The organism is Aquimarina sp. AU119, assembly GCF_900312735.1.
Classification (GTDB): domain Bacteria; phylum Bacteroidota; class Bacteroidia; order Flavobacteriales; family Flavobacteriaceae; genus Aquimarina; species Aquimarina algiphila.
Genome location: NZ_OMPF01000005.1, coordinates 1 through 57,671, shown reverse-complemented (window position 1 = coordinate 57,671; position 57,671 = coordinate 1). Strand labels below are relative to the sequence as shown.

General features: G+C 31.8%; 52 protein-coding genes and 1 pseudogene (1 of these 53 running past the window's edge). 28 read left to right on the top strand and 25 right to left on the bottom strand.

Going from position 1 to position 57,671, the window contains the following annotated elements; translation table 11 throughout:
- The 4 genes from ettA to DK442_RS05815 form a co-directional block, all read right to left on the bottom strand.
- Positions 1-975, bottom strand: partial view of an energy-dependent translational throttle protein EttA gene (ettA, locus tag DK442_RS05830; RefSeq protein ID WP_109434925.1) — the 5' portion only. Its footprint begins 717 nt before the window's first position; 975 of the gene's 1,692 nt are visible here — the first part of the coding sequence; the start codon lies at positions 973-975; its stop codon lies beyond the left edge, outside the window.
- A gap of 50 nt (positions 976-1,025) precedes the next feature.
- Positions 1,026-1,208, bottom strand: a complete 183-nt coding sequence (locus DK442_RS05825) for a CAL67264 family membrane protein (RefSeq protein ID WP_101449145.1) — start codon at positions 1,206-1,208, stop codon at positions 1,026-1,028.
- 227 nt (positions 1,209-1,435) lie between these two features.
- Positions 1,436-2,845, bottom strand: a complete 1,410-nt coding sequence (locus DK442_RS05820) for an alpha/beta fold hydrolase (protein ID WP_109434924.1) — start codon at positions 2,843-2,845, stop codon at positions 1,436-1,438.
- A gap of 232 nt (positions 2,846-3,077) precedes the next feature.
- On the bottom strand, positions 3,078-4,511 hold the full coding sequence (locus tag DK442_RS05815; RefSeq protein ID WP_109434923.1) for a DNA/RNA non-specific endonuclease: 1,434 nt from the start codon (positions 4,509-4,511) through the stop codon (positions 3,078-3,080).
- A 232-nt stretch (positions 4,512-4,743) separates the two neighbouring features.
- Between DK442_RS05815 and DK442_RS05810 the strand changes: the two genes are divergently transcribed.
- The 9 genes from DK442_RS05810 (at position 4,744) to DK442_RS28775 (ending at position 13,038) form a co-directional block, all read left to right on the top strand.
- Positions 4,744-6,372 carry an acyl-CoA carboxylase subunit beta gene (locus DK442_RS05810; protein ID WP_109434922.1) on the top strand — a complete coding sequence of 543 codons (1,629 nt, stop codon included), beginning with the start codon at positions 4,744-4,746 and terminating at the stop codon, positions 6,370-6,372.
- Between the two features lie 2 nt (positions 6,373-6,374).
- Positions 6,375-8,213 carry a tetratricopeptide repeat protein gene (locus DK442_RS05805; RefSeq protein ID WP_109434921.1) on the top strand — a complete coding sequence of 613 codons (1,839 nt, stop codon included), beginning with the start codon at positions 6,375-6,377 and terminating at the stop codon, positions 8,211-8,213.
- A gap of 25 nt (positions 8,214-8,238) precedes the next feature.
- Entirely contained in the window at positions 8,239-8,988 is a 750-nt protein-coding gene (locus DK442_RS05800) for a LytTR family DNA-binding domain-containing protein (RefSeq protein ID WP_109434920.1), read from the top strand.
- Between the two features lie 118 nt (positions 8,989-9,106).
- Positions 9,107-9,730 (top strand): hypothetical protein, encoded by a 624-nt coding sequence (locus tag DK442_RS05795; protein ID WP_109434919.1) that lies wholly within the window; start codon positions 9,107-9,109, stop codon positions 9,728-9,730.
- A gap of 43 nt (positions 9,731-9,773) precedes the next feature.
- The gene (locus tag DK442_RS05790) at positions 9,774-10,475 is read left to right on the top strand and encodes a VWA domain-containing protein (protein ID WP_109434918.1); all 702 of its coding nucleotides are present in this window, start codon (positions 9,774-9,776) and stop codon (positions 10,473-10,475) included.
- A gap of 5 nt (positions 10,476-10,480) precedes the next feature.
- Positions 10,481-11,182 carry a hypothetical protein gene (locus tag DK442_RS05785; protein WP_109434917.1) on the top strand — a complete coding sequence of 234 codons (702 nt, stop codon included), beginning with the start codon at positions 10,481-10,483 and terminating at the stop codon, positions 11,180-11,182.
- A gap of 24 nt (positions 11,183-11,206) precedes the next feature.
- On the top strand, positions 11,207-12,277 hold the full coding sequence (locus tag DK442_RS05780) for an OmpA family protein (RefSeq protein ID WP_109434916.1): 1,071 nt from the start codon (positions 11,207-11,209) through the stop codon (positions 12,275-12,277).
- Between the two features lie 121 nt (positions 12,278-12,398).
- Positions 12,399-12,710 (top strand): hypothetical protein, encoded by a 312-nt coding sequence (locus tag DK442_RS05775; RefSeq protein WP_109434915.1) that lies wholly within the window; start codon positions 12,399-12,401, stop codon positions 12,708-12,710.
- A gap of 205 nt (positions 12,711-12,915) precedes the next feature.
- A complete protein-coding gene (locus DK442_RS28775) occupies positions 12,916-13,038 on the top strand; it encodes a hypothetical protein (protein ID WP_255412210.1) in 123 nt (40 codons plus the stop codon).
- A 192-nt stretch (positions 13,039-13,230) separates the two neighbouring features.
- On the opposite strand, the gene DK442_RS05770 is transcribed toward DK442_RS28775, so the two are convergent.
- The 8 genes from DK442_RS05770 to menA all read right to left on the bottom strand — a co-directional run bounded on the left by DK442_RS05770 (position 13,231) and on the right by menA (position 23,265).
- Positions 13,231-14,685, bottom strand: coding sequence for a hypothetical protein (locus tag DK442_RS05770; RefSeq protein ID WP_109434914.1), 1,455 nt, complete (start codon positions 14,683-14,685; stop codon positions 13,231-13,233).
- Between the two features lie 82 nt (positions 14,686-14,767).
- Positions 14,768-16,087: a M24 family metallopeptidase gene (locus DK442_RS05765; RefSeq protein ID WP_109434913.1), complete on the bottom strand. Its 1,320-nt coding sequence runs from the start codon at positions 16,085-16,087 to the stop codon at positions 14,768-14,770.
- A 118-nt stretch (positions 16,088-16,205) separates the two neighbouring features.
- On the bottom strand, positions 16,206-18,302 hold the full coding sequence (locus DK442_RS05760; protein ID WP_109434912.1) for a VWA domain-containing protein: 2,097 nt from the start codon (positions 18,300-18,302) through the stop codon (positions 16,206-16,208).
- Positions 18,303-18,431: 129 nt separating this feature from the next.
- The gene (locus tag DK442_RS05755; RefSeq protein ID WP_109434911.1) at positions 18,432-19,547 is read right to left on the bottom strand and encodes an AMP-binding protein; all 1,116 of its coding nucleotides are present in this window, start codon (positions 19,545-19,547) and stop codon (positions 18,432-18,434) included.
- 58 nt (positions 19,548-19,605) lie between these two features.
- Entirely contained in the window at positions 19,606-20,538 is a 933-nt protein-coding gene (locus DK442_RS05750) for a CPBP family intramembrane glutamic endopeptidase (protein WP_109434910.1), read from the bottom strand.
- 17 nt (positions 20,539-20,555) lie between these two features.
- Entirely contained in the window at positions 20,556-21,596 is a 1,041-nt protein-coding gene (locus DK442_RS05745; protein ID WP_109434909.1) for an o-succinylbenzoate synthase, read from the bottom strand.
- Positions 21,596-22,276: a metal-dependent hydrolase gene (locus DK442_RS05740; protein WP_109434908.1), complete on the bottom strand. Its 681-nt coding sequence runs from the start codon at positions 22,274-22,276 to the stop codon at positions 21,596-21,598. The genes DK442_RS05745 and DK442_RS05740 overlap by 1 nt, the downstream gene beginning before the upstream one ends.
- A 29-nt stretch (positions 22,277-22,305) precedes the next feature.
- Positions 22,306-23,265: a 1,4-dihydroxy-2-naphthoate octaprenyltransferase gene (menA, locus tag DK442_RS05735; protein WP_109434907.1), complete on the bottom strand. Its 960-nt coding sequence runs from the start codon at positions 23,263-23,265 to the stop codon at positions 22,306-22,308.
- A 199-nt stretch (positions 23,266-23,464) separates the two neighbouring features.
- Between menA and DK442_RS05730 the strand changes: the two genes are divergently transcribed.
- Both DK442_RS05730 and DK442_RS05725 read left to right on the top strand, forming a co-directional pair.
- Positions 23,465-25,168, top strand: coding sequence for an alpha-amylase family glycosyl hydrolase (locus DK442_RS05730; protein ID WP_109434906.1), 1,704 nt, complete (start codon positions 23,465-23,467; stop codon positions 25,166-25,168).
- Between the two features lie 448 nt (positions 25,169-25,616).
- On the top strand, positions 25,617-25,982 hold the full coding sequence (locus DK442_RS05725) for a hypothetical protein (protein ID WP_109434905.1): 366 nt from the start codon (positions 25,617-25,619) through the stop codon (positions 25,980-25,982).
- 63 nt (positions 25,983-26,045) lie between these two features.
- On the opposite strand, the gene DK442_RS05720 is transcribed toward DK442_RS05725, so the two are convergent.
- The 4 genes from DK442_RS05720 to DK442_RS05705 all read right to left on the bottom strand — a co-directional run bounded on the left by DK442_RS05720 (position 26,046) and on the right by DK442_RS05705 (position 28,877).
- Entirely contained in the window at positions 26,046-26,849 is an 804-nt protein-coding gene (locus tag DK442_RS05720; RefSeq protein WP_109434904.1) for an alpha/beta hydrolase, read from the bottom strand.
- Positions 26,836-27,711: an alpha/beta hydrolase gene (locus tag DK442_RS05715; RefSeq protein ID WP_109434903.1), complete on the bottom strand. Its 876-nt coding sequence runs from the start codon at positions 27,709-27,711 to the stop codon at positions 26,836-26,838. Before DK442_RS05715 ends, DK442_RS05720 begins: the two co-directional genes overlap by 14 nt.
- A gap of 108 nt (positions 27,712-27,819) precedes the next feature.
- Positions 27,820-28,410, bottom strand: a complete 591-nt coding sequence (locus DK442_RS05710; RefSeq protein ID WP_143917363.1) for an outer membrane beta-barrel protein — start codon at positions 28,408-28,410, stop codon at positions 27,820-27,822.
- A gap of 119 nt (positions 28,411-28,529) precedes the next feature.
- The gene (locus tag DK442_RS05705; RefSeq protein WP_109434901.1) at positions 28,530-28,877 is read right to left on the bottom strand and encodes a 4Fe-4S dicluster domain-containing protein; all 348 of its coding nucleotides are present in this window, start codon (positions 28,875-28,877) and stop codon (positions 28,530-28,532) included.
- A 66-nt stretch (positions 28,878-28,943) separates the two neighbouring features.
- On the opposite strand from DK442_RS05705, the gene DK442_RS05700 reads away from it, so the two are divergent.
- The 6 genes from DK442_RS05700 (at position 28,944) to DK442_RS05675 (ending at position 34,211) form a co-directional block, all read left to right on the top strand.
- A complete protein-coding gene (locus DK442_RS05700) occupies positions 28,944-30,005 on the top strand; it encodes an acyl-CoA reductase (protein ID WP_109434900.1) in 1,062 nt (353 codons plus the stop codon).
- 232 nt (positions 30,006-30,237) lie between these two features.
- Positions 30,238-31,302 (top strand): 3-phosphoserine/phosphohydroxythreonine transaminase, encoded by a 1,065-nt coding sequence (gene serC / locus DK442_RS05695; protein WP_109434899.1) that lies wholly within the window; start codon positions 30,238-30,240, stop codon positions 31,300-31,302.
- A gap of 42 nt (positions 31,303-31,344) precedes the next feature.
- Positions 31,345-32,295: a D-2-hydroxyacid dehydrogenase gene (locus DK442_RS05690; RefSeq protein WP_109434898.1), complete on the top strand. Its 951-nt coding sequence runs from the start codon at positions 31,345-31,347 to the stop codon at positions 32,293-32,295.
- Between the two features lie 177 nt (positions 32,296-32,472).
- On the top strand, positions 32,473-33,111 hold the full coding sequence (locus DK442_RS05685; protein WP_109434897.1) for a DUF937 domain-containing protein: 639 nt from the start codon (positions 32,473-32,475) through the stop codon (positions 33,109-33,111).
- A gap of 73 nt (positions 33,112-33,184) precedes the next feature.
- Complete coding sequence (locus DK442_RS05680; protein WP_109434896.1) at positions 33,185-33,613, top strand: DUF6146 family protein; 429 nt, start codon at positions 33,185-33,187, stop codon at positions 33,611-33,613.
- Between the two features lie 76 nt (positions 33,614-33,689).
- On the top strand, positions 33,690-34,211 hold the full coding sequence (locus DK442_RS05675; RefSeq protein ID WP_109434895.1) for a DUF6787 family protein: 522 nt from the start codon (positions 33,690-33,692) through the stop codon (positions 34,209-34,211).
- On the opposite strand, the gene DK442_RS05670 is transcribed toward DK442_RS05675, so the two are convergent.
- The 3 genes from DK442_RS05670 to msrA all read right to left on the bottom strand — a co-directional run bounded on the left by DK442_RS05670 (position 34,208) and on the right by msrA (position 35,728).
- Entirely contained in the window at positions 34,208-34,507 is a 300-nt protein-coding gene (locus DK442_RS05670; RefSeq protein WP_109434894.1) for a hypothetical protein, read from the bottom strand. The two genes, DK442_RS05675 and DK442_RS05670, sit on opposite strands and share 4 nt — an antisense overlap.
- Positions 34,508-34,568: 61 nt before the next feature.
- Complete coding sequence (folE, locus tag DK442_RS05665) at positions 34,569-35,165, bottom strand: GTP cyclohydrolase I FolE (protein ID WP_109434893.1); 597 nt, start codon at positions 35,163-35,165, stop codon at positions 34,569-34,571.
- 5 nt (positions 35,166-35,170) lie between these two features.
- Positions 35,171-35,728, bottom strand: a complete 558-nt coding sequence (msrA, locus tag DK442_RS05660) for a peptide-methionine (S)-S-oxide reductase MsrA (protein ID WP_109434892.1) — start codon at positions 35,726-35,728, stop codon at positions 35,171-35,173.
- Between the two features lie 149 nt (positions 35,729-35,877).
- Between msrA and DK442_RS05655 the strand changes: the two genes are divergently transcribed.
- The 6 genes from DK442_RS05655 to DK442_RS05630 all read left to right on the top strand — a co-directional run bounded on the left by DK442_RS05655 (position 35,878) and on the right by DK442_RS05630 (position 44,691).
- Positions 35,878-38,313 carry a DUF5916 domain-containing protein gene (locus DK442_RS05655; protein ID WP_109434891.1) on the top strand — a complete coding sequence of 812 codons (2,436 nt, stop codon included), beginning with the start codon at positions 35,878-35,880 and terminating at the stop codon, positions 38,311-38,313.
- A gap of 55 nt (positions 38,314-38,368) precedes the next feature.
- The gene (locus DK442_RS05650; protein WP_109434890.1) at positions 38,369-39,031 is read left to right on the top strand and encodes an ABC transporter ATP-binding protein; all 663 of its coding nucleotides are present in this window, start codon (positions 38,369-38,371) and stop codon (positions 39,029-39,031) included.
- A 5-nt stretch (positions 39,032-39,036) separates the two neighbouring features.
- Positions 39,037-39,810 (top strand): TIGR02757 family protein, encoded by a 774-nt coding sequence (locus DK442_RS05645; protein ID WP_109434889.1) that lies wholly within the window; start codon positions 39,037-39,039, stop codon positions 39,808-39,810.
- A gap of 144 nt (positions 39,811-39,954) precedes the next feature.
- On the top strand, positions 39,955-41,418 hold the full coding sequence (locus tag DK442_RS05640; protein ID WP_109434888.1) for an alkaline phosphatase PhoX: 1,464 nt from the start codon (positions 39,955-39,957) through the stop codon (positions 41,416-41,418).
- Positions 41,419-41,421: 3 nt separating this feature from the next.
- A complete protein-coding gene (locus DK442_RS05635) occupies positions 41,422-43,233 on the top strand; it encodes a cytochrome-c peroxidase (RefSeq protein WP_109434887.1) in 1,812 nt (603 codons plus the stop codon).
- Positions 43,234-43,473: 240 nt separating this feature from the next.
- Positions 43,474-44,691, top strand: coding sequence for an ATP-binding protein (locus DK442_RS05630; protein WP_370444657.1), 1,218 nt, complete (start codon positions 43,474-43,476; stop codon positions 44,689-44,691).
- Positions 44,692-44,734: 43 nt separating this feature from the next.
- On the opposite strand, the gene DK442_RS05625 is transcribed toward DK442_RS05630, so the two are convergent.
- Together DK442_RS05625 and DK442_RS05620 are read right to left on the bottom strand one after the other, a co-directional pair.
- Positions 44,735-46,624 carry a DUF4419 domain-containing protein gene (locus tag DK442_RS05625; protein WP_160114062.1) on the bottom strand — a complete coding sequence of 630 codons (1,890 nt, stop codon included), beginning with the start codon at positions 46,622-46,624 and terminating at the stop codon, positions 44,735-44,737.
- 27 nt (positions 46,625-46,651) lie between these two features.
- Positions 46,652-48,211, bottom strand: a complete 1,560-nt coding sequence (locus DK442_RS05620) for an NAD(P)/FAD-dependent oxidoreductase (protein ID WP_109434884.1) — start codon at positions 48,209-48,211, stop codon at positions 46,652-46,654.
- 171 nt (positions 48,212-48,382) lie between these two features.
- Here DK442_RS05620 and DK442_RS05615 point away from each other — a divergent pair, with 171 nt between their 5' ends.
- Together DK442_RS05615 and DK442_RS05610 are read left to right on the top strand one after the other, a co-directional pair.
- Positions 48,383-48,901 (top strand): porin family protein, encoded by a 519-nt coding sequence (locus tag DK442_RS05615; RefSeq protein WP_109434883.1) that lies wholly within the window; start codon positions 48,383-48,385, stop codon positions 48,899-48,901.
- 173 nt (positions 48,902-49,074) lie between these two features.
- The gene (locus DK442_RS05610; protein ID WP_109434882.1) at positions 49,075-50,037 is read left to right on the top strand and encodes a YitT family protein; all 963 of its coding nucleotides are present in this window, start codon (positions 49,075-49,077) and stop codon (positions 50,035-50,037) included.
- Between the two features lie 38 nt (positions 50,038-50,075).
- On the opposite strand, the gene DK442_RS05605 is transcribed toward DK442_RS05610, so the two are convergent.
- From DK442_RS05605 to DK442_RS05595, 3 genes are all read right to left on the bottom strand, one after another.
- A complete protein-coding gene (locus tag DK442_RS05605) occupies positions 50,076-51,260 on the bottom strand; it encodes a hypothetical protein (RefSeq protein ID WP_109434881.1) in 1,185 nt (394 codons plus the stop codon).
- Positions 51,261-51,497: 237 nt separating this feature from the next.
- On the bottom strand, positions 51,498-52,730 hold the full coding sequence (locus tag DK442_RS05600; RefSeq protein ID WP_109434880.1) for a DEAD/DEAH box helicase: 1,233 nt from the start codon (positions 52,728-52,730) through the stop codon (positions 51,498-51,500).
- A 220-nt stretch (positions 52,731-52,950) separates the two neighbouring features.
- The gene (locus DK442_RS05595) at positions 52,951-53,172 is read right to left on the bottom strand and encodes a hypothetical protein (RefSeq protein ID WP_109434879.1); all 222 of its coding nucleotides are present in this window, start codon (positions 53,170-53,172) and stop codon (positions 52,951-52,953) included.
- A gap of 701 nt (positions 53,173-53,873) precedes the next feature.
- Between DK442_RS05595 and DK442_RS05590 the strand changes: the two genes are divergently transcribed.
- The 3 genes from DK442_RS05590 to DK442_RS05580 are packed head-to-tail and all read left to right on the top strand — an operon-like array spanning position 53,874 to position 57,404.
- Positions 53,874-55,799, top strand: coding sequence for a BatA and WFA domain-containing protein (locus tag DK442_RS05590; RefSeq protein ID WP_109434878.1), 1,926 nt, complete (start codon positions 53,874-53,876; stop codon positions 55,797-55,799).
- Positions 55,796-57,049 carry a dihydroorotase family protein gene (locus tag DK442_RS05585; protein WP_109434877.1) on the top strand — a complete coding sequence of 418 codons (1,254 nt, stop codon included), beginning with the start codon at positions 55,796-55,798 and terminating at the stop codon, positions 57,047-57,049. Before DK442_RS05590 ends, DK442_RS05585 begins: the two co-directional genes overlap by 4 nt.
- Positions 57,050-57,074: 25 nt before the next feature.
- Positions 57,075-57,404: a DUF4870 domain-containing protein gene (locus DK442_RS05580; RefSeq protein ID WP_109434876.1), complete on the top strand. Its 330-nt coding sequence runs from the start codon at positions 57,075-57,077 to the stop codon at positions 57,402-57,404.
- A 61-nt stretch (positions 57,405-57,465) separates the two neighbouring features.
- Here DK442_RS05580 and DK442_RS28440 read toward each other — a convergent pair.
- Positions 57,466-57,671, bottom strand: a pseudogene (locus DK442_RS28440) (hypothetical protein); the annotation flags it as partial.

Here is a 57,671-nt window from a genome sequence, read left to right as displayed (position 1 = left end):
ACCATTAGGGATATAAATTTCTAATTTTTCGTCAACTTGTTTTTGATCCTGACTTAATAATTTATCATAATTACTAAGACGAGCTTTTTGTTTTGCCTGACGTCCTTTTGGTGCCATTCGCACCCATTCTAATTCTCGTTCTAATGTTTTTTGACGTTTGGATGCTTGTTTTTGTTCTTGAGCTAATTTCTTTGCCTTTTGATCTAACCAAGAAGAATAATTTCCTTTCCAAGGGATCCCTTCTCCTCTATCTAATTCTAATATCCATCCTGCAACATTATCCAAAAAGTACCTATCATGCGTAACTGCGATAACTGTACCTTTATAATTTTGAAGGTGATGCTCTAACCAATGAACAGATTCTGCATCAAGATGGTTTGTTGGTTCATCCAATAAAAGAACATCTGGTTCTTTTAGTAAAAGACGACATAATGCAACTCTTCGTCTTTCTCCACCTGATAAAACACTGATTTTCTTATCAGAATCGGGAGTACGAAGTGCATCCATTGCTATCTCTAGTTTGGTATCTAGCTCCCAAGCATTACTTGCATCAATCTGATCTTGAAGATTTGCCTGCTTATCCATAAGCTCCTGCATTTTATCAGGATTTTCATATACTTCTGGAAGGCCAAACATATCATTAATCTTATTATATTCATCCAAAACAGCAACCGTTTCTGCAACTCCTTCCTTTACAACTTCTAATACTGTTTTTTCTGGATCTAACTGTGGCTCTTGTTCTAAAAAACCTACCGTATATCCTGATGCAAATACAACATCTCCCTGAAAGTTTTTATCTACCCCAGCTATAATTTTTAATAAAGTAGACTTACCAGAACCATTAAGCCCAAGAATACCAATTTTGGCTCCGTAGAAAAAACTTAAATATATATTTTTTAATACCGGAGTATTCGCACTTTTATACGTTTTACTAACTCCGGACATTGAGAAGATTACTTTTTTATCGTCTGACATATGCCCTTAAATTATATTTTTATTTGATGATTGATTGTATGTAAAAAGAGTTACACTCTTCCTTTTAAAGCATTAAAAACCCAGGCAATTGCAAAAAAGCCAACTCCTACAGCTGCAAAACCATATCCTGACACATCTCTATATCTAAATGCTCCTAATGCAATAAGTGCAAGGCCAACTAATATCATTATAAAAGTTGCCCAAGCCAATACTGTATTTTTATTCATTCCCATAAATTATTATTTAGTTTAGTACTAACACTTGTAATTTTTCAAATATAAGCAGATGCAAATATCGGTATTTTATAGTCAAAAAAAGTGATTTTTTATCCACTTATTATAACGTAAAGCATGTAAAACACTCAATAGCAACATTTAAGTCGTTTTGATAATTACAATAAGATCGAAAAATTAAATACAATCAAAAGAAAAACCAAATTAAATTTCTTTGTTAAGATTATTTATTTTTTTAAAGCTACGTATTCATCATTTACTATAGTTTGAGTAATTGATTTTCCTTCAATAAACTCTGCAGCTATTTTGGCAAAACTATTTTGTGCAAAAAGAGCTACAAAATGAGGAGCATCTGTTACACTCACCAATATCACTTCTCCTACTTTAGATAATTTTTTAACATGTCGAACTGCACCATCATAATCTGTTTTAGGATCTAAAGTACCTTGAAATATTACCGTTGGAGGCATTTTTTGAGGTATAGTGGCAAAATACTGATCACGTTGATAAGTTGGCATCGTATTTTCTGCAATAAGATTAGGTAAAGGACTTGAAAACAATAACTCTTTAGCTTCTTCTACAACATCAACTTTTTTCATTCCTGGTCTTAGATTATTTTCTGAGGCTGTTATTATTTGCACCAACGGAATTGAACTTGGAGATGTATCATATTTAGAGCCATAATCTTTATAAAAGTTAGTAATATCTTGCACAGCATCATTTAATACTTTAAAATCATTTTTTTCTAAACCCTCTATTATCGAAGTTAACTTATTTCTAGCATCAGGAATATCAAGCATCATCCCCAAGATTGAAGATAAATTTTGACCTGGTATCTGTTCTGCAAATTTCTTATCGCTCCGTGAACGTTCGATCAATTTTTCTAACCTTGAAGCTAAATTAACTCCTTTAGGATTAATTGTATCAAAATTCTGTAAAACCATACGCCCTACTTTATCTGTAACCTGAGATCGTTTACTCAAATCAAAATCACCATCATCTTGTAAAGGCACTAGAGAATCTAATAAAACTCCATCTACTTTTACCATATTTTGCTGCATTAATCTAAGGACTAATTGTGTACCATAAGAAACACCATATATGTACCTTTTCCCTTCTCCACTCAAGTTATTTATTAGTATCCCTAAATCCTTTGCTGCATTGGTAATCGAAAATGCCTGGGTATACGGTATATTACCAAACATTTGTCCTAAGCATGGACCCCATTCATCATTTGCCAATGCAATACCATTTGCAGATTCCAAACTCTCTTGTTCTGGGCATATCTTACTAGAGGCACCTGTACCTCTATGATCAGGAACAATTATATCTAAATGAGGAAATATTTCTTTAAATTTTGTTATTAAAGGATAAAAGCTTGCTCCTGATTCACCTGGCCCACCAGCAATTAACCAAATTGAACCTTCTCTTTTTTCTTTTGCGGGGAACTTCCTTATAAATAAATCAATGGTTTCTTCTTTTCCAGGTTCATGAAATAACGGAGTTTTTACTACTGCACACAGAGATAATTTTAATTCTGGTATAGTTTCAGAGGTATTACATATTTCAAATTGAGCATTAGAGGTGGACACAAAAGACACTATCCCGACAAAGGAAAAAAATAATTTTCTAATCATTATTGTTATTCTTATTCTTACTTTAATTGATTCATTTATTTCCAATAAAACTAAAATGGCAATAGAACTGGAGTAAATGTATAAATATTAAAAACCTACCAAATTATTTTTGCTTTTTTTAACGTTACTTTTTCGATTTGATCCATCTCTATCTTAAATTTCAATTTTAGAATACACAAAAACGGATGCCCTATTATAAGAACATCCGTTTTAAGATATATAAGGTATGTTTTTAATTAAAAGACCTGTTATCTAATCTCGATTCTACTACTGATTCAATAGAATTAGGTATATTTTCAAAAAAGTCATACCCTGTAAGGTTTTCAATATCATCAACTGTTGTTATATATTGTCTCCAGTCACTACTAACATTTTGATCATTAGGAACATTGATAGCAATCATTCTAGTTGAGGTCGTTACTCTATTGATATCGTTAGAGCCATTTGGTAATATCAATGCAACTTTCCAAAAAGAATCGGGTACATTAACCCTTCCATTACTTAAAGTTGATCTAAAACCATTACTTCCGGTACCACCAGTACCTGTGACACCTGATACGATATGAACTTCGTTACCTGCATCTACCAATGTTCTTAAATATCTCTCAAGTCCTACCCATGGTCTTGTGTTATTTCTAGGTGCTTGTGGTGCCATATTGGTCATAAAAAAAGTATTCTCATTTTCCTGAGCCGTAACGGTTCTGTCTGCAGATGGGCAGATATGTCCTCTATGAAATCCAGAACCTCTATATTCATTTTCTGTTATTCTATTAAAGGTACTTGGCAAAGATGTATCTTGCTGAAAGCAGTTACAACGTCCCCTGCTTCCTAACCAATCAGCATTTAGATGCCAACTCACCCAATTTGGTGTACCATTATTATTATTGTAGGATAAAGCAAATTCTGGTTTAGACAAGAAATAATTATTTGCATTAGAATTTGCATTAGAAGGGTTTCCAAAAGCAATATTACTATTTCTTCCGCCACCTTGGTTGCCTCCGCCGCCATCACCACCACCTCCGGTAGTACCAGTAACAATTTCTAGATTATCAATATTAATTCTGTTACGTCCTCCTGAAGCTTTGGAAATACCATATCGTACACTACGGGTTTCATTCACTTCAAAAGAAACGGTGTTTAATATTGTAGAGGTTGTATTTACAGTTTCTCCTACAAAAGACCACGAGGATCCATTATCATAAGAAGCTATTAATCTCCAGGAAGAATTTCCATCATTACCGTATTTGGCATGACGAACACGAACAGTTCTTGCCCCATTATCCATATTAAAGGACATTACAGCATATCCTGTATTTCTCATTCTAATAGATTTTCTTCCAAACTTTCTATCTCTTGATAGTGTACCTATCAAAGCATCGTTAAATGACCAGTTTCCAGAAGATAAGTTAACACTTCCACTCGCATATCTTGGTTTTGAACCAGACTCATATCCTTCTGTAAAGCCTGATGACCGTTTTGCAGAAAAATTATGCTCATGTGGACCTTCATTATCATAAAAATTAGTTGTCACATCAAACTCACCGTTAATGGCTAAGGGGACAGATTCAATGGGTTCATAAACAGAATCATCATTGGTATCACAACCTGCAATTAGTAAAGTAATTACAAAAAGAAAAGGGAAAAAATTGACATTCAAAAGTCTCATAGTTGAATTTTTAGGTTATTGATTTGTGTTATTTTAATTTCAAAATAATCGTAAATGCATCATAACACTGTTAATCACTTACCAAAAAAATGTTATCAAACAATTAATAATCAATACTTTAATTAATGAAAAAATAACACTTTAGAAACATCACTATAACTATTCTTAAATTCAATATGTATTCTTTATAAACTGTACCTTTTTTGTATTTTCGTGCAAACAATACACACAAATGGATATAAACTTCAATAAGAACGAAGATCATAATAAACTTTTAGCATCAGACCTAAGGCAGCGACTAGCCAAAGTAAAATTAGGAGGGGGTGAAAAACGAATTGAAAAACTTCATTCTCAAGGTAAAATGACCGCCAGAGAAAGAATTGATTATTTATTAGACAAAGATTCTGAATGTATTGAAATTGCTGCTTTTGCTGGTGAAGAAATGTATCAAGAACACGGTGGATGCCCCAGTGGCGGTGTTGTTGTCAAAATTGGATATATTAGTGGTAAACAATGTATTGTCGTAGCAAATGACGCAACGGTTAAGGCCGGTGCATGGTTTCCTATTACTGGAAAGAAGAATTTAAGAGCTCAGGAATTATCTATAGAAAACAAACTACCCATTATTTATCTTGTTGATAGTGCCGGAGTATATCTTCCTATGCAGGATGAAATATTCCCTGATAAAGAACATTTTGGTAGAATCTTTCGTAACAATGCCGTAATGAGTAGTATGGGTATTGTCCAGATATCTGCGGTTATGGGAAGTTGCGTTGCTGGTGGTGCCTACCTTCCTATTATGAGCGATGAAGCATTGATAGTTGATAAAACCGGAAGTATTTTTTTAGCAGGAAGCTATTTGGTAAAAGCTGCAATAGGTGAAACTATTGACAATGAAACTCTAGGCGGAGCGACTACACATTGTGAAATCTCTGGAGTCACAGATTATAAAGCCAAAGATGACAAAGATGCTTTGGATACAATTAAAAATATAATCTCAAAAATCGGAGACTTTGAAAAAGCTGGGTTTAATCGTGTTAAACCTGCTAAACCTAAAGATAACCCAGAAGAAATTTATGGCATATTACCAAAAGCCAGAAATGAGCAATACGACATGATGCAAATCATTAGTCGATTGGTTGATGATTCTGAATTTGAAGAATACAAAGCTGGATATGGACAAACTATTATAACTGGATATGCACGTATTGACGGTTGGGCTGTTGGTATTGTTGCCAATCAACGTAAAATTGTAAAAACCAAAAAGGGAGAAATGCAATTTGGAGGAGTTATTTATTCAGATTCTGCAGATAAAGCCACTCGATTTATTGCTAATTGTAATCAAAAGAAAATACCATTAGTATTTCTGCAAGATGTAACTGGATTTATGGTTGGGAGTAAAAGTGAACATGGAGGTATTATCAAGGATGGTGCAAAAATGGTAAATGCTGTAAGTAATAGTGTTGTTCCAAAATTTACTATTGTAGTCGGTAATTCCTACGGAGCAGGGAATTATGCCATGTGTGGTAAAGCATACGATCCCAGGTTAATTGTCGCATGGCCAAGTGCAGAACTCGCTGTAATGGGAGGTGCCCAAGCTGCAAAAGTATTATTACAAATTGAAACGGCTTCTTTAAAAAAGAAAGGTGAAGAATTATCTGAAGAGGATGAAAAAGCTCTTTTTAATAAGATTAAAGGCAGATATGATGCTCAAACCTCTCCATATTATGCCGCAGCAAGAATATGGACAGATGGTGTAATTGATCCCTTGGATACTAGAAAATGGATTTCTATGGGTATTGAAGCTGCAGACCATGCCCCTATCGAAAAGAAGTTTAATTTAGGGATTATCCAGGTATAAAAATGAAAGTATCTTTTATTGTTATTATTTATGCACTAGTACTCAGTTTACACGGGATACATGCACAATCTGAAGTAGAAAAAACTCAAAAAATAGAACAACACTTATTAAAATCTAAAGCTTTATTACAAAAAGATTTAGATAGCTCTCTTTTTTATGTTGAAAAAGCTCTAGAATTATCCAAACTAATTGCTAATGATACGTTATTAGCCAAATCTCGTTTACAAAAAAGTAGTGTTCTTATTTTTAAAAAAGGGTTTTCTGAAGCAGATTCATTACTTCAAAACAATCTTAAGAATGAATTACCAAAACATATTGAGGGGCAAACATTACATAATCTAGGGACTATTCAATATTACAAACAAGACTTTAAAAGAGCGTTAGATATTTACCTAAAAGCAGCAAAGATCTTAGAACAAACTAATAATTCTAAACAACTTGTAAATACGTATACGAATATAGGCTCTATTAATGCTGCACTCAAAAACTTCAAAAATGCGCAAACGTATTTGGAAAGAGCTTTACCATTAAGTGAATTTAATGAAATTTTGAGATTACAGATCCTCGTGAATCTTTGTAACATTTATAAGGAACAAAAACTCTTTAAAAAATTTACAGATAATATCTTTGAAGCTGAAACTTTAGCAAAAAAATATAAAGCAAAAAATATCTTATCTGTAATATATAATAACCTTGCCCCTTATTATACAGAAGAAGGAGCTGATTATAACAAAGCTCTTGATTACGGAAAAAAAGCAATTATATTAAAAAAAGAACTTAATCAGACGAGTACTTTAAATGTTTCCTATAATAATGTAGGACATTCTTATCTCAAAAAAGGAGAATATAGAAAAGCGATACAATATCTGGATAGCGCAGTGCCCGGTACGCAAGGAGTATTAAAGTCATATATCTACAATAATCTAAAAGAATCCTATTCTGGTTTAAAAGATTACAAAACTGCAATTCTATACGCCGATCTTAAAGATCAAATCAAAGATTCTATTACTAATGCCGAGCAAAAGGAAAAAGTAGCTGAACTAACAGAAAGATTTGAATCTGAAAAGAAACAACAACAAATTGATATTTTAGATACAAAAAATGAATTACAAGCACTTACTATAAAACAACAAAATTATATACTTATCGTATTGATTATTTTTGGTGTACTGGTATTAATTTTAGGGTATTTTGGGTTTAAAAGTTACAAAACCAGACAACAACTGGATACTGTGTTATTGCAACAAAAATTAAGAAAAACACAGTTAAATCCACATTTCTTATTTAATGCTTTACAAAGTATTCAAAATTTTATCTATCAAAATGATAAAGAAAAATCTGGTTCGTATTTAGCTAGCTATTCAAAATTAATTCGACTAATTTTAGAAAAATCAGATGATAACTTTACTAGCGTTGAAGATGATAAAACCGCTTTAGAATCTTATCTTAATCTACAACAGCTTAATTATAATAGTAAATTTGACTATACTATTGATGTTGATAGTACTGTAGAAGAAGATTTTGACATGTTACCTACTCTCATTACCCAACCTTTTGTAGAAAACGCAATATTACATGGGCTAAAAGATAGTGACACAGGAAACATCGTAGTAAAATACTATAAAAACAATAATACTTTATATGTATCTATTGTAGATAATGGTAAAGGTTTTGAAACTAAAAAAGAAAATGCCAAACGATTACACAAATCCATGAGCATGGGGATTATTAGAGAACAGTTAAAAAACCTCAATAAAACTTCAAAACATTTTGACGGACATATTTCTATTGATTCTTCTAACGAGGGAACAAAGGTTATTCTAAGTTTTACTGCGGCATAATCAAAAAGTATACTACCTTTATCCTATGAGTAATATATCTTGCTTTATTGTTGAAGATGATCCACAAGCACTTACCTATGCATCTGCTATTGTAGAAAAATATGGTACCATTAACATTATTGGGAGTTGTGACTCTATAATAAAAGCTTCAAACCAAATAAAAGAGTTAAAACCTGACTTTATCATTCTGGATGTTTTTTTAACCGATGGAAATGCATTCGAATTTCTTGCTCTTTTTAACACTATCGAATTCAAAATTATTTTCACTACTTCATTTGCCAAATATGCCATCGATGCTTTTAGGTTCAGCGCATTAGATTATCTTTTAAAACCTTATGAAGAGAAAGAATTAACTTTGGCTTTGGATAAAGTAATTCAGGATATCCACAAAACAAACTATCAATCACAATTAAACACACTTCTTCATAATCTTTCTCATAAAGATCAGTCAAAAAAACTTGTACTAAAAAATGCCGATGCTATTCACATTGTCGATATTAAAGACATTTTATATGCAAAGTCAGATAATAACTACACTACATTCCTTCTTGTAAATAACAAAGAAATTTTGGTTTCAAAACCTCTTAAATCTTTTGATGAAAAGCTAGGTAGTTATAATTTTTTTCGTGTACATCAGAGCTTTCTAATTAATCTTAGCTATATATCTAAGTTTGATAAACGCAATGAAGAAGTAATCCTTAAACAAGAACATTGCATACCAGTAGCACAAAGCAGAAAAAAGAATCTAATAGAATATATTAACCAATTGTTTTAAGATTCTCTTTAAACTCCCTTGATTTCTAAATACTCCTCTGCAAATTCACATTTATAAAAAATCTTGTTTTTAATAGATTTAAATTAGTTCATAAAACTATTTTAAAACAGAAAAAACAATGAAAAAAACTGCAATCACAATAGTATGTATTGCGTTATTATTTTCCTGCGGAAAAGATAAAAGCGGAGAAAAAGAACCCGGGCTATTTGACGTAATTGAAAGTGTTTCGGATCTTAATCAAATGGCCAATGAAGCAGAAAAAATTGAAGAAGAAAGCGAACAACTAAAAAATGCCACACCTATCTCCAAAGAAAAACTAAAAGCTTTATTACCAGAAAGTTTATTGGGGTATCCAAGAAAAAAATTCTCTATCGGAAATCAATTTATGCCAGATATGAATATGGCAGAAGCCGAATATGAAAACGAAAATGGAGATCTTATTTCTTATTCTATAATTGATGGCGCGGGAGAAACAGGTAGTGCAATGGTAACACTTGCCCGATTAGGTTTTTCTAGGGATTTCGAAGAACAGAGTGATTCTGGGTATAGAAAATCCATAACTATAAACGGATATAAAGCTATAGAAGAAGTAGAAAAAGATAGCTACGATGGTAGTGAAGATTCTAAAATAGAACTTCTAATCTCCAATAGATTCATTGTTACTCTAGACGGAGAAAGAGTCTCTATGGTTCAATTAAAGAACGCCATTAAAGAACTTAAATTAAATCAACTAGGGCAATAAAAAAAGAATAGCACATCACACAAATATTTAATTGGAATAAAAAATGAAAAAGATAAAATCAATTTTATCACTTTTATTACTACTTGCCATGTTTCAGTCATGTTATGTCATGAAAAAATCTGATCAGTTTTTCGGCATTGAAACATCAAATCGAAATACACTATATCTCATTGATATATCCGGAAGTATGGAAGGTATTGATGAAGGATCTGTAAAAGATCAGGTAATGCGTGAAGCTGGCAATAAAGCTGGAAATGTAGTAAGTAAAACTATTGGGGGGAAGATAGGTAACATTCTTGGTAAGCAGGTAACCAAACAAGCAACCAAATTAGGTGCTGTAAAACGAAAACTAATACCTGCAATAAAAGGATTACCTGATGGTAAAAAATTTGTTGTTTTTGCTTATAACAATAATGTAACCAAACAATCTATAGAACTTAGAATCGCTACTAATACATCTAGAACCTCTTCAAATATTTTTGTTGAAAACCTAAAAGCTGGAGGAGGTACAAATACACTAAATGGTCTTTTAGAAGCCTTATCTACAGAAGGAGTTGAGGAAATTGTATTAATGAGTGATGGTCTTCCTAATGGAGGTCCTCAAGCAGTACTAGAGGAAATACGAAAAGTAAATACCAAGGGAGTTATCATACATACTATTGCTTTTGGCGAAGATGCTGATCACAACTTTATGAGAACGTTAGCACAGGAGAACCAAGGTACATTCATCACTTCTAAAATGTAATATAAATGAAAATTAAAATTGGAATACTTATAACCATACTTGTTACTCTTTTTTGCATACGTTCATATGCTCAGAACTGTGATGAAGTATTATTTATGAAAAAAGGTGCTATCCTTACTTATACTGATTATAACAAAAAAGGGAAAGAGCTTAACTCAACGGTACATGAAACGACATCAGTTACGCAAGAAAATAATCTCTACACGGCCATAATTCAAGCTACCAGAAAAGATCAAAAAAACAAAGAAACTTTTACCACCAGCTTTAAAACCAGATGTGAAGGAGGACTGTTTAGTGTAGACATGATGCGTTTCTTTAACTATGATAAGTTATCAGAACAACAACAAAAAGGACTTAAACTGAAAATAGATGGAGATGTTCTAGAATTTCCTGTAAACAGTAAAGTAGGAGATCAAATGGATGATGGCCACATCACAATAAAACTAAACAGTGAAGGATTTACACTTATTACTATGACTTTTGATATCAAAAACAGAAAAATCGTTGGAGAGGAGAGTATTACTACTCCTGCAGGAACTTTTGATTGCCAAAAAGTAACGTTTGATTTTGAAAGTAAATTCGGAATCATAAAAGTAAAAGGTAGTGGTATAGAATGGTATCATGATAATGTTGTGGTCATAAAATCTGAATCTTACAATAAAAAAGGAAAATTGACTGGATATCACCAATTAACAAAAGTCCAGTAATCTAAATCATAAAAATATAACGAAATGACAAAAGTAATTTGGGTAATCTGCTTATCATTACTATTAACGAATTGTAAAAATAACACTGGAGAAACAGAAGAAAAAGAACGAATACAGACAGAAGAAGAAACTTCTATTCCTGATAGTGAAACAACTGAAACTGTAGAAGTAATTAAAAATACAGAAACAGAAAAACAACCTGTCAAAGAATTTAACTGGAATGACATCCCTATTACTAATCAAGATATTGGTGACTATCCATATATAACTCCTCCAAAGGGAATGGAGGTGAGTGAAAGTAGTAGTGCTACAAAATCTTATGATTTCCACAAATTAGAGATGTTTGATGGCACTTCTTTCTTTGCTTTTGAAGGACGTGTTGAAAAAATGAGTATTAAGATGAGTCTCAAGGATAATTCTGATCAAGACTGGAATCAGTATTTATTTGACAAAAGTGTTTCAGAATATCTTGCATCAATTGGAGCGAAGTTAATTTCTGATCAAAAAATTCCTGAAGAACTCATGGTCAATTTTGGGGATACCTCAAACGAAAGATATGCTCATATGCATGATTTTTACATTGGCGATGTGGTAAACGATAAAGTCAGAATGTATGTTTTGAGAACGCAATCTCAAAAAATAGGTTTCCAGGTATATTCAAACACTGCTACAGGCGAAATAGGTATTGTTGAAGTTAAAGATTTTGAACAAACCATTGAAAAAATTACTGCTAGTGAAATTAAAGAAGAGATTGAAAAAAACGGATTTGTAGCCCTTCATATTAATTTTGATACTGGAAAATCAAGAATAAAAACAGACTCCTACTCTATCATAGACGAAATTGTTAAAATGCTCAAAAACTCACCTGATCTAAAAATTAGTATCGAAGGACATACTGATGATGTGGGTGATGATAGTTCAAATCTAAAACTATCAAAAAATCGAGCTCGAGCAGTTTTAATGGCATTAACAGATGAAGGAATTGAAGAATCCAGGTTAAGTAGCGAGGGGTTTGGTGAAACTAAACCTGTCTCAGATAATACTACGGAGGATGGAAAAGCACAAAACAGAAGAGTAGAATTAAGAAAGCAATAACGATAAACTACTGGATATTGATTATGATTATTTTACTTTCATAATTAAATATACCAAAGTCTGAACTTACCGAAAAAGGACTTAAAAAAAAGGAGTAGGTATCATTAAAAATATTTAAGAAATGATAGTATGGTCAGGAAGAGGATTCCTTTCGGTATTAGTATTGGCCGTGATCCTTGTCGTATTTACATCTATTTTGCCAAAAGAACAAAGTGATTATGCCTATATTATTGGACTCTTCGTAGCTGGAGTTTTTAGTTGGTTCATGGGTAAAAAATGGAATCAATCTGATGGGAGAATTGTAATAGACAAGCAAACAGGGCAAGAAATTATTATAAAACCAAATCACAGCCTCTTTTGGATTAAGATGCAATATTGGGGAATTATTTTTGGAGGTATTGGCATACTAATGCTGATCAAACAATTTACATAAATAAGTCCGAATTTATCAATATCATGTATAAACTATAACAACCTATTTTGTTTATTACTATTTTCAATGTATAATAATGCTCATCATTATAACTGGATAAAATATAGAATATTAATTTATATTTTTTTTATCTGCAAGATTTTAAGGAATATCAAAATTAGTAAGGGATAAAACTAATTTAAATTAACATCTAAAATTTTACGCAATGATTAAGAACATTTTAAATTTAGAAAAAGTCACAATTCTTAAAAAAGAAGACCAAAAATCAATTAATGCTGGTTTTTTGGGAGCCGTATGTCCAGAATTCCGACCATGTTGGAATGAATGATAGTGACTGCCATTGCGGAAGATGTGGTGCAACGGTAAATGGTTTTTACATACCTGATTTATGTGCTTTCTAAGGGGATAAAAAATTAGGATAAATCATTATCCTATGATTTAATTAAAAACTCCAATTGTTAGAAATCTAATAATTGGAGTTTTTGCATCTGTAGTTTATTCAAAAAAATAAAAACACTTTTTAATTTAAATAATCGTCTTCATATTCTTTTGAATATTTATTATCAATTGGGAAGTGTTTATTTAATGTTCTAGAGTCTACCCTATCAACAGATATCCATCTTTCATAGGGTATATTTCTTAGATTTTTTGAGCGATTTCTATTAATTACCATATCTATAAAATCGTCTTTACTATTAATTTCTGAGCTTTTATAAATAGATAATTGTGGAGTTCCGAGGTTCTCAGCTGTAATATTAAAGCCATCTTCTTTTTTAATAAATTCTGAAATCAAATCTTTTAATGTAATTGATATTGATGGCGTAGCACCATTATAGATTACCCAATTAAATCTTTTAGTAGTCGATAATATATTATCGCCATCACTATATCCTGCAGCAAAATTGAAATAATCATACTCACCCGTCACTGTAGCTTGATATGATAGGAAAGAGTTATTAGTTATAGAAGCATTTAAACTGGATGGAACATACATTTTAGGAATATCATTAATAGTAGCATAAAAATCCCTGGTATGAGTAATAAAATTATCATATGATGCTGTTCCAAAAAATGAATATCTTTCAAAAATATTCTCTGGTAAAAAAAATTCTTTTGATAGCTCATCCGTTGCAAATAATAAACTACTATCAAATCTAAAAAAATCTGTGTTTTTTGATAAATCAACACCAGATATACTACTAGTAAACCTTCTAAATGTTGAATTTGAAGAACTTAAATCAGGGAAATTAATTTTAACTTGTTTCGCTTTTGGTAAAGTGTTATAATCCAAACTAACCAACTGTCCATTACTTAGCTCTTGTCTTGTGTACCTAAAATCCTCGTTACCAGGATCTTCACTTTGAGCATAAGCATAAACCGTGTTAACACCATTCTGTTTAACTTTTATCTCAAAATTGAGTCTATTATCCACAATAGGTAAACTGCTTGATGTAGAACTTCCAAAACTAGTGCTATGGGATGCATTTAAGAAACTAAACGGTACATTTTCAAATTTTAGTTCTGCAGTTCCTATAGCTGTTCCTCGATCTATATCAAGATCATAAAAGTATTCACGGTTAGAGACATCAAGAAAAGTCTGAACAAAATATCTTACAACATTTTCATATCTAAATTCTGGTTCTGTATCAGATTCAATATATCTAAGTACAAAATGTAAATGGTATGGTTTATTCTTATCGTATTCTGCTTCTAATTTAACCTCTGTATTTGTTTCTATACTATTTCTTGCCAAAATAGTACCATCTTCTCCAGTTATAATAGCTTCTAGACTAAGGTCTTTAATTTCTTCATTAAATCTAAGACTAGAATTTGCTCCTCTAGATACAGTTAATAAAATTGTATCTTCTTCCCCAACAACTTCATTACCATCTGGTTCATCAACTATTGGATCATCATCAGAACTGCATCCGAAAAAGATTATACTTAAAAATAAAAATGTAAATAAGTGCTTCATAAACAGAGTTGATTAATTTGAAAGCGCGAAAATAGCTAAAAAACCTTTTTTATATACTCTATTATGAAAAGATTGAAATAAATTAACGTTTGGGAATTGTGATCAACTCTGTCTGTCTTTCATTTACATACCTAAAACCTGATTCTCCCCAAAAGCCTGCTTCTTCAAGCATAATACGAATATCTTTCTTCCATTCTGGTAGATTGACTGTGGTATTCAGTTCGATAGCATATACCGTATTTTCATACAATTGGTAATCTCCCGTTCCTTGAACTCCTCCTTGAGAGTCCCACATACCAATAGTAGGTCCAGCAGAATGTCCATATAACCCTAGTGGATGAGTATATATTGATGGTTTTAGCCCTTCTGTTTTTCCTTGCTCCAGGGATTTCAGTAATATCTCATTTCCTGTCTTCCCTGTTTCAAAATTTGATGTAAAAATATCCTGCACCCTATTTCCATCTGTAAAAGCTTTAACCAAATACTCTGGAGGGGAAGTTTCTTCGTTTCTTAAAATATAAGCATGTTGTTGACAATCTGTATTTAACCTCAAATACGTAATTCCAAAATCACAATGAATCAAATCACCAGGTCTAATTACTTTATCTTTTGGTCGGTCAGAAAAGGAAACGATATGACTTTTAAGTACTTCGCCAGATCGTTGAATATCTACTGTAGGATGAAACCATGTTTTTAATCCCATATCGGTTACTTTTTGTCTTAACCACCACACTACATCATCTGTAGTTGTAGTTCCTGGTTGTATTACCGAAGTGCTAAATGCTTCTTCAATAATATCATGAGTAATCTTTACCAACTCTTTATATATTTCCATCTCTTGTTGAGTACGAGTTTCTATCCAGGCAATGGCTAACTTCTCAGCAGAAACCACTCGAGATTTATATTCTTGTGGTAATGCCTCCATAAACTCTTCATAGTCCGTTTTTACAATACCATCTAATATCCCAAAGTCTTTAGAGTAATTAATTCCTATTTTTTGAGGATTTCTTTTTGAGATGATATCGATCAGTGCTTTCCATTGATCAGGTTGCTTCTCTTTATCCCATGCAGAATCAATATTTTTACCTACACTATATCTAGCTACGGCCATTTTTTCTATAGTATTCTTGACTTTATCTCTATAAAAAACTAATATTGTCCTTCTTCTGGCATTCAACCATGTTGCGGGTAGCATTGTTTTAAGCACAGGGTCTTCATTATACTCTCGTGAAATCAAAATCCACATATCAAACTCTGTTTTATCCATCAATTGAGGTAAGAGATTATCAAACCTTTCTTTTAGAACCATATCAATAGCTGCCGCTCTTTCTCTTTGCTTAAGGATTTGTGATTGAATAGTTATGCTAAAAAGAAATATCGTGATTAAAATGAGGTTTTTCATTGTAAGATTAGTGTGAGGTAATTAATAAGGTGTATTAAAAATTAAATGTATTACAAAAAAGAGACACCTGCAATGTTTTGCAAGTGTCTATTCATATTCAATCATTTATTCTAACCCTTTATAATCCATTATAACTATTCATCAATCTTACAAATTCTGCTTTATATCCCTGATCATCTTTTTCTTTGTTTGTTCTGGCTAAAGAAATTATAGCATTAAGATCCTCATTTTCAATATATTTTGAATTTCTTAATTTCATTCCAAACCAAGCTACAGAGGCTGCAAAATTAAAGTCTTGTGAAACAGAAGATTTATTATCGGTTTTTAAAACATGAATCATTTCGATACTTTTTCTTTCCTTCGGCTTTTTATATCTAAATTTTACTGTTAATAGCTCATCTCCATAATCTGTATTCATTTTTGAATCTGTATATTTTAGATTTGCAACATCCTTAACATATTCACTTTTTACTCCTACGGGAACTACTTCATAAAGTGCTGTAACTGTATGACCACTTCCTAATTCTCCAGCATCTTTTGTATCATCTACAAAATCTTCATCTTCCAGATGTCTATTTTCATATCCGATTAAACGATATGCTTGTACTTTTCCCGGGTTAAACTCAACTTGTATTTTCACATCCTTAGCAATAGTATATAACGTGCCTCCAAATTCTTTACCCAATACTCGTTGTGCTTCTTGCATTGTATCAATGTATGCATGATTTCCATTCCCTTTATCTGCTAATGTTTCTAATTTACTATCCTTATAGTTTCCCATACCAAATCCTAGGCATGTAAGAAATACATTTGATTTTCGTTTTTCTTCGATTAAATCTTTCATTTCCTTATCACTACTTATTCCAACATTAAAATCCCCATCTGTAGCAAGAATTACTCTATTATTTCCGTTTTTTATAAAGTTTTCTTTAGCTATTTTATATGCTAATTGAATTCCCTCTCCTCCTGCTGTAGAACCTCCTGCCTGAAGATTTTGTAAAGCTTGATTGATTTCTTGCTTATTTGCACCCGATGTAGGTTTTAATACCATTCCTGCTGCTCCTGCATATACCACAATTGAAACCTTATCTTTCTCTCTTAATTGCTTTACCAAGAGTTTAAATGCCTTTTTAAGTAATGGTAATTTGTTACTATTACTCATAGATCCAGACACATCAATTAAAAACACAAGATTCGAAGGAGGGATCTCATTTTGCGGAATCTCTTTTCCTTTTAATCCGATCTTAACCAATTGAGTTTTTGCATTCCATGGAGTCGATGTATATTCTGTATGAATTGCAAAAGGATGTTTTCCTGTAGGTTGTTCATACTCATAATCAAAATAATTAATCATTTCTTCAATTTTAACTGCATCTGCAGGAATATTAGTTCCATTATTGATCATTCTTCGAATATTACTATAAGATGCTTTATCTACATCTATAGAAAAAGTAGACAGGGGAGATAAATTGACTCTTTTAAAATCATTTTCTATAATCTCTTTGTATGATTCATCATTCTGCACTTTATAATTACCCGATTTTGTAGTAATCAAGACTACTCCACCTGATGCTCGACTGCCGTAAATCGCAGACGTTTTTTTATTTTTAAGTACTTCAGTTTTTATAATATTCTCTGGTTTTATGGCTTTTACTAAAGCAATATCCCTACTATTTACAGGTACTCCATCAACTACATATAATGGTTGATTAACATTTGAAATTGAATTCATTCCACGAATTCTAATCGTACTATTATTCTGATTTGTATACCCCTTATTAATAGTTTGTTTTCGCGATAGTTTCCGTCTACGTTTTCTAGGTTTACGAGAAATACTTTCACTAGACACTACAGTAGCAGAAGCGGTGATTTGTCTTTTATATACTGGTGCGTAGCCTACAACTACTACTTCTTCTAATTGAGCAGCAGACACTTGCATAGTTACATGCATAGTAGTAGATTGGGAGTCTACTTTCTTTTCTTCGGTTTCATATCCAAGATAAGAATACATCAATGTATCCCCTATATGTGCAAGAATAGTATAGTTTCCATCAAAATCGGTTTGTACTCCTTTATGACTGCCCTTGATCAAAATATTAACCCCTGGTAAAGCTAAATTTTGATTATCCGTTACTTTTCCTGTAACTTTTATTTCTTGTGCATTTAAAACTCCTATAGAAAAGAAGAATAAAAACATATAATTTAATAGTTTCATAGTGGATAGTTTTTAATTACAAACTAAAACTAAATGTTCTTCTATGGGCTAGCAATCAAAAATGAGTGAAGTAGGCTTTCTGATGAGTAAAAAGGATATAATTAATTTTAATATTCCTTAAAATTCAGATTAGAATTTAGAATTTAAAGCTAACTCTACTGTTTGCTTTCTTTGTACTTTTCCATTTTCTGTTCCTATAAATTGAGGGAGGAAATGAATTTCTTTTGGGATTTCGTATTTGTTTAGGGTATTTAAATTTTGTATTCCTTCCCGAAGTGTGAGATATGCAATTTTATCATAATCACGTTCTATGAGTAAAATTACTTTATCACCTAATGCATCATCTGGTACACTGGTAATAAAAAAACGATGTCCAATTAATAACTGTAATTTTGTTTCTATCTCTTCTGGATATAACTTTACTCCTCCACTATTAATTACATTATCATGTCGTCCTTTCCACAAAAATTTTTTATATGTTTTAAGTTCTACAACATCATTGGTAATGATAGTTTCTTCATTGAGCTGAGGAGCTTTAATAACTAGGCAATTTCTATTATCTATGTTCAGCGTTATATTGGGTAATGCTTTAAAAAAATTAGCATCTTTTTTATCTTTTTTCTTTGGATTTATCCTACGTGCGGCAATATGAGATACCGTTTCGGTCATACCATAAGTTTCAAATATTTTAGTCTTAATACCTTGAACAAGTTCTTTTAGGTTTTCTGAAACAGGTCCCCCTCCTACGATTAACTTTTTAATCAAATGAAGCCTGTTTAAAGAATTATCTAATTGCAAAGGGACCATAGCGCAAAAATCATATTGCTTATAAACTGTATCAAGAGGAATTGTTTTTGGAGGGACTAAATCTATCTTCCATCCTAATACCATTGCTCTTATCAGCATCATTTTACCGGCTATATAATTTGCAGGAAGACATAATAACGCTGTTGTACCTTCTTCTGCTTTAAAAAATTTACCGGTAGCTCTTGCACTATTAATCATATGTTTCTTGAACACCTTAATCTTTTTTGGTTTCCCGGTAGATCCAGATGTTTGTACAATTATATGATCTTTTTCATTTAACCAATCTAATAAAAAGTTTCCTGCATCCTGTTCATATACTTCTCCATCTTTTACAAAATTATAAGCAAAATACCTTAGTCCTTCCTTATCCAAGGAGTTCTTGTTTATTGAAAAACTCTGGTGTATTTCTGGTAAAGAAAATTCGCTATCAGTTTGCATACTCAAATTTCAATTTTCTAGTATATCCACAGGTTAACAGTGTGTAAACAGTATATTATTATTCTGTTATCCCAGAAGCCTCTTCTTGAACATTATTAAATGTATTCAAGGATCCAAAAAGTTTATCTTTCCACCCTGTCCATTTATATTTTTTTGACAATATGAATAAGAACATTGGAAAAATCACTAAAATAGGTAGTAAGATTTCATATCCAGAAGTTGGATCAGATTTATCTAGAAATATAGAGTCTGTCTGCAATGCCGTCCAGTCTGCAGTTACTAAAAGAACTGTCACTAAATTATTAGCCGCATGAAAACCTAATGCTAATTCAATCCCTTCGTCCATTAAGGTAATAATTCCTAAAAAAAGACCTGTGCCTATATAGTAAATCATCAATATAGGCCCTATTTTATCCACTTCGGGATTAGCAATATGCATAACACCAAAAAGTATAGATGTTAAAAATAATGGCATCCATTTATTCCTAAAAGCTAACCCCAACCCTTGCATTAGATATCCTCTGAAAAAGTACTCTTCAAAACTTGTTTGTATAGGAACTAATATCAAAGCAATAGCCGTAAGAATAAGAAACGGAATAGGCTTAAAATTAATCTCGTAGTTTTCTGGAGTCACAAAATATACAATTAGTGTAGAAATAATAATAAATGAGGCCATCAGAATAAAAATGAAGAAAATACGCCCCCAATCTACTTTTTTCCTACTAGTAGTAAGTGATAAAAGACTTTGTTGATGAACATACCTAACCCAAAAAAACAAACCACCTAATAAAACCACAAAAAATGCCATATTTTCTGCAAAAAATCTATTTTTTCCTTTTGCAAGGATTTCTTTTTCCATTATAGAAGCAATATCAATTCCCATTAGTTTTATTGCCAAATAATTAAACCCCATTAATCCCATAAACACTATCGGGATCGGCAAATATTTCCACATTCCTAATTTTCCTTGTCTTCCTTGTGTGATATACATATAATTATACTCTATATTTAATTAAAAAAATCCATAGCCCAATCTTTATTTTGATCATAGATTAAAGTTCCTTGATCAACAACCAAGGGAGAATCAATATTATTGGTGTACAAACCTCCCGTACCTAACCCCTGGGGCATTTTATTTTGTAATGTGTACGTAAATTGGGCAATTGCATTCAGACCTATATTACTTTCTAATGCGCTAGTGATCCACCAACCAATATTGAGGTCTTCTGCTATTGAAATCCACTCCATAGTCCCTTTAAAGCCACCTATCAAACTTGGTTTAAGAATGATATATTGTGGTTGTATAGTTTGTAACATTTTTTTCTTTTCCGTTACATCAAAAACACCAATTAATTCCTCATCCAAAGCAATCGGCAATCGGGTTTTTTCACATAAGTTCTTCATTTCTTCGTACTGACCTTGTCGTATGGGTTGTTCTATACTATGTAAATCATAGATCGAAAGACGGTCTAATATTTTTAATGCATTCTGAGGTTTAAAAGCACCATTAGCATCAACTCTTAACTCTATTTGTTCTGGTGAAAACTGTGATCTTATATAGGATAACAAATTTAACTCAGTTTCAAAGTCGATAGCACCGATCTTCATTTTTATGCAATTAAATCCCTGGTTTAATTTATCCACTATTTGCTCACGCATAAATTCTTTGGTTCCCATCCAAATGAGTCCATTAATAGAAATATCATCTTGGTTTAAAGTAAATTTTGAAGGAAATAATACAAACGGAGAATCACTATGCAGGGATTTAAAAGCCATTTCTACTCCAAATTGAATACTAGGAAATTCGATCAACTCTTCCCATAATTTATCCACACCTAAATGTATATGCTCACAAGTCCATTTAAGTTTTTCTTCATAATCAGATCGATCATCTATACTTAATGTTCTTAGAATACCACATTCTCCTACCCCATTTTTCATTCCATCTATTAGAGTTATAAACCATGTTTCCTTAGTTTTCAAAACTCCTCTGGAAGTACCACTTGGTCTTTTAAACTCCAGAATATGTTTATGGTATTTAGCGATCATTATAATTCAATGCTTGAACCTATTTCTAATAACATAAGATCTTTATTTCTTTCAAAAAACTTTCGTTTTGCTTCATCATGATCAATTTCTATATATCCAAAGGTATCATAATGTACTCCTAAGATTTTATCACATTCAACAAAATCGCTGGCTATAATAGCATCATCAACTCCCATGGTAAAATTATCACCAATCGGTAATATTACTAAATCTAACTTTGTATACATTGGAATTAGTTTCATATCCATTGTTAAAGCAGTATCTCCAGCAATATAAATGGTCTTGTGCTCTCCTTCAATTATAAATCCACCAGGTTGTCCTCCATAGGTTCCATCAGCAAAACTACTGGTATGAATAGCATTAACATACTTCACTTTTCCAAATTCAAAATTCCAATTTCCCCCATGGTTCATAGGATGAACCTGAATACCTCGATTTTGATAATACATAGCTATTTCATAATTAGAAACGATTGTTGCATTATTATTTTTAGCTATAGCTTCTGCATCAAGAACATGATCTTCATGTGCATGTGTAAGTAGGATATAATCAACTTTTATATCATCGATAGCTATTTTATCTTTTGATAGTGGGTTTCCAGATATAAACGGATCAATTAATATATTGATATCATTAATCTTAACAAGTAGGGTGTTCTGCCCGTAAAATGTAATTTTCATGTGTGAAATACTTTTAAGTAATACGAAAATTATAAAATCTGGCCGAGACTGAACAAAATAGAAAGCAAAAATGTTGTTAAAGCTACTTTTTTAAGTTCTGGATCCAATAGTTCTGTATTTTTAGTATTGATCACTTTTTTGATATGTATCAATAAAGGAATAAATGATAAAAGAAATAATAAATTTACCCAATGATCATAGGTGAGTAAAAGATAAAGCAACATGGATAGTATAGCAAGTATTAGTAATGAAAGGTGGTATTTCTTTGCACGATTGATCCCTAATTTTACAACAAGTGTATTTTTCCCTGCTTTTTTATCACTATTATGATCTCTCATATTGTTAAGGTTTAATACCGTTGCACTTAATAATCCAATAGTTATGGCAGGAAGAAAAATAAGAAAACTTAAATGCTTAGTAAATAAAAAATAACAACCTACCACACTTACCAATCCAAAAAATATAAATACAAAAATATCTCCTAGTCCTTTATATCCATAAGCAGAACTACCCATGGTATATTTTATAGCTGCGACGATAGAAGCTAATCCTAAAAGAAAAAAGAATATTGAATACAAAAAATTGGCTGCTCCAAAGGAGACATAAATCAAAGCAATAGATACTCCTAAAGTTATTAAAGCAGTAATTATGATCCCTCTAAACATTTCTTTTTTAGAAATTGCTCCACTTTGTAAAGCTCTTTGCGGGCCAACCCTATCCTCATTATCCGTTCCTTTTACTCCATCTCCATAATCATTAGCAAAATTAGAAAGTATTTGTAACCCTAAAGTAGTAGCTATAGCAAGCCAAAAAATTTCAGATAAATAAAATTTTGGACAACCAAAACAGCAAAAAAAACCACCAGATTCTAACAGTGATGCTTCTAGAAGCCACCTATGTCCCAAGGCAGAACCTACAATTATTCCAGATACCGATAAGGGTAATGTTCGCAGACGTGCAGCCGAGATCCAGGCTTTAATTTTGGTCATTCTTGATCATTTAGATCCCAAAGGAACAGTATTTTCCTAAAAAAATAAAAATAATTCACATCAATTCTTCACATTCATAGTTCGTTTATCATAATAACACCAAATTGTTTTGATTCCATTTTTATTAATTTCGCAATTCTTCTTCCCCATATTTTTATGAGACTTTTTATAGATTAGCACTTTAAACCACCACATACTTATGAGACATATAATAATTATCGCTTTTCTATTTTTATTTGTTACTGCTGGATGTAATAATGATTCAAAAAAAGAGAAAAACACTACATCAACTACCTCAAATGATAATATTAAAAAGCCAAATACTTCAAAAACATTACCATTCATTTGGGAAGGATCTAATGTTTATTTTTTACTTACCGATAGGTTTAACAATGGAAATCCTAATAATGATGAATCTTTAGAAAGAACAAAAGAAACAGGAAAACTACGAGGTTTTGAAGGAGGAGACATCAGAGGGGTTATTCAAAAGATAGAAGATGGATATTTTAAGAAACTGGGAATTAATGCTATTTGGTTTAACCCTGTGGTAGAACAAGTACATGAAAGCGTGGATGAAGGAACCGGAAACACATATGCATTTCATGGGTATTGGACAAAAGACTGGACTAAGATTGATCCAAATTTTGGTACGTATAAAGATTTAAAAAAATTAATTGAAATTGCCCATAAGAACGGAATACGAATACTCATGGATGTCGTATTGAATCACACTGGCCCTGTTACAGATAAAGACCCTGTATGGCCAGATAATTGGGTACGTACTTCTCCAAAATGCGCTTTTAAAGATTATAAAAGTACAGTTGCTTGTACATTGGTAGAAAATCTTCCGGATGTTAAAACAGAAAGTGATGAAAATGTAGGATTACCCGCCATACTATTAAACAAATGGAAAAAAGAAGGAACATTAGAAATAGAACTTGCAGAAATTGATGTTTTCTTCACTAAAACTGGCTTAAAAAGATCTCCTAAGAATTATATCATTAAATGGTTAACAGATTATGTTAGAGAACTAGGAATAGATGGATATCGTGTTGACACAGTTAAGCATGTAGAAGAAGGTGCATGGAGCGTACTAGCAGAACAAGCAAAACTAGCGTTTGCAGAATGGAAATCTAAAAACCCTGATAAAATACTTGACGAGAATGAATTTTATATTATTGGCGAGCTATATGGTTACGGAGTTGATGGAAAACGATATTATGATTTTGGAGATAGAAAAGTAGATTATTTTGCTAATGGATTTGATAATCTAATCAATTTTCAATTTAAATATGATGCTGCTCAGAAGGATTATGAACAATTATTTAGCAAATACAGTACCATCCTTAATACAAATTTAATCGGAAAAAGTGTGATGAACTATATTAGTTCTCATGATGATTCACAACCTTTTGATAAGGACCGCACTAAAACATACGAATCTGCCACCAAGCTTTTATTAACGCCTGGTATATCGCAGATATATTATGGAGATGAAATAGCAAGACCTCTTATTATTGAAGGGACCAAAGGCGATGCTACCCTTAGATCTAATATGAACTGGGATTCAATCTCTAATAGTAATACCAAATCTTTGTTGATTCACTGGCAAAAATTAGGAGTATTCAGAAAAAACCACCCTGCTATTGGAGGCGGAAAACACAAAATGATTTCAAAATCACCTTATGTTTTTTCTAGAACATACAATAAAAACAACATTTCTGACAAAGTTGTGGTAGCTTTAGATCTTCCTAAGGGAGAAAAAACAATAAAAATTGATTCTATTTTTCCAGAAGGAATGTCTTTAATTGATCAATATTCTGGTATCGAAGTAAATGTTTCTAAAGATTCTGTTAGAATCAATTCTGATTACAATATCATTTTATTAGAACCCAAAAAGTAAGCTGTCAATAATTGCTTAAGGTAGAATTTCATTGTGTCTCAAGCAGTTTTTGATTTAATTTCAAATAAAAAATTAGATTCTTATTCTCATTACGTAATGGTATAAGAAGAACTTACCTCCTTAGGATAAGGAGGTAAGTGTTGGGGAAAACAAAAAAAGTAAGGGAAAAATTGTAATTGGAATACTTTTCAAAGATAAAGAGGTTTGGAGCATATACGGTTACGGTTTTACCTCAAACTTTAGCCGGAATAGTAGTATTGATTGAAGTAATAGCTTTTAAATATCTGAAAAACAGTATTTTACACAAAAACCGAGTCAATTGTTAAAATATCTTAAATAAAAAAAACAGTGTTAAATTAAATAAATACTCATAATTGATTTCTCATAAGTGAGGAAAAATTTAAATTTGCAATCATTAATAGTTAATCATCTTTATAATTTTACCCTTTTGGAAAATAAAAAAGCAAACAAGTTAGTCGATAAAATTATTGAAGACCTTGGAAAAACAGGTATCAATTCAGACACATTAATTGATGATCTTAAAGAATTAAGAACATATGCTCTAGAAGAACAAGTGCCTCTTGTAGTAAAAGTGCTTAGATATACTTATGAGCATATAGAAGAGAATGATTCGTTTCTTATACCTATCCCTGATGATGAACCAATTGATGAAGAAACCACATCCTCTGATAACGATACGGTTAAAGACCCAGTAGAAAGTCTTAAATACCTTATTTCTTTGACTAAAAGTCTTAATAACAAGATGAATATATCAGATTTAAAAGATTACCGAGATGCTTTAATGGCACACTAAAGAATTAAATCTAATTTTCTTCTTTACATTTAATATGATTTCTAAAAAAATGATTAATTAGTATTAGTCATTTTTTAGAATTTCATTTATTGTACTACGGTACGTATTAAATTCTATTAGATTATTATGTTCACCTCCTTTAATCGTTATCATTCTTTTATTAGAAATAGGGATACTTTTAAAGAGGCGTTCTCCTGATTGGTAAGGCACAACCTTATCCTCTGTCCCATGATATACGGTTATATCACAACTTACTTTCTTAACAAAAACATCTGATGGTAAATTGTACTTTAATATAAAACTAACAGGAAAATAAGGAAACCAATGTTCTGCAACATCTTTAATATTGTAATAAGGGGTTTCTAGTACCAAATGATTTGGATTGTTTTCTGAAGCCACTTTTACTGCAATTCCTGTACCTAGTGATCTACCATATACTACAATTTGATTTTCAGGATATATGTTTTTTACATAATCATAAAACAATTGAGCATCCTTATACAATACCTGCTCACTAATCTTACCCGTACTTTTTCCATATTCTCTGTAATCCATAACTACTACATCATATTTTTTTTTCACAAAAAAAGACGCAATGTTACCCCAACGTTTCAGGCTTCCTTTATTTCCGTGGAAATACAAAATAACTCCTTTAGGGTTTTCTGTAGTAAAATGAATTGCATTAAGCTGATTACTATCATTAGTTTTAAGAAAAAACTCATTAAAAGGGTCTTCGAATTGAAATGTATAGTTATTAGAAAGCTCTTCTGGTTGAAAAAGAATTTTCTCCTGAAAACAATAAAGCAGTAAAAGAACAACACCATAAAAGCAAACACCATATAGGAATATATTTCTAAGCTTCTGCATTTAGTTTCTTTGAAGAATGCACAACCCCTATACTAGTCTCAGAAAGATTTAAACGTCTCATTTTAGAATTAATAATTTCTCCAAGCATCTTGTGATAAGATTCAAAATTATTAAGGTTTTTATGACCTCCCCCTATTACAGTATATAAACGGGTAAGTTTAGGTTTGATTTTAGATAATTTAATACTGGATTTAAACGGAATCAATTTATCTTGGGTTCCATGTATAATATGAATAGGACAATTTACATATTTAAGCCATTTATAGGTTGGTATAGGATAGCGCATAATCAGTGAGACAGGCATAAAAGGAATAAACTTTGCGGCTACTTTACTCAAACTATAATATGGAGCATCTAGAATTAACATTTTAGGATTATTTATAGATGCTAATTTTGCAGCAAACCCAGACCCCATCGATCTACCATATAAAATAATGTATTTCTCATCTACTTTTTCTTTCATAATATTATACACAAATTGCAGATCTCGTTTAATAGCTTTTAGTGAACGTCTACCAGTGCTTTTACCAAAACCTCTATAGTCTAGCATAAAAACATCATATCTATGTCTAGTGAAATCCACTGCAAACTTCCCCCACCCTTTTATACTTTTAGAATTTCCTTTTAGATATAAAACAATTCCTTTTGGATTGTCTACTTTAAAATGAAGTCCATTTATTATTGCTCCATCTCTTGTTTCTATATTATACTCCTCTACAACTTGATTATTGTAATGAAATTGAAAATCCTTATCTAGTTTTTCTGGTTTAAAAATGAAATACTCTTGTAAATAATACAGGGCTACACTTGCAACAAAGTATACTGCAAGAGTTATAATTATTATATATCCCCAATTTGACATCCAATTATCCTTTTTGTAAGTAACTAATTTACAAAAAATTAAATAGATATGTGCCTATAAAAAATCCTGCCGAAGCAGGATTATAAAGTTTATTCTAATATATTAATATTAACGTCTTGCATCATAGATTCTAAATCGAACTCCCACTCTTGCGTAAATATCAAAAAACTTACTATCTGTATCAGTAATATTATCCACAAAATCATTCATCACACCAACTTCTGCTATGATATCAAACATTTCACCAACCATTTGAGAAAAACCAGCTCCGTATACTCCGCCAATAATTAATTTCTCATAAGCATCATCCTCCAGTTCAACACCACCAACTTCAAATTTTGTATTTACTCTAAATGAAGGACCTACATTAATGAATCCTCGAAATCTATCTTTACCTTCTCCGGTTAGATATCTAAATTTTGGATTAAATCCTACTTGTAATGTCTCTGCATCACCAACTCCTTCTATTTCACTAGTACGTTGTAAAAGGTCTAAAGAAAAAACAATACTGGTTCTAGCTCTCACTCCCATCACATATCCATATCCTGCATTAACAAAAAAACCAGTGCCTCCAGAGGTTTCACCTTGATCAAGGTTTAATTTAGAAAAGGTTGCTCCAGCAGAAACCTCCCATCTATATTGTCCATAAGAAGTAATAGAGATTGTTGCAAATAAGATAAAGAAAACTATTTTTTTCATAATTTCATGTTTTGATTTGAGGTTGTATTTAATGGCGAAAGTACTAAAATTTGAAAAATGACCATAAAAAAACCTGCCAATAGACAGGTTTTTATTATTTTTTTCCAAAAAACAATACATTATTTATGCATGAAACTTTGTTTCTGCAATAAAAATTCTTCAGTTTCTACTATATCTTCATCTGGTACACAGCAATCCACAGGACATACAGCTGCACATTGTGGTTCTTCATGAAAACCTTTACATTCAGTACATTTATCAGGTACTATATAATATAATTCATCACTAACAGGTTCTTGTGCCTCATCAGCATTTACCGCTTTTCCTCCAGGAAGAACCACATCACCTTCTAAATCTGTACCATCAGAATATCTCCAATCATCAGCTCCTTCATAAATTGCAGTATTTGGGCATTCTGGCTCACAAGCACCACAGTTTATACATTCATCCGTTATTATAATTGCCATAGCTCTTTTTTATTCTAAATTTGCAAGACAAAAATAACTCCTAAACTAGTGATAAACAAATAAGAAATGTTATTAAATGATCGTATCAAAGCTTTTTCTCAATTAGGAAAGTTTCTTAGTCAATTCAAATCTACTGGTTACGAGAAAGTTAACTCTGTTATTCATACCAATGATTTTTTTGATGAAATGACCCACAAGATTACCAATGCAGTCCACCATAATGGATGGTTTACAGAAGAAAATGTTCTTTTTTCTATACAGCAATGGAGTAATCTCTTAACAGAAGAGAATTTATTGGACTGGGTTTCTCACTATGAATTAGACGAAATTAATTCAAAAACTATAGGAATTATTATGGCTGGTAATATTCCATTGGTCGGGTTTCATGATTTCCTTTCTGTTCTTATTTCGGGACATCGAGTCTTGGTAAAACAATCTTCTAATGATAATCAATTATTACCTCTTTTATCTTCATATCTTATTGCCATAGAGCCAAATTTTGAGACCTACATTTCTTTTACAAATGAAAAGTTTAAAAATTTTGATGCCGTTATTGCTACAGGTAGTAACAATACTTCGAGGTATTTTGAACATTATTTTGGTAATGTCCCTAATATCATACGTAAAAATCGAAATTCTATTGCAGTACTAACAGGAAATGAGACGACTCAGCAACTTGAAGCTCTCGGAGAGGATATATTTAGATATTTTGGTTTAGGATGCAGAAGCGTGTCTAAATTAATGGTACCTAAAGGCTATGATTTTGATGTTTTTTTTAGAGCGATATACCCATATCAAGATATTATCAAAGGGGCAAAATATGCTAATAATTATGATTATAATAAAGCAGTTTACCTGATGAGTAACTATACATTATTAGAAAATGGTTTTTTGATGATTAAAGAAGATGAAAGTTATGGTTCTCCTATTGCAACATTATTCTATGAAACTTATGAATCAAATGAATCCCTATCACAAAAACTAGAGCTCGATAAAGAAAAAATACAGTGTATTGTAGGTTCTAATTTACCTTATGACACTGTTGATTTCGGAAAAACTCAACACCCAAAGCTTTCAGATTATGCCGATAGTATTGACATTATTGAATTTTTGACAAAAATTAATTAAATAATTTATCATTTTGACAATGAATTTGTATTAGATTATTAGCACCTTTGTGGTGTTTTTTCAACCCTATTTTATAGGAGTCAAAACACTATTAAATAATACTATTTATCAACATTAAAAACTACTGATGAAACCGAAGCGATTAGAACAACTATTATCAAATTTTGTAAAAGGTGTTTTTGATCGTTAAAGAAGATTCCATGTGGCCATTAAAAACAATAAACATTAGCACATGAAAAAGCATAATTTTAGCGCTGGACCCTGTATTTTACCACAAGAAGTATTTAAAGAAGCTTCTCAAGCTATTCTAGATTATAATAATTCAGGCCTTTCCATTATCGAAATTTCACATCGTAGTAAAGATTTTGTTGACGTAATGGAAGAAGCTCGTAGTCTGGCTTTAGAATTACTAGGTCTGGAAGGTAAAGGATACAAAGCACTATTCCTTCAAGGAGGAGCAAGTACCCAATTCCTTATGGTAGCGTATAACTTATTACAATCCAATGCCGGATATATGAATACTGGTAGCTGGAGTGACAAAGCAGTTAAAGAAGCCAAACTTTTTGGAGAAGTAATAGAAATTGCATCTTCTAAGGATAAAAACTTCAATTACATTCCAAAAGGATTTGAAATACCCGAGAATTTAGATTACATACACTGTACCAGTAACAATACAATTTTTGGAACTCAAATTAAAGATTTCCCTGTATCAAACGCTCCACTTATTTGTGATATGAGTAGCGATATATTCTCTAGACAATTAGACTTTTCACAGTTTAGTCTTATTTATGCGGGAGCGCAAAAGAATATGGGACCTGCAGGAACAACTCTTGTCGTTGTAAAAGAAGATATTCTTGGTAAAATAGAAAGACAAATTCCTTCTATGTTAGATTATCAAGTTCATATTAGCAAAGCGAGTATGTTTAATACTCCTCCTGTTTTTGCAGTATATGTTTCAATGCTTACACTTAGATGGCTTAAAAAACTAGGTGGTATAGCCGCTATAGAAGAGTTAAATGAGAAAAAAGCAAAACTTATTTATTCTGAAATAGACTTAAATCCATTATTTAACGGATTTGCTGCAAAAGAAGATCGTTCAAATATGAATGCTACATTTACACTCGTTAATGAAGATCTTAAAGAAACATTTGATGCGATGTGGAAAGAAGCTGGAATTAATGGGGTGAATGGACATAGAAGTGTTGGAGGATATAGAGCCAGCATGTATAATGCAATGACTATGGAAAGCGTTGCCGCTCTTGTTGATGTAATGGGAGATTTAGAACGAAAAGCATAACACCCGGGAGATTTAAAATAAAAAAAACAAGATTTAGAAATAATGAAAGTATTAGCAAACGACGGAGTATCACAAAGCGGAATTGAAGCCTTGGAAAAAGAAGGATTTGAAGTCTTGACTACGACAGTAGCTCAAGATCAATTAGTAGATTATATTAATGAAAATCAAGTTTCGGTATTACTTGTTCGTAGTGCGACCAAAGTAAGAACTGATATCATTGATAACTGCCCTTCTCTTAAGATTATTGGCCGTGGAGGTGTTGGTATGGACAATATAGATGTTGCCTATGCCCGTGAAAAAGGATTACATGTAATTAATACTCCAGCAGCATCTTCTGGATCTGTTGCAGAATTAGTATTTGCTCATTTATATGGTAGTGTTCGTTTTTTACACGATTCTAACCGTAATATGCCTTTAGAAGGTGACAGCAAATTCAAAAATCTTAAAAAAGCATACGGAAGTGGTATCGAACTAAGAGGGAAAACCCTTGGAGTTATAGGTATAGGACGAATTGGACAAGCAACTGCCAAAATAGCTATCGGAGTTGGAATGAATGTAATAGCATACGATCCATTTATTGAAGAAATAGAAATTCCGGTAGATTTCTTTGACGGGCAATCTTTAACCTTCAAAATTAAAACTGTTTCTAAAGAAGAAGTTTTAAAACAAGCTGATTTCTTTACCTTACATGTTCCAGCACAAAAAGAATATGTTATCGGAAAACCAGAAATCGAGCAAATGAAAGATGGTGCAGGTATTATTAATGCCGCTCGTGGAGGAGTAATCGATGAAGTAGCATTAGTAGATGCTTTGGAGAACGGTAAATTAGGTTTTGCTGGTCTTGATGTATTCGAAAACGAACCTAGCCCTGCAATAAAAGTATTAATGAACAATAAAATATCATTAACACCACATATTGGAGCGGCTACAGGAGAAGCACAAGATCGTATTGGACAGGAATTAGCTGAACAAATTATTAAAATCTTGAATTAATTATAATTATATAAGTGTTAACGCTAAAAGGTCATTTCAGAAACTGAAATGACCTTTTTTTGTATTTCATCCTGCGAAATGGTCTTTCATCTATTTTTGACCAAAATAAAATGATTGGCTTTATAAAATTCTACTAATAAAAGATGTAAATTTAGATTCACAAAAACTATAACAACTATGTCTGGAATTTTAGAACTCTTAAATAGCCCTATGGGCAAACAAATTATTGATGGTGTAAGTTCACAAACGGGACAATCATCTGATAAAACTAGTGGACTATTGAGTATGGCCATGCCCGTGCTAATGGGAGCAATGCAACGTAATGCTTCTACCCCAGAAGGTGCTTCTGGTTTATTAAATGCGCTTTCTGGAAATCATTCTGGTGGTATCCTAGATAACTTAGGAGGTTTGTTTGAAGGTGGTGTTGATCAAAGTGTAACCAATGATGGTGCCGGAATTTTAGGTCACATCCTTGGTGGGAAACAACCTGCTGTTGAAAACGCTCTAAGTCAAAAATCTGGAATAGACGCTGGTTCTGTTGGACAGATTCTAAAAGTAGCTGCTCCAATTCTTATGGGAGTATTAGGAAAACAAGCTTCACAGAATAATGTTAGTGATGCTAATGGTTTAACAAGCTTATTAGGAAATATGTCAGGTGCTGCAAAAGGTTCAAAAGAGCAATCTTTGATTGAATCTTTTCTAGATGCCGATGGAGATGGTAGTATCCTTGATGATGTTGCCGGTATGCTATTAAGCAGTGGAGGAAAGAACAAAGGTGGCCTTGGAGGACTTCTTGGAGGGCTTTTTGGCAAATAATACAATCCTTAAATAATGGTTAAAGCCGAAGGTAATTCTTCGGCTTTTTTGTAATTTCAAATAAATTGGAATAATGAAAAGCCTTATTTACACCATCATAGTAGCCTTTTTGATTATTGGCTGTGCTTCTACTGATACCAAAACCATGGATGTAGCTTCTGCAGATACAGGTTCTGATACCATAAGAATTGCAAATGATAGCTTAGAGTATGAAATCATAATTATAGAACCCGGATTTAATGCATGGCTTGTCACTCAAAGGCCCAGGGGGTTTTATGGAGAAAACTTTTTAGAATCCAGAAATCGTATATATGTTAACGAGTTTAATCAACGAGTACTACAACCTCAACGATTTAATGCAAACTTATATTTTCAACAAATTAATTATGAACCTAACATTCATTATGGATACGAAGTAAATTATCTTCTTTATAATTACTTCTTGTTTTTTGAACAGCGTTATCGACAAAGATTTATTGTTTCTAGAGGTAATAGATTTTAAATTACCTAACCTAAAATTTATCAGTTTACTATAGAAAATATATTGTTTAGTTTAGCTTTAATTGTATTTTTGCCCCATGCAAAAGTTTAAAGAACGATGGGAAATAAAATCTAGTTGGCAACTAATATTTCCAATGCTAGGATTACTTAGCTTGATATTCTCGGGATATCTTATTGCAAAATATATTCTGGGGTTGATAGATATCTCCAAAACCGATAGTATTTACTTTGGTTTGCTCTCTGCAATTACAATTTTATTATCATCTCTACTCCTTTTTATTACTTTAAAACTTTTTGGTGTTCTTGAAACCAGATGGAGTGTCAACTATAGATGGGAACTTATTGCTATTTTTATGGTTTTTGCTATTACCGGTTCAACAGCTGCAAGAGTCTCAGATCCTATACTCTCATTTTTGAGTTTATCCAAAGAAACTACCAATGGTTGGATATATTGGCCTATTAGAATCCTACTCGTCTTTCCGATATATCAGGTACTGCTTCTTATAGTAGGGTGGATATTTGGCCAATTTAAATTTTTCTGGAATTTTGAGAAAAAAATGTTAAGCAGAATGGGGTTTGCTCGTTTTTTCAAGGATTAAGAGATATCTAAATCGATAATTTTATTCACTTTTTCTTTCTTAATTACGTAACTATATACCCACATTATTGTAAAAGATGGTATAACATCTAATCCAGGTAGCGCTTCTTCTACAAAAGTAAACACTCCTGCTGCTTTACCCATATTACCTTTATACATTCTTGTCATAAGCCATCCTGCCAAGGGCGCCCATAATACATCAGCAAATTCTCCAATTCCAGGAATTATATAGCTAACCATTCCTAGTCCGTCAAAAAGTAAACTAAGTCCTAATTTTTTGTACTTATCTTTTGCCATACATTTAATTGTTTTAGGTTTAATATACAATAAATAAAGCAAAGAGTATTCCAAAAAATAATTATCCTAGATCGGCAGTTATTAATCTTAAAAACTCTGTTCGGGTTTCGATTTTTTCAAATTGCCCTCTAAAACCTGAAGTCGTAGTCACAGAATTTTGTTTTTGTACACCTCTCATCATCATACACATATGAGAAGCTTCGATTACCACTGCTACACCTTTTGGTTTAAGAGTATCATTAATACATTCAAGAATATCATGTGTTAATCTTTCCTGTACTTGTAATCTTCTGGCAAAAACATCAACAATTCTTGGCAATTTACTTAAACCAACAATTTGACCATCAGGAATATAAGCGATATGTGCTTTCCCAAAAAATGGCAACATATGATGCTCACATAATGAATACAGCTCAATATCTTTTACAATAACCATATCATCATAACCTTCTTTAAACATTGCTCCTTTTAATATTTCTGCCGGGTCTTGATGGTATCCTTGGGTAAGAAATTGCATAGCTTTAGCAGCTCTTTCTGGAGTTTTAACAATACCTTCTCTATTTACATCTTCTCCAAGGTCTTCTATAATTGATTCAAATTTTTGTTTTACTTCTTCAGTTACTTTTATATTGTATTCTTCAAAATTCTTATATGGCATAGTACTTAATTCTCTATTTCTTTTTTCAATTTGTTTTTAAAGGTAGTATATAATTTGTTAAGTTTTGGATCAATTACAAATTGACAATATCCCTGACTACTGTTTTGATTGTAATAATTTCTATGATATTCTTCTGCATTATAAAATGGTCCTAATTCGGTAACTTCTGTTACTATCGGATTATCAAAAATACGCTCCTTATTTAACTCTTCAATTATCTTTGTCGCAATTTCTTCCTGATCCTTATCAACATAAAAAATAGCACTTCGATATTGTGTGCCTTTATCAGCTCCTTGACGATTTAGTGTCGTCGGGTCATGAGTAGTAAAAAAGATTTCTAATAGTTCTTTATAGCTTATATGTTCTGGATTATATTCAACTTTAATAGCCTCTGCATGGCCAGTTCTTCCTGTTGTAATCTCTCTATATGCCGGGTTTTTAATGGTTCCTCCTGTATATCCAGAGATGACTTGATTAACTCCTTCTAAACGTTGAAAAACAGCTTCTGTACACCAAAAACATCCTCCTGCTAAAACCGCAATTTGTGTAGTATTTTCTCCCATAGTAATGTTAAAAACATTTTTTTGTTTAACAAAAATACGTCTATATTAAACATTTTTTATTCTTTTTAACTTTTCGTTAGTATGCCGTCTCCTAATACAAAGTTAGTTTTGCACATAACTCAAAAAAGTAAGGTTTTTATTACGATTTCATGAATTTACAACTACGCTCCAATACTTGTGTATTAGTTTTATTGTTTTTTATTTTACATTCTTTTGCACAGGAAAGAAAAGAAATTAATGCCCAAAGAATTAGTAATCCTCCCAAAATTGATGGTATTCTAGATGATGATGTTTGGAAAACAATTCCGGCAAATGGAGGGTTTCATATGTGGAGACCTGGAAATGAAGGAGAAATACCTCAAAACTTGCAATCTGAAGTAAAAATGGCTTATGATAATAAAGCCGTTTATTTTGCCGCATATTTACATGATGATCAAGTAAATAGAATGTTAAAACAATTTAGTCAGCGAGATAATGTATTTGTTCAGGCCGATTTTTTTAGCATTGGTATAAATACGTATAATGATGGTATAAATGAAACCCGATTTTTTATTACCAGTGCGGGAACTATTGGAGATGCAAGAGCTGATCAATTTGATGAAGATTTTAGTTATAATGTAGTTTTTGAAGCTAAAGTTTCATTTGATGAAAAAGGCTGGTACGCAGAATTCAAAATTCCATATAACGCATTACGATTTCCTGAAGTCGATGTACAAGATTGGAGTATAAATTTTTATCGAAGACTACAAGGCCGTAACCAAACACATACCTGGAACTTTATTGATAATAAAGTTGGACAACAAACGCAATACAATGGCCTGGTAAAAGGTGTTGAGAATATAGATCCTCCTGTTAGACTTACTTTTTTTCCTTTTGTCCAAGGTTTGGTTTCTCATTTTGATGGAGAGACTGAAACTGATTTTAGCGCCGGAATGGATGTAAAATATGGATTGAGTGATAGTTTTACTTTGGATGCCACATTAATTCCTGATTTTGGACAAGCTTCTTTTGATGAAGTCCGACTTAATCTAGGGCCGTTTGAACAGACTTTTGGAGAAAATAGACAATTCTTTACAGAAGGCACAGAACTGTTCAACAAAGGCGATATTTTCTTTTCCAGAAGAGTTGGAGGAGGTCCTTCATCATCTATATCAGATGATGATCTCAATGAAAATGAAGTTGCAGAAGATGCTCCTTCAAAAATAAATTTACTGAATGCTTTAAAAATTTCAGGAAGAACTAATGGTAATTTGGGTATTGGTTTTTTTAATGCAATAACAGAAAAAACAGAAGTACGAATTACAGATACAATTACCGGTTCTGTCCGTAATGAAGTGGTGGAACCTTTGGCAAACTACAATATATTTGTTTTGGATCAACAGTTTAATAACAATTCTTCTATTTCATTAATCAATACAAATGTTACCCGTAATGGAAGTAAATTTAGAGATGCTAATGTAACAGGTTTAGCATGGAACCTTGCCAATAAAACGAATTCATATCGCTTAACCGGAAGAACGATCGTAAGCCAGGTAAATCTGGCAGATGAAAACATTGGTGGTTTTTCTTCAGAACTTGACTTTGATCGCATCAAAGGAAGATTTAGATATGGATTTGGCCATGATCTTGCGAATAAAACCTATGACGTTAATGACTTAGGGGTAAACTTTAGAAATAATTTTAATAATTTTAGAGTTAATGCGTCATATGAGATTTTTGAACCTCAAGGTATTTTTAACAGGTATCGTATCAATGTTTTTGCAAGACATCAACGCTTATATGATCCTAGTGTACAAACCCAAAACTCCATAGGGCTCAACTCCTTTTTTGTAACTAGAGAACGCTTTGCTTTTGGAGCCAGAGGATCTTATAATTCTAAGAATCAAGATTATTTTGAACCTAGAGTAGATGGAAGATTTGTGACATTCAGCCCTAGTGCCGGTGGAAGAATATTTGTTTCGTCTGACTTCAGGAAAAAATTTGCTTACGATATTAGTGCAGGTACAAGACAATGGTTTGGAGATTCACAAAAAATTTATAGAGTAGAAATTTCTCCCAGATACCGTTTTTCAGATAAATTATTGTTAATCTGGAGATCAGAATACTTTAACAGACCTAAGAACTTTGGGTATATTGATGATAATGATGTTGATGTATTTCTGGGACAACGGGATATTATATCCTTAGAAAACTCTCTTAGTGCTAGTTATAATTTTGATCCTTTTAAAGCAATCAATTTACGTTTTAGAAATTTTTGGAGTACAGCTGACTATTCTGATAATGTATTTTTTATTCTTAATGAAAATGGCTCAAGATCACGCACTAATTATGACATATCAGAAAACAACCCTAATACAAATTTTAATATCTGGAACCTGGACCTGAGTTTTAATTGGCGTTTTGCTCCCGGTAGTGAAGCTACACTACTCTATCGCAATCAAATATTTAATGATGATGAATTATCTACTCTAAATTATACGCAAAGTTTGGATAATCTTTTTAGCCAACCTATACAACATACATTATCTTTAAGAGTAGTATATTTTCTTGATGTGAATAATTTAAAACGTTCTTCTAAAGGATAATCTTGGGGATTCTATGGATATTGATTACTTTCACTCCATCAAGTCAAAAAAATAGATGATTAAGGCAAATAATATTCATAAAAATTATGGAGATCTTCATGTACTTAAAGGGGTAGATCTTCATATCAAACAAGGAGAGATTGTATCAATTGTTGGTGCTTCTGGCGCAGGAAAAACGACATTATTACAAATTTTGGGCACATTAGATCGAGTTAGTGAAGTACAAAAAAGTAACTTACTAATTAATGAATCAAATATTAATTCATTATCCCAGAAACAACTTTCAAAGTTTAGAAATGAACAGCTAGGGTTTATCTTTCAGTTTCATCAATTATTACCAGAATTTACTGCTCTGGAAAATGTATGTATCCCTGCTTTTATAAAGAAAACTCCAAAGGCAGAAGTAGAGAAACGAGCAAAAGAGCTTTTAGACTTTCTTGGTCTTTCTGATCGTTACAACCACAAACCCAGCGAACTATCTGGTGGTGAACAACAACGTGTAGCCGTTGCGAGAGCACTAATTAATAATCCAAAAGTTATATTTGCAGACGAACCTTCTGGAAACTTAGATAGTGAAGCAGCAGAAAATCTACATAAATTATTTTTTAAACTTAGAGACGAATTTGGTCAAACTTTTGTAATTGTAACTCATAACCAGGAACTAGCTGATATGGCAGATAGAAAACTGGTCATGGTGGATGGTAAAATTGTTGGATAATCCAGGTGAAAAAGTTAAATAAAACCGAGCTTAAAGAATTTCTTGATGAGAAAGCTACTTTCTATGAACAACCAAAATTTATAGAAACCGATCCTGTACAGATACCCCATCTCTTTACAGAAAAAAAGGATATTGAAATATCGGGATTTTTAACAGCCACTATTTCTTGGGGAAATCGCAAAAGTATTTTAAATAATGCTCATCGGTTAATGAACCTCCTAGGGCACAGTCCTCATGATTTTATTATGAGTCATACAGAAAATGACCTGCAAAGCTTAGAAGGTTTTGTACATCGCACCTTTAATCATATAGACCTCTCCTATTTTATTACAGCTTTACATTATTTATATACTAAATTTGATGATATGGAGAGCTTTTTTAAGCAATTTGCTTCAGAAAACACACTCCAAAATGCTATTCATGAATTTAAAAAAGAATTCTTTAGTCTCCCCCATCAATCTAGAACCGAAAAACATATTAGTGATCCTCATAAAAATTCTGCCGCTAAACGCATTAATATGTTTCTGCGATGGATGGTACGCGATGCTAAAGCTGGTGTTGATTTAGGAATATGGAACAAGCTCTCTTCTTCTCAATTATCATGCCCATTGGATGTACATTCTGGAAATGTAGCTCGAAAACTGGGGTTATTAAAACGCAAACAAAATGATGGAAAAGCATTGTTACAATTGGATACAAAACTTAGGACATTAGACCCTATGGACCCGGTTAAGTATGATTACGCATTATTTGGTCTTGGTGTATTCGAAAAATTCTAAGTTTAGATTCATTCTAAAGAGTAATGTTAATTTTACGTTGTAAACATTCTAGTGATATTTCTTTAATAAACATAAAACATCTTCGTAAAGTAATTCAGATAGAGCCTGAGTTAAATTTGTGTGAACAAAAAAACACACACAATCATGAAAAACTATTTTATTCTCGCTTATCTAATATTAGCTTCTGTTCTTATTTCTTGTGACGATGATGATTTTAGCGGTCCAGTTAAACCACCAACTGGAAAAATTGAACTAAAAAATCATTCTGTTTCTCCTATTCTTGTAGAAAAAACTCCAGAATTTTCAGATATAGAAATTTATAACCTATTATCTTCTGAAGATACATACATTCCGGATTTTACGTATGGATCTATGGCCGATGGTGCTGGATTACTTCGCAATAAAAATGGAACTTTCACCTTAATCAATAATATAGAGGCTGATTATTCTGTGGCTAGAATTACTCTAGATGAAACATTCAAACCAATCAAAGGAGAACATATTCTTAATGCATTAGCAACTGCTAATACAGCGCAATGTTCTGGCTCATTAATCACTCCATCTGTACATGGTTTTGGTCCTTTATACCTATCTGGAGGTGAATGGGGAGGAAACTCAAAAGGAGTTTTTGCTACTGACCCATATAAAGATGCATCAGAAGCTTCTGCTCCAAGAATGTTACCAGCATTAGGACAATGGTCAACAGAAAATGCCGTAGCGCTTAGCAGACGTGCATATCCAGGAAAAACAGTAGTTTTTATAGGAGATGACAATAGTAATAATGAAGTTCCTTCTGGACAACTAGGAATGTATGTAGGTAGACAAGGAGACTTAGAAGGAGGAAAATTATACGGACTAAAAGTTACTTCTCCAGATGTTACTTATGAAATGGATATGGAAGAAGGTGTTGCATATGATATGGAGTTTGTAGAATTAAAAGAAAAAGATATCGACTTATTGGATGCTGAAGCCAAAGAAAAAGGTGTTATGGGATTCTCTAGATTAGAAGATATAGACTGGAGAAGAGGACTTAGTAGTAATAATCGAGAAGTATATCTTGCTGTGACTGGTAGAGATAAGCCTGGATTAATTGGAAAAGGAACTCGTTCTGGAAGAGTTTATAAAGTTGAATTAAATAGTAGAAATCCATACGGAGCTGGTAAAATAACTTGTGTATTAGATGGTGATAAAGTAGGTGGTACAGCTGAAGCTTTCCACAGCCCTGATAATATTACAGTAACAGAAAATTTCGCATATATACAAGAAGATCCAAACGGAATTCAAGGGTTCAAACCAGCTGCAAATCACTATGCCAGATTATATCAATACAATCTAAATACAGGAGAATTAAAAGTAGTATTAGAATGTGACCAAGTTAAAGCTGCAGGTTCTGGATATGGTAGTGTAGATAGAATATGGGAAATCACTGGTATGATCGATATTTCTGATGTTATCGATGTCGATGATACATTTCTTATGATTACTCAAAATCATGGATGGGAAAGAGCTGATGGAGTACCATTTACTGATCCAACTGCAAATCCAGATGTTGCAAATAGCCGAAAAGAAGGAAGTATGCTATATGTAATCAAAGGATTAGAAAGATAATATATGACTCAATTTTTATTAAATCTTAATAAAGAGGCTTATTTTATGATAAGCCTCTTTATCATATCGATAATTAGCGTTACTTCTTGTTCTGAACAAGTAAAAACACCAGAAAAAATACCATATAACAATCAAATGAAAGAACAATTCATTGATGATATAACAATGGCTATTAATACTCTGGATAGTGCCCGAACGAATACTGGTGATCTTAAAAAAAACTTTTTGAAATCACGAAAATATTTTAAAAAAACCGAGCCAATTTTAGCTTCTTTAGATATTGAAAATTATGGTTTTTTAAATCAACCTAATATTCTAAAAATCGAAGAGGAAGATTATACCGATATCAAAATTAAAAACCCAAGTGGATATCAGGTTTTAGAAGAAGAAATCTTTACAGAACAAATAGATATTATTGTAATAAACAAGCACTTGGACTTGGTTTCAAATCGACTAAAATTAATAAAGAAAAACATAAGTTTTAACCACATAAAAACATATCATTTCTTATGGTTGTTAAGGAAATCAATAATTCAAATATCTCTCACAGGGATCACTGGATTTGACTCACCAGTTCTAGAGAATTCTTTAGAGGAATCCAAAACTGTATATCAAAGTCTAAAAACATACTTAGCTATTTTTGAAAAGGAGTTTAAGAATAAAAAATTATTTGATCATTGGAATACAGAAATAGATGCATCAATTAGCGATTTAAAAGGTGATTTCAATACATTTAATCGTTATGATTTTATAAAAAATCATACGCATAAACAATTAGAACTTTGGAATAAAATAGTTGCCGACTGGAACGTTAGTTTTCCTTTTGAGCTGGCTATAAAAAATGATGCAACTTCTCTTTTCTCTGCAAACACTTACAATAATACTTATTTTGCGGATAGAAACTCGGGAAAAACAACTCCAGAAAAAATAGCTCTTGGTAAAAAGCTATTTTATGATACTAACTTATCATCAGATAAAAAAATAAGTTGTGCTACCTGTCATCATCCTGATAAAGCTTTTACCGATGGTCTAAAAATAGGTGCAGGTGTTACCCGTAATACACCTACTCTTCTTTATTCTGGTTTACAACAGGCATTTTTTTATGATAAAAGAGCTGGTAGCCTTGAAGGACAAATCATCGCAGTGGTAGAAAATGAAAATGAATTTCATACAGACTTAGAAACTTTGGGAAAAGTAGTTGCTCAAGACAGTAATTATCTCAAAGCATATAAAACTGTTTTTAAAAATCAAAAAGTCAATAACGCTCAGATAAGAAATGCTATTGCGAGTTATATAAGAAGTCTAGCCCCTTTTAATTCTAAATTTGATCAAAATATTAATGGGATAGAAAATACCCTTACCAAAAGTGAGATTAATGGTTTTAATCTTTTTAATGGAAAAGCTAAATGTGCTACATGTCACTTTGCTCCTATTTTTAATGGTACTGTACCTCCAAACTACAGAGAATCAGAGATTGAATTAATTGGAGTGCCTAAAGAAAATGATACAATCAATGCTACTATTAGCGAAGATTTAGGAAGATATGATGTATATAAAACAGAACAGAGAAAGCATTTTTTTAAAACTTCAACAGTAAGAAATGTGAGTAAAACTGGCCCATATATGCATAATGGAGTATACCAAACATTAGAAGAAGTACTTGACTTTTATAATCGCGGAGGTGGTGCAGGTATAGGAATCGATGCCACATACCAAACTTTGCCTCCTGATCCATTGCATCTTTCAAAAGAAGAAATTAAAGATATTATTGCATTCATGAATAGTTTAGAAGATCAAACCAAATATGAAAATTAATTGTTGTTAATATCTATCAGGTAATTGTAAACTCCCATACTAATTGATTAGTATGGGAGTTATATTTTATATAAACTTAAGCATTCTAAGCAAATTCATTAAAGTACTTTTTTAAATAATAAAATCATGTAGCTGTATTACGGTAATCACACAAAATAAGTACGTAATGCTAATTAATTCTTAATATGTAAGTTATTTTTGTTAATTTTATTAAGAATTGAATGGTTCTAAATCAATTCTATGACGAGGATGACAGAAGCTGCAAAACCAACAAATGAAAAGCTCAGACTTGAAGCTTTACATTCACTAAATATTCTTGATACAGAATTCGAAAAAGAATTTGACGAGATTACTACACTTGCCTCATTTCTATGTGATGCAGAAATAGCATTAATTTCTCTTGTAGATAAAGATAGGCAATGGTTTAAGTCTAAATATGGTTTAGCTATTTGTGAAACACCAAGAGCTGTGTCTTTCTGTGCGCATGCCATTCTGGATCCCTATAAACCATTAATTGTTGAAGATGCTCGTAAAGATCCTCGCTTCTGTAATAACCCTCTCACCGAAGTTGATAAAATTGTAATCTTTTATGCAGGAATTCCCTTGGTAGATAAAGATGGTTTTGCTTTAGGTACGTTATGTGTTATTGACAGTAAACCCAAAAAGCTTTCTCATAAACAAATAGAAGCACTTAAATCTCTTGCTAATCAGGTAATCATGCTTTTTGAACTAAACAAAAAGAATAGAGATCTTGAGTATATGCAGTCCAAACTAAAAAAACGTAATGATTCTTTACGAGAATTTGCCAGAGTAATATCTCATGATCTCAAAATGCCATTGGCTAATGTTATTACATCTACAGATTTATTAAAACTTAAACTTGGAGACAAACTGGATTCTGAAAGTCTAGAATACTTTGAATATATTAAAATCTCATCGTTTTCAATGAGCAATTATATAGGTGATATTCTTGAGCACTATGAAAGTGAAAGTCTCATCAATCATAAACCCGAAAAATTTGTTCTAAACGATTTACTTCAGGAAATTGTTAGTTTACTTAGTATTAAACCAGATTTTACTATTAATTTTCCAAAAGAAAATCCGATTTTAGAATCGAACAAGCTTGCGCTAAAACAGATCTTTTTTAATCTCATCGGAAATAGTATTAAGTACAATGATAAAGAACAAATTATTGTATCTATCGAAACTAAAGAGGATGATATTTTTTATCATTTCAAGATAACCGATAACGGAATGGGGATTCCAAATAATAAATTAGAGGTGATTTTTGATCTTTTTACTATTGCTAACCATACTGACAGGAATGGTAATAAAGGTAATGGAATAGGTCTTTCAACAGTTAAGAAGCTTGTAAAAAAGCTTGGAGGTGAGATAAAAGTATCTTCTCAGGAAAAAATACAAACAACTTTTGAATTTTCTATCCAAAAGCCAAACTAGCTCTTTTCATTTTTTATATTAAAAAGGAGCTTAAAAATTAAATTTAAAATTCCATAATAATTTTACTATTCACTTTCATTAACTTTTTGGTATCCGTTTCAAGATCCCAATCATTATCGATTATACCTATTGGTGCTAAAGCTGGAAACCATTTTTGAGGCAAATCATACAAATATTTTCTTATATCAGACAATAGTTGTTCATCTTTACTATTCTCAATTTTTATATCTGTAACTGTTCCATTCGTTAAAACCACAAAATCAATTTTGACACCATCAACATCAAATTTTGATCGTATACTTTCCTTTATATATGCTATAGCGATATCATTTGTTTTGTGCTTCTTAATATCATATACCGATAATTGTTTTATTAATTTATTTTCAACCGGATAAGGAATCCAATATTCATAAGAATCATGAGAAGTACCGCCCGAATTGTATACTGTTTCTGTCTCTATTATGGATGCATCTTTTTTACAGATTGCATACGTTATATATGGTTTTAATGAGATATCAGAAGATTGAGATATTCCCAAAAATCCTGCGTAAACTTCTATATCTATAGTTTTATCATTGAAATAATCATTCCACAGTATATCAATCTGAGAAAATCCTGAAGGAAAATCGTCTGTAGATAATGTAGACATCAAATAATCATTATCCTTATAAAAAGGATTCTTTATGTATACTTCTTTTACTTTAGTCATACCCGTTTCTGGATCATAAGAACCTGTAACATCACTTTCTAATGTTTTTATATAGGGAAAAAACTTAACAATCCATCCCGAAATATAAAAAGCACCATATTCACTAGCATTTTTATATATATCTTTCCAAAAAACCATATTGATCTCACCTTTGGACGCATTTTCAAATTCTTGTAAAACAGGTTTTAATTGATCTATCCAATCATCCAGCCCATATCCTTTAAGGTTATCTATATTTGCATATATTTTTCCCCAATCTTCAGGAATACCTTCTATTGTTATATACGGAATCCCACAGCCCGTCTCACCAACATATTCAAATGCTTGTTCAAAGCTTTCTAACAATGTTACTTCAAAAGAAGTAGTTTCTAAAGATGTAGTTGTCGAAAAATTCGGCACCATAGCCTTATACAAATTTTTCTGAGTATACTTTTTGGTTTCATTAGATAATGATGAAACCAATTTACCCCAATGTTTTGCTCCTTTGCTTAAAGAATCTTCTCTACATTTTATTTTATCGGGTTTATCAGTCACAAAAATTTTATCTTCTAATGTTTTAAAATTCTCATTAACATGACAAGAGAAACCTTGAGCAATAGCTAACCAAATAATATCTGGTGAAAGTACTAATGGCCTGTGAGAATCATATGCTAATTGTACCGTTTCTAAAAAAATATTATTTCCAGAATATACAAGCTCTTTTTTTTCTGATTCTTCAGGTAAAAAATAGACTTCTTTTCCTATAGCCTTTTGGACTGCTACTTTGCAATTTACTGTAGATAATAAATTAGTAGCCATTTTTACATTAGCTACTTTAAATTGATAACTAGCATTACTTGCTTTCAATTCATCTTTGGTCTTAAGAAAACCATCAAAAACATATGCACTTTTATATGCTTCAAAAACTACTTTTACCCAATTTCCTTTTATAACTGTATTCTCGTCTTTAAGCTCTAATACTTGATCTGTTACTTCAATTACCTCTACTTCACTTAAATACTCAAATTTCCCTATTTTATGACCAGTCAACCCAGGTTCATCCCTTATTACTAATCCTTGTTTAGCAATGACCACCAGTTTTTCATTAGTTTCTTCTTCACCAAAATCGATAGCATTTTCTGTATCTTCAGTTTTTTCAATAGCTTGTCTATCGTTATTTTCTTTGCATGAAAAAACCAGTATACTTAAAAACAAAATACAGTAAATCCATAATCTGGACTTCATAGACACATAATTACATTTCATATTTTATTATGCTTTTATTGTTGCAACACAAGCTGCTGCACATTTTTCTCCATCAATTGCTGCCGAAATTATACCTCCTGCATATCCGGCTCCTTCGCCGCAGGGATACAATCCTTTAATTTGTAAGTGCTCTAATGTTTTCCAATCTCTTGGAATACGAACTGGAGAGGAGGTACGTGATTCTGGAGCGTGTACAACAGCTTCATTAGTAAGGTACCCACGCATACTTTTATCAAAAGCTTTAAAACCATCCTTTAAAGTATCATGAATAAATTCTGGAAATACAGCATTCATATCTACAGATGTTAAACCTGGCTTATATGATGTTACTGGAAGGTTTGATGATACCTTTCCTTCAACCATATCTATTAACCTTTGCGCAGGAACTCGTTGAGTTCTCCCTCCTACTTTCCATGCTTGCTGTTCAATACTTTTTTGAAAATACATTCCAGATAATGGCCCATAATTAGAAAATGGTTTAAAATCCTCCATTCTAAGTTCTATAACAATACCACTATTAGCCGTAGGCTGGTCTCTTTTTGAAGGAGACCAACCATTGGTGACTACTTCTCCCGGACTGGTTGCACAAGGAGCAATAACTCCTCCAGGACACATACAAAAAGAATACATGCCCCTGCCTCTAACTTGCTTAACAATACTATATGGTGAAGGAGGCAAATATGGACTTCGCACTTCACATTTATACTGGATTTGATCTATTAATTGCTGCGAATGCTCTACACGTACTCCCAAAGCAAAGGGTTTTGCTTCGATCTCTATTTGTTTATGATATAATAGTTCAAAAATATCTCTTGCAGAGTGTCCGGTTGCCAAAATCAATTTATTAGTAGCTATAGTACTACCACCTAATAATGTAACCCCATTAATTTCTGAGTTCCTAATTTCAAAATCAATAACACGAGTTTCAAAATGTATTTCTCCTCCTCTTTCTATTATCTTTTCACGTATTGCAGCTATAATACCAGGTAGTTTATTTGTTCCGATATGAGGATGTGCTTCTACAAGAATTTGGTCTGTGGCTCCAAAAGCAACCAAAAGTTCTAAAATACGGTTAACATCACCTCTTTTTTTAGATCTAGTATACAATTTCCCATCACTATATGTTCCTGCGCCTCCCTCGCCGAAACAATAGTTAGAATCTTCATCAACAATATGGTCTCTATTAATTGCTTTTAAGTCTCTACGGCGTGTTCTAACATCTTTACCTCGTTCTAAAACGATAGGTTTACATCCTAATTCTATACATCTCAATGCAGCAAATAAACCAGCTGGACCTGCACCAATAATTACAACTTCTGGAGCATTGGATACAAAAGGATATTCTGGTAGTTCGATACTTGAATCTACAAATTCTTCTTGTACAAAAACTTTTAGTTTTAGATTAACCTTAATTGCTCTTTGTCTTGCATCTATAGAACGTTTTAAGACTTGTATATGTTTAATTTCCTGTAGAGGAATATTATTTTTTTTGGATACTGTAATCTTTAACCGATTAGGATTTGCGGCAATCTCTGGAGAAACTTGTATAGTGAATTCGTGTTGCAATGCGGATTATAATCTTGAATTTCCTGCGAATATACAACAATCTTTGTTTCAAAATTATATCGATAAAATTCAAAAATAACAGCTAAAAATAACTCAAACAAGCTACATTTAACATTTAATTAAGGTTTAAGTTCCTATCTTTGGATTTAAACAAACCTTAAATTTACAATTATGAAAAAGCTTTTTTTATTAGCAATTGCAGTAATTAGTTTTTCAGTATCTTCAAATGCACAAGACATCAAATTCGGTTTTAAGGGTGGGGTAAATTTTGCTACGCTCAATGGTGATGATGTAAATGATAATTTGGATGGAAGAACAGGATACCACATTGGTGCCGTTTTGCAAGTTAGTCTCGCAGAAACTATTGCTCTGCAACCTGAACTTTTGTATTCTGCGCAAGGAATAGAAGATACAGATATTGATTATCTAAACCTTCCTGTCCTTGTAAAACTTAAATTTGCTAAAATTTTTAGTGTAGAAGCCGGACCTCAATTTGGTTTTGTAGTTAATGACGATTTTGAAGTTGGTGATCCAGAAAGTTTTGACCTTAGTGGTGCTGTAGGTGCTGGAGTAGAATTTGGACCATTTTTTGGTCAGCTACGTTATAACTTTGGTTTTACAGACGTTATCGATAATGTAGAAGCTAAAAACTCTGCTTTTCAGATATCTGTTGGATACTATATCTTCTAATAGAACATAATAAAAAATTAAAAAAGGACGGAATCAAATTTTTCGTCCTTTTTTTATGCCCAAAGCTTTGTTAAAATTAGGTTTAAGAATAAAAAGGTTACGTAGCTTTATATATGAACAAAACACGATCATACGTCTCAATTATTAGCTAAAAACAATTATTCTTAAAGCCTATGAATTCAATATGGAAACGTAGAATCATCAAGGCTTTTATTACACAAAAGCTTAAAAAAAATGATCAAGATTTACAGTCTGATTTTGATCAAACATCTCAAAAACTCAGAGTAACCCTAATTTCCCTGTTTAAAGACGTCTTTCTGATCGTTTTAGGTGTAATTTCTGCTGCTTTTGGTCTGGAAAGTTTTTTATTACCTAATATGTTTATTGATGGAGGTGTTACTGGAATATCATTACTTGTTTCTGAAATTACATCTATCCCACTCTATATCCTTATAGTGGTCATCAATATACCTTTTATATTTCTAGGATTTAAAGTGATAGGAAAACGATTTGCCATACGAGCAACAATTGCAATATCAGGATTGGCATTGTCTCTTTTGCTCATTGACTTTCCTGAGGTTACTCAAGATAAATTATTAGTTTCTGTTTTTGGAGGTTTTTTTCTTGGTGCAGGAATCGGACTTTCTGTGCGAGGAGGGGGTGTATTAGATGGTACTGAAGTATTAGCTATTTTTATGAGTAAAAAATTAGGGACAACGGTTGGGGATGCCATTACTATTATCAATGTAATTATCTTCTCTGCTGCTGCCTACCTTCTATCCATAGAAACAGCTCTATACTCAATGCTCACCTATCTTGCTGCTTCTAAGACTTTGGATTTTGTAATTGAAGGTATTGAAGAATACACTGGAGTTACTATTATTTCTGAACATAACACAAAAATAATGGATATGATTACTCATACCATGAGACGAGGAGTAACCATATATCAAGGAAAACAAGGATATGGAAATCATGGTCATATGAATGAGATAGATATTCTATATACTGTAGTAACCCGACTAGAAATTAGTAAATTGAATAGAGAGATCGAAAAGATAGATCCTAACGCTTTTGTTATTATGCACAGTATTAATGATACTAGAGGAGGTATGATCAAGAAGAGATCAATTTAAGTAATAATAAGGCTTTATATTTCATTTTTTATAGCTTGTTAGTAGAATGTATCAAAGCCTTTTTCTAATTTTTTAAACATTTCAAAATACAAATCTAAATTGTCATCAGAGTCAGAGTATTCATACTCATCTGTAACACGAATCAAAATAGGTGTGTTATCAATATTATAGAAACAAAACAGCTTTTTTCTTTGATCATCCCCAATAATAAAAGTATTTGTTTCTTTTTGTAACAATTTTAATTCTGATCCCGTATATGTTGTACTTAGAAGTTTTGTGGTTGCATTTTGAAAAAAAGTGTTTAATCTTAGATCAATTGTTTTGGAGATTTTTAATTTTTTAAAATCCTGTTGGATTGTATCAACTTTTTCACCTCTATAAACGTTAATCTTCATATCAAAATCTGGTACATTTATTTCAATATTTTTTTCGGGAGCTATTTCCTTTGAAGTACTTTTTATGGTTTCAAAAGCTAGATTAGCTAATTTTCTATGATATCTCGTCAATGTAGATGTTATATGACTCCAGTTCTCTTCCTCATCAATACTTTTCACGATATGAAAATTTCTAGCCATCCTTAATTTTGATAAAGCTAGAGTGAATAAATCTCGAGAAGAAAGATCAGAAAAAGGACCAGATTTTTGATAATTGATAAAAACCTCCATTTTTCTTAATTCTTCAAGGTAATTAAGGTGAATTACATTAAAATTTCTACTATCTCCATAAATAACAAAGCTTTTATCATCCGAATAAAAAATTTTGTTTTGTTTCGCACTTGATTGTAAGCCTTGTATAATCTTTTTTATAGTGATCGAGCCTTTATCAGTATTTATGTAAAAGAAATTAGAATAATCTTGAAATACCATATCCTCAACATTAGTATCTTCGATTTCGATTCTAAAAAAATCTGGATCATCATTAGTGATTAGAGCATCTCCCAAGCTTATTTTAAAGACCCCAGAAGTCGTCTCGTTTAAAGTATAATTTATTGGTGTAATACATTTAAAATTAGACAATTCCCAAATTTTATCTGTACTTGGTTTTGCCAATGTTTTATTGATTTGTAAAGTATCAACGATGTAATTATTCTCTTCTTCGTTTTCAATCATAGATAGATGCTCAGAAGTAACCGTAAAATATTCAGTTTGTGTTATAGATGATAAATCAAAACAGGATACAATAGTAAGTGACAAAAGTACAAATACAACTTTGTTTAAATTCATTAGAAAATATTTTAAAACAATAATAAATTTAGATAATGATACATTTACAAAAATGATCTAGTATATATTTGTAAAGTATTAGTACATATTCGTACTTATTTATGTTTTATTATTCTTTCCGAAGTTTATTAAAAGAATTTTTAATTCCGTTTCTGTGAATACTATTTATGATTTTGGTACTTCAATTAATCTAGCCATTATCATTTTAATCTCTCAAGACTTTATTTATAAATACAATTACCTTCTTGATCTTCTTTTATAATTTCTGTTATTACCTTTTGGCTTAGGTTTATTGTATGATCTATTTTTTGAAGCAGGTTTTGTGTTTTCAAAACTTGTAGTAGGTTCAAATCCTTCGACCACTTCACTTTGTAATTTTTCTCCAAGTAACTTCTCTATGCCACGCACATAACTTAATTCATCTTGGCACACCAGTGAAATTGCTTCTCCGCTAGCTCCTGCTCTTCCGGTTCGTCCTATTCTATGTACATAATCTTCAGAAATGTTTGGCAATTCAAAATTTACCACATGTGGTAATAAAGGAATATCTAACCCACGAGCAGCAATATCTGTTGCTACCAACACTCTAATAGTCCCTTTCTTAAACCCTCCAAGAGCTTTAGTCCTTGCTCCTTGACTCTTATTTCCGTGAATAGCTGCAGCACTTATACCACTTTTTACCATTTTTTCACTTAATCGATTTGCCCCATGTTTTGTTCGGGTAAAAACCAATACTTGTTTCCAGTTTCCCTCTGAGATAAACTTGATAATAAGTTCTGATTTCCTTTTTTGATCCACCCTGTATATTTTTTGGTCAACCTTTTCTGCTGTAGTGTTTTCTGGTGTTGCTTCAACCCAAACAGGGTGATTTAGTATCCCATTAGCCAATTGTTTAATCTCTTTTGAAAATGTTGCCGAAAACAATAAGTTTTGTCGTTTGGCTGGTAATAATTTCAATATTTTGTTAAGATCTCTTTGAAATCCCATATCAAGCATACGATCAGCCTCATCCAAAACAAGAATCTCAATATTTGCCAGAGAAAGTGCCCTTTGATTATGTAAATCCAACAAACGTCCTGGAGTAGCTACTAATATATCAACTCCACTCCTTAAAGCTCGAATTTGAGGATTTGCATTTACTCCTCCAAATATCACCATAGATCTCAAATCTAAAAACTCACTATACGCTTTTACATTATCCAATATCTGAGCTGCTAATTCTCTGGTTGGTGTTAATACAAGGGCTCTAACAGGTCTTTTTCTTAATTTTTGTCCTTGAGATAGTAATTGTAATAGAGGTAATGTAAATCCAGCTGTTTTACCTGTTCCGGTTTGTGCAGACGCTAAAACATCTTTTTTTTCTAAAATTGGAGGAATTGCCTTTTCCTGTATGGGAGAAGGTGTAGTATATCCTTTTTTATTAATTGCTTTTAATAATGCATTGGAAAGTCCTAATGTATTGAATGACATATAAATTGTTTAAGAAATAACAATGTATATGAAAATGCCATTTCTGAATGAATGTGCAAATGTACATCATATTTTTAGGATATACTTTACGCATCTTAGATAGTAACTCTCTATTTAAAAATCTGCTTGTATACTATCTAAGAAAAAAAGCCGAGATTACTTTTCTCGGCTTGCATTTTCTTAGTCATAAATTTCATTGAAATATTAGTGGATCTTGATATCAGAAATTTGGGCAGATAGGATCAGTTCCATCCAGACAGATAAAGTCTTCCTGTACTCTACAAACTTGTCCATCTACAAAACAAAAACATGGCCCACCAAATGGAGGTGCCCCCGGATAAGTACAAGCGGAAGGAATTCTTGCTCCTCCTCCATTAATTGTTCGTTGTTCATTTTTGCTCAATTGCTGAGTTTCGCTGAGTTTTAAGAGTTTTTTTAACATAATAAAAAAATTAAATTATACCGCAATAATTTTAAAGACGCTCACGGTTTACATCTTATTGGCAAAACCTTATTCTCTTTATCTAAAATTATTATTTGTTTTCTTGTTAGGGCATAATGTTCTCATCTTGTTAAATATCTAAAATGAAAATAATTAAAAACGAAAAATCTATTGAATACACTCTGTAAGAAAAGCTCTAAGGTTTCAACTTATACATTGAATAACGAACCCGTTTGCAATCAAAATTAATTAGAAAAAAGCGTTATATCTTTTAATGAATAGTTAAACTCTTACTAAAATATTATAAGAAAATTTATGTGTCAAAGATTTGCCAAAAAGATTAAAGTTTTAGGAGTTAAGAACACTAGTTTTTATAAAATATCATGGGATAATCTAATTACTTCTTATACTACGATTTTGTTATCGTCTTTTTATTTCCATATTTCTTTATCAACACTATTTATATATGATATCAATTCACTAAGTATATGTATAATATCATAGAATATTAGTTTAGCTCTTCTTCTTGTTGAGCTCAGCACAAAATCATAAAAAAAGCAATTTAAAATTACTATATTTACTGCATTATTATAAAAAACACTTATTCATTTTTACACGTTTTTCAAGTATTTATTTACAAGTTAAAAGTTTAAAAAATGAAATCAACTGATAATCAAAGAGATTAATCCCAATTATAAAGAATGCAGTTTAAACACCCAGAATTTCTTTACGTTCTTTTTGCTCTTATCATTCCCATTTTAGTTCATTTATTTCAACTAAGGCGTTTTCAAAAGGTAGATTTTACCAATGTACAGTTCCTTAAATCTGCAACGATACAAACTCGCAAAAGCTCACAAATTAAAAAATGGCTTACCCTTTTGACCCGTTTGTTGGCATTAGCTGCAATTATTATTGCTTTTGCACAGCCTTTTATAGCTCTGGAAGAAATTGTTGGTAAGAAAAGTGAAACAGCAATCTATCTGGATAATTCTTTTAGTATGCAGGCTAAAGGTTCTAAAGGACCACTTTTGAAACGTGCAGTCCAAGAAATTTTGAGTGATCTTCCAGAAGAGGAAACCATATCTCTATTTACAAATACAGAAACTTTTATCGATGTTTCTAAAAGTGATATCCTTAATGATTTGTTGCAGATAGAATATTCTTCTAATCAACTTTCGTATGCTGCAGTTTATCTTAAAGCTAAACAATTATTAAGCTCGTCTTCAGAGACAATCAAACGAGTGATTATAATCTCTGATTTTCAGCAAAAAGAAAACGTATTTAGTTTACCAAAAAACTCAGACTCCAAAATTCATTTAGTACAACTAAAACCTGTTACAAGACAAAATATAGCTATCGATAGTTTGTATTTGCAGCGTAATAAGAATAATGAGTTAATGCTTAATACAGTACTGAGTAATACCGAAGTTTCTACAGAAAATATATCCATTGCATTATATAACAACGATAAACTAATTGCTAAAACTGCTGTCACAATTCCTGAAAATGGTACTACTCAAACTGAATTTAGATTAGATGAAAACACTAAAATTAATGGGCGTGTAACTATAGAAGATCCAGCAATTACATTTGATAACTCAAGGTATTTTACAATTAATACTCCAGAGAAGATTAAAGTTGTGGCTATTAATGAGGCCAATGATAGTTTTATCAAAAACATATTTACTTCGGATGAATTTTCTTTGAGTAGTAGTTCTGTTAATGAACTTAATTATAATGATCTCAACAATGCAAATTTGGTTATTATAAACGAAGTAAAACAAATTCCTATTTCTTTAATTAATGCTTTAAGATCTTTTGCTAATCAAGGAGGAACTATTTGTTTTATTCCTGCTACAGATGGCGATATAACTTCCTATCAACAGTTCATCACTGGATATTCTAATCAAGGATTTATTGAAGAAAAGAAACAGGAAAAGAAAATAACAACCATCAATTTTTCACATCCTTTATATCGAGGAGTATTTGATAAAAGTGTGACTAATTTTCAGTATCCAAAAGTGAATACTTACTATACAAGTACTTCCTCTGGTACAATACTATCCTTTGAAGATAATACTCCATTCTTATATAAAACGAATTCATTATATGTTTTTACAGCGGCGATAAATCGTGAGAACTCTAATTTTAAGAATTCACCACTTATCGTTCCTACATTATATAATATTGGAAAACTTAGTTTGCAACATACAGATATATCCTATACCATTGGTCAGACCAATTCTTATGATGTACCTATATCTCTGGGTCAAGACGGAATATTATCATTGGTTTCTGATCAGGAAAAGATTATCCCTTTACAACAAAGCTTTGCTACTAAAGTAAGAATAACAACTGATGAAGTTCCTACAAAATCTGGAATTTACAGCTTAGAAAACAAAGACAATACTATTCAACATGTAAGCTATAACTATAATAGCCTAGAAAGTGATTTACAGTACTACAATCTAAATACAACAAAAGAATATCAGGTTAGTGATTCTGTAACTGAGCTTTTTGATCAAATAAAAGAAGAGACCAGTGTTAATGAACTTTGGAAATGGTTTGTTATTTTTGCGCTGATATTCTTATTAATTGAAATATTACTATTAAAATACCTAAAATGAACTTCTTACTAAAGGCTGCTACTATAATTGATCCTGCGTCACCTTTTCATAATAAAACGGTTGATATTTTGATTGAAAATGGCATCATTGCAGACATAAATGCTGCTATAAAAGCCTCTGGCACTGTAGAAGAAATAGCATTGAACAATTTACATGTTTCACAAGGATGGTTTGATAGTAGTGTTTGTTTTGGTGAACCTGGATATGAAGAGCGAGAGACAATAGATAATGGACTACAGGTTGCTGCAAAAAGTGGTTTTACTGCTATAGGATTACATCCAAATACTTTTCCTGTTATTGATAATAGTGCATCTATTAGTTTTCTTAAAGGAAAAGCACAGAATCATGCTGTATCTCTATATCCCATCGGAGCTTTAACCACTCAATCAGCTGGAAAAGATATGGCAGAGCTTTTTGACATGCAACAAGCTGGCGCAATTGCCTTTGGAGATTATAAAAAAGCGATACAAAACCCTAATTTATTAAAAATATCACTACTTTATGCTCAAAACTTTGATGGTTTAGTGATGTCTTTCCCTCAGGAAAATAATATCGCGGGAAAAGGAATGGTTAATGAAGAAGAACAAAGTACATTATTAGGATTAAAAGGAATTCCTGCTTTAGCAGAAGAATTACAAATTGCAAGAGATTTATTTTTGTTAGAATATACCGGAGGAAAATTACATATTCCAACAATATCGACGGCTAAATCTGTTGAGTTGATACGAGAAGCAAAAGCTAAGGGGTTACACATAAGTTGTAGTACGACGGTTCATCATCTTGTATTAACTGATAAGGAACTGGATACATTTGATACCAATTATAAGGTATTACCTCCACTTCGAATACAAAAAGATGTAGATGCATTAATAAAAGGCGTAGAAGACGGAACTATAGATATGGTTACAAGTGATCATAGACCTATGGATATAGAACACAAAAAAGTGGAGTTTGATAATGCAAAGTACGGAACTATCGGATTAGAAAGCGCTTTCGGTATACTTAATCATTTGTTGGGTATAGAAAAAACAGTAGATATGCTTACTAATGGCAAGTCAATATTTGGAATAAAAAATACAATAATAGATAAGGGTAATAAAGCTGACTTATCTTTATTTAATTCTAAAAATGATGCTATATTTACTGAAAAACAGATCTTATCTACTTCTAAAAATTGCGCTCTAGTTGGAAAAAATATACTAGGAGAAACCTACGGTATTATTGCTAATGGAAAAATGATATTGAAGTAGATCATAAATTAATAATTCATTAATCATGGAATCTGATTACGCAAAACAAGGAAAAACAGCAGCTATAGTAGCTTATATCACTATAATTGGTACAATTATAGCTTTTTTTATGAATCAAGACAGTAAAAATCAATTTACTAACTTTCATTTAAGGCAAGCGTTAGGAGTTAATATTTCATTTTACATATTAGGAGCATTAGTTAGTATTTTTGATTCCTGGCCAATATCTACTTCATTTTATGTGTTTATTCTTGTTCTATGGGTTTTTGGACTTATAACAGCAATACGAGAAGAACAAAAAACTGTTCCAATACTTGGGCCTTTGTTTCAACAATGGTTTAGTTTTATTAAATAAAAAAAGAGCATCAGTATTGATTACTCTTTTTAAATCTTTCTTTTGTTTAACTCTATAACAATTATTCAATTGCCTTTGGGCTCCATTTTAAGAAGTTTGGTTTTACGACTAGCATAGCCCATCCCCAAAATTGATTATCTGCAGGTTCAGGTACTCCTTTAAGTATTTCCATAGAATCAGAGGCAAACATATGAGAGTATCCTATTTTAAGTGTTGCAAAAGCTAATAGTTTTTGTGTAAATACAATATCTATTTCAGTTCCCAGGT

Coding starts and splice junctions, on each gene's coding strand:
- DK442_RS05705 (WP_109434901.1), bottom strand. CDS start 28,877: ATGGCAATTATAATAACGGATGAATGTATAAACTGTGGTGCTTGTGAG.
- DK442_RS05825 (WP_101449145.1), bottom strand. CDS start 1,208: ATGGGAATGAATAAAAATACAGTATTGGCTTGGGCAACTTTTATAATG.
- DK442_RS05595 (WP_109434879.1), bottom strand. CDS start 53,172: ATGTTAAAAAAACTCTTAAAACTCAGCGAAACTCAGCAATTGAGCAAA.
- DK442_RS05605 (WP_109434881.1), bottom strand. CDS start 51,260: ATGAATTTAAACAAAGTTGTATTTGTACTTTTGTCACTTACTATTGTA.
- DK442_RS05685 (WP_109434897.1), top strand. CDS start 32,473: ATGTCTGGAATTTTAGAACTCTTAAATAGCCCTATGGGCAAACAAATT.
- DK442_RS05625 (WP_160114062.1), bottom strand. CDS start 46,624: ATGAAGTCCAGATTATGGATTTACTGTATTTTGTTTTTAAGTATACTG.
- DK442_RS05650 (WP_109434890.1), top strand. CDS start 38,369: ATGATTAAGGCAAATAATATTCATAAAAATTATGGAGATCTTCATGTA.
- DK442_RS05580 (WP_109434876.1), top strand. CDS start 57,075: ATGGAATCTGATTACGCAAAACAAGGAAAAACAGCAGCTATAGTAGCT.
- DK442_RS05755 (WP_109434911.1), bottom strand. CDS start 19,547: ATGCAAACTGATAGCGAATTTTCTTTACCAGAAATACACCAGAGTTTT.
- DK442_RS05815 (WP_109434923.1), bottom strand. CDS start 4,511: ATGAGACTTTTGAATGTCAATTTTTTCCCTTTTCTTTTTGTAATTACT.
- DK442_RS05700 (WP_109434900.1), top strand. CDS start 28,944: ATGTTATTAAATGATCGTATCAAAGCTTTTTCTCAATTAGGAAAGTTT.
- DK442_RS05795 (WP_109434919.1), top strand. CDS start 9,107: ATGAAAAAAACTGCAATCACAATAGTATGTATTGCGTTATTATTTTCC.
- DK442_RS28775 (WP_255412210.1), top strand. CDS start 12,916: ATGATTAAGAACATTTTAAATTTAGAAAAAGTCACAATTCTTAAAAAA.
- DK442_RS05610 (WP_109434882.1), top strand. CDS start 49,075: ATGAATTCAATATGGAAACGTAGAATCATCAAGGCTTTTATTACACAA.
- DK442_RS05715 (WP_109434903.1), bottom strand. CDS start 27,711: ATGTCAAATTGGGGATATATAATAATTATAACTCTTGCAGTATACTTT.
- DK442_RS05675 (WP_109434895.1), top strand. CDS start 33,690: ATGCAAAAGTTTAAAGAACGATGGGAAATAAAATCTAGTTGGCAACTA.
- DK442_RS05690 (WP_109434898.1), top strand. CDS start 31,345: ATGAAAGTATTAGCAAACGACGGAGTATCACAAAGCGGAATTGAAGCC.
- DK442_RS05670 (WP_109434894.1), bottom strand. CDS start 34,507: ATGGCAAAAGATAAGTACAAAAAATTAGGACTTAGTTTACTTTTTGAC.
- DK442_RS05585 (WP_109434877.1), top strand. CDS start 55,796: ATGAACTTCTTACTAAAGGCTGCTACTATAATTGATCCTGCGTCACCT.
- DK442_RS05600 (WP_109434880.1), bottom strand. CDS start 52,730: ATGTCATTCAATACATTAGGACTTTCCAATGCATTATTAAAAGCAATT.
- DK442_RS05805 (WP_109434921.1), top strand. CDS start 6,375: ATGAAAGTATCTTTTATTGTTATTATTTATGCACTAGTACTCAGTTTA.
- DK442_RS05810 (WP_109434922.1), top strand. CDS start 4,744: ATGGATATAAACTTCAATAAGAACGAAGATCATAATAAACTTTTAGCA.
- DK442_RS05760 (WP_109434912.1), bottom strand. CDS start 18,302: ATGAAACTATTAAATTATATGTTTTTATTCTTCTTTTCTATAGGAGTT.
- folE (WP_109434893.1), bottom strand. CDS start 35,165: ATGCCATATAAGAATTTTGAAGAATACAATATAAAAGTAACTGAAGAA.
- DK442_RS05710 (WP_143917363.1), bottom strand. CDS start 28,410: ATGAAAAAAATAGTTTTCTTTATCTTATTTGCAACAATCTCTATTACT.
- serC (WP_109434899.1), top strand. CDS start 30,238: ATGAAAAAGCATAATTTTAGCGCTGGACCCTGTATTTTACCACAAGAA.
- DK442_RS05780 (WP_109434916.1), top strand. CDS start 11,207: ATGACAAAAGTAATTTGGGTAATCTGCTTATCATTACTATTAACGAAT.
- DK442_RS05680 (WP_109434896.1), top strand. CDS start 33,185: ATGAAAAGCCTTATTTACACCATCATAGTAGCCTTTTTGATTATTGGC.
- DK442_RS05750 (WP_109434910.1), bottom strand. CDS start 20,538: ATGTATATCACACAAGGAAGACAAGGAAAATTAGGAATGTGGAAATAT.
- DK442_RS05745 (WP_109434909.1), bottom strand. CDS start 21,596: ATGATCGCTAAATACCATAAACATATTCTGGAGTTTAAAAGACCAAGT.
- DK442_RS05635 (WP_109434887.1), top strand. CDS start 41,422: ATGACTCAATTTTTATTAAATCTTAATAAAGAGGCTTATTTTATGATA.
- DK442_RS05655 (WP_109434891.1), top strand. CDS start 35,878: ATGAATTTACAACTACGCTCCAATACTTGTGTATTAGTTTTATTGTTT.
- DK442_RS05785 (WP_109434917.1), top strand. CDS start 10,481: ATGAAAATTAAAATTGGAATACTTATAACCATACTTGTTACTCTTTTT.
- DK442_RS05820 (WP_109434924.1), bottom strand. CDS start 2,845: ATGATTAGAAAATTATTTTTTTCCTTTGTCGGGATAGTGTCTTTTGTG.
- DK442_RS05730 (WP_109434906.1), top strand. CDS start 23,465: ATGAGACATATAATAATTATCGCTTTTCTATTTTTATTTGTTACTGCT.
- DK442_RS05740 (WP_109434908.1), bottom strand. CDS start 22,276: ATGAAAATTACATTTTACGGGCAGAACACCCTACTTGTTAAGATTAAT.
- DK442_RS05790 (WP_109434918.1), top strand. CDS start 9,774: ATGAAAAAGATAAAATCAATTTTATCACTTTTATTACTACTTGCCATG.
- msrA (WP_109434892.1), bottom strand. CDS start 35,728: ATGGGAGAAAATACTACACAAATTGCGGTTTTAGCAGGAGGATGTTTT.
- DK442_RS05765 (WP_109434913.1), bottom strand. CDS start 16,087: ATGAAAAACCTCATTTTAATCACGATATTTCTTTTTAGCATAACTATT.
- DK442_RS05630 (WP_370444657.1), top strand. CDS start 43,474: ATGACGAGGATGACAGAAGCTGCAAAACCAACAAATGAAAAGCTCAGA.
- DK442_RS05770 (WP_109434914.1), bottom strand. CDS start 14,685: ATGAAGCACTTATTTACATTTTTATTTTTAAGTATAATCTTTTTCGGA.
- DK442_RS05775 (WP_109434915.1), top strand. CDS start 12,399: ATGATAGTATGGTCAGGAAGAGGATTCCTTTCGGTATTAGTATTGGCC.
- DK442_RS05640 (WP_109434888.1), top strand. CDS start 39,955: ATGAAAAACTATTTTATTCTCGCTTATCTAATATTAGCTTCTGTTCTT.
- DK442_RS05615 (WP_109434883.1), top strand. CDS start 48,383: ATGAAAAAGCTTTTTTTATTAGCAATTGCAGTAATTAGTTTTTCAGTA.
- DK442_RS05720 (WP_109434904.1), bottom strand. CDS start 26,849: ATGCAGAAGCTTAGAAATATATTCCTATATGGTGTTTGCTTTTATGGT.
- DK442_RS05590 (WP_109434878.1), top strand. CDS start 53,874: ATGCAGTTTAAACACCCAGAATTTCTTTACGTTCTTTTTGCTCTTATC.
- menA (WP_109434907.1), bottom strand. CDS start 23,265: ATGACCAAAATTAAAGCCTGGATCTCGGCTGCACGTCTGCGAACATTA.
- DK442_RS05800 (WP_109434920.1), top strand. CDS start 8,239: ATGAGTAATATATCTTGCTTTATTGTTGAAGATGATCCACAAGCACTT.